This window comes from Novosphingobium lindaniclasticum LE124, assembly GCF_000445125.1.
Classification (GTDB): domain Bacteria; phylum Pseudomonadota; class Alphaproteobacteria; order Sphingomonadales; family Sphingomonadaceae; genus Novosphingobium; species Novosphingobium lindaniclasticum.
In genome coordinates this window covers 57,672-114,906 of the sequence record NZ_ATHL01000076.1, presented here as the reverse complement: position 1 = coordinate 114,906, position 57,235 = coordinate 57,672, and the positions used below count along the sequence as shown (strand labels likewise).

At 65.0% G+C, this 57,235-nt stretch carries 52 protein-coding genes and 1 tRNA gene (2 of these 53 only partly in view); 35 read left to right on the top strand and 18 right to left on the bottom strand.

From position 1 onward, the window contains the following. The 3 genes from L284_RS35780 to L284_RS35770 all read left to right on the top strand — a co-directional run. On the top strand, positions 1-665 hold the 3' portion of the coding sequence (locus L284_RS35780; protein WP_021234129.1) for a phospholipase D family protein. Its footprint begins 979 nt before the window's first position; the window shows 665 of its 1,644 coding nt (coding positions 980-1,644); the start codon falls outside the window, past its left edge; the stop codon is at positions 663-665. Positions 666-792: 127 nt separating this feature from the next. Further along, complete coding sequence (locus L284_RS35775; RefSeq protein ID WP_031342150.1) at positions 793-1,467, top strand: hypothetical protein; 675 nt, start codon at positions 793-795, stop codon at positions 1,465-1,467. Positions 1,468-1,669: 202 nt separating this feature from the next. After that, positions 1,670-3,160 (top strand): DHA2 family efflux MFS transporter permease subunit, encoded by a 1,491-nt coding sequence (locus L284_RS35770; protein WP_021234127.1) that lies wholly within the window; start codon positions 1,670-1,672, stop codon positions 3,158-3,160. Positions 3,161-3,189: 29 nt separating this feature from the next. Here the strand turns inward: L284_RS35770 and L284_RS35765 are convergent, their stop codons facing one another. Next, the gene (locus L284_RS35765) at positions 3,190-3,789 is read right to left on the bottom strand and encodes a biliverdin-producing heme oxygenase (RefSeq protein WP_021234126.1); all 600 of its coding nucleotides are present in this window, start codon (positions 3,787-3,789) and stop codon (positions 3,190-3,192) included. A gap of 68 nt (positions 3,790-3,857) precedes the next feature. Further along, the gene (locus tag L284_RS35760; RefSeq protein WP_200861656.1) at positions 3,858-5,960 is read right to left on the bottom strand and encodes a TonB-dependent hemoglobin/transferrin/lactoferrin family receptor; all 2,103 of its coding nucleotides are present in this window, start codon (positions 5,958-5,960) and stop codon (positions 3,858-3,860) included. A gap of 310 nt (positions 5,961-6,270) precedes the next feature. Between L284_RS35760 and L284_RS35755 the strand changes: the two genes are divergently transcribed. Continuing rightward, positions 6,271-6,759 (top strand): RrF2 family transcriptional regulator, encoded by a 489-nt coding sequence (locus L284_RS35755; RefSeq protein ID WP_021234124.1) that lies wholly within the window; start codon positions 6,271-6,273, stop codon positions 6,757-6,759. 33 nt (positions 6,760-6,792) lie between these two features. Here the strand turns inward: L284_RS35755 and L284_RS35750 are convergent, their stop codons facing one another. Next, positions 6,793-7,272 (bottom strand): carboxymuconolactone decarboxylase family protein, encoded by a 480-nt coding sequence (locus tag L284_RS35750; RefSeq protein ID WP_021234123.1) that lies wholly within the window; start codon positions 7,270-7,272, stop codon positions 6,793-6,795. Positions 7,273-7,477: 205 nt separating this feature from the next. Between L284_RS35750 and L284_RS35745 the strand changes: the two genes are divergently transcribed. Beyond that, on the top strand, positions 7,478-8,932 hold the full coding sequence (locus L284_RS35745; RefSeq protein ID WP_021234122.1) for a CYTH and CHAD domain-containing protein: 1,455 nt from the start codon (positions 7,478-7,480) through the stop codon (positions 8,930-8,932). 7 nt (positions 8,933-8,939) lie between these two features. Here L284_RS35745 and L284_RS35740 read toward each other — a convergent pair whose 3' ends face one another. Beyond that, positions 8,940-9,719, bottom strand: a complete 780-nt coding sequence (locus tag L284_RS35740) for a helix-turn-helix domain-containing protein (RefSeq protein ID WP_021234121.1) — start codon at positions 9,717-9,719, stop codon at positions 8,940-8,942. A 158-nt stretch (positions 9,720-9,877) separates the two neighbouring features. On the opposite strand from L284_RS35740, the gene L284_RS35735 reads away from it, so the two are divergent. Then, a complete protein-coding gene (locus L284_RS35735; protein WP_031342145.1) occupies positions 9,878-12,046 on the top strand; it encodes a marine proteobacterial sortase target protein in 2,169 nt (722 codons plus the stop codon). Continuing rightward, on the top strand, positions 12,043-12,663 hold the full coding sequence (locus L284_RS35730) for a class GN sortase (RefSeq protein WP_021234119.1): 621 nt from the start codon (positions 12,043-12,045) through the stop codon (positions 12,661-12,663). Before L284_RS35735 ends, L284_RS35730 begins: the two co-directional genes overlap by 4 nt. Positions 12,664-12,725: 62 nt before the next feature. Here the strand turns inward: L284_RS35730 and L284_RS35725 are convergent, their stop codons facing one another. The 6 genes from L284_RS35725 to L284_RS35700 all read right to left on the bottom strand — a co-directional run bounded on the left by L284_RS35725 (position 12,726) and on the right by L284_RS35700 (position 19,399). Then, positions 12,726-14,915 (bottom strand): TonB-dependent receptor, encoded by a 2,190-nt coding sequence (locus tag L284_RS35725; RefSeq protein WP_021234118.1) that lies wholly within the window; start codon positions 14,913-14,915, stop codon positions 12,726-12,728. A 344-nt stretch (positions 14,916-15,259) separates the two neighbouring features. Next, the gene (ssb, locus tag L284_RS35720) at positions 15,260-15,832 is read right to left on the bottom strand and encodes a single-stranded DNA-binding protein (protein ID WP_021234117.1); all 573 of its coding nucleotides are present in this window, start codon (positions 15,830-15,832) and stop codon (positions 15,260-15,262) included. Between the two features lie 82 nt (positions 15,833-15,914). After that, positions 15,915-17,759 (bottom strand): ferrous iron transporter B, encoded by a 1,845-nt coding sequence (feoB, locus tag L284_RS35715; protein ID WP_021234116.1) that lies wholly within the window; start codon positions 17,757-17,759, stop codon positions 15,915-15,917. Next, on the bottom strand, positions 17,756-17,995 hold the full coding sequence (locus tag L284_RS35710; protein WP_021234115.1) for a FeoA family protein: 240 nt from the start codon (positions 17,993-17,995) through the stop codon (positions 17,756-17,758). The genes feoB and L284_RS35710 overlap by 4 nt, the downstream gene beginning before the upstream one ends. Positions 17,996-18,080: 85 nt before the next feature. Continuing rightward, entirely contained in the window at positions 18,081-18,734 is a 654-nt protein-coding gene (locus L284_RS35705) for a COQ9 family protein (protein ID WP_200861655.1), read from the bottom strand. 8 nt (positions 18,735-18,742) lie between these two features. Then, on the bottom strand, positions 18,743-19,399 hold the full coding sequence (locus L284_RS35700; protein WP_235054364.1) for an ankyrin repeat domain-containing protein: 657 nt from the start codon (positions 19,397-19,399) through the stop codon (positions 18,743-18,745). Positions 19,400-19,504: 105 nt separating this feature from the next. Here L284_RS35700 and L284_RS35695 point away from each other — a divergent pair, with 105 nt between their 5' ends. The 6 genes from L284_RS35695 to L284_RS35675 all read left to right on the top strand — a co-directional run bounded on the left by L284_RS35695 (position 19,505) and on the right by L284_RS35675 (position 23,537). Beyond that, positions 19,505-20,104 (top strand): SCO family protein, encoded by a 600-nt coding sequence (locus L284_RS35695; RefSeq protein WP_040713281.1) that lies wholly within the window; start codon positions 19,505-19,507, stop codon positions 20,102-20,104. Beyond that, positions 20,101-20,610: a YcgN family cysteine cluster protein gene (locus L284_RS0124175; protein ID WP_031342140.1), complete on the top strand. Its 510-nt coding sequence runs from the start codon at positions 20,101-20,103 to the stop codon at positions 20,608-20,610. Before L284_RS35695 ends, L284_RS0124175 begins: the two co-directional genes overlap by 4 nt. Positions 20,611-20,613: 3 nt before the next feature. Then, positions 20,614-21,339 carry a M48 family metallopeptidase gene (locus L284_RS35690; protein ID WP_021234110.1) on the top strand — a complete coding sequence of 242 codons (726 nt, stop codon included), beginning with the start codon at positions 20,614-20,616 and terminating at the stop codon, positions 21,337-21,339. A gap of 97 nt (positions 21,340-21,436) precedes the next feature. Continuing rightward, complete coding sequence (locus L284_RS35685; RefSeq protein WP_021234109.1) at positions 21,437-21,934, top strand: hypothetical protein; 498 nt, start codon at positions 21,437-21,439, stop codon at positions 21,932-21,934. Beyond that, positions 21,934-22,917 carry a bifunctional diaminohydroxyphosphoribosylaminopyrimidine deaminase/5-amino-6-(5-phosphoribosylamino)uracil reductase RibD gene (ribD, locus tag L284_RS35680; protein ID WP_031342138.1) on the top strand — a complete coding sequence of 328 codons (984 nt, stop codon included), beginning with the start codon at positions 21,934-21,936 and terminating at the stop codon, positions 22,915-22,917. The genes L284_RS35685 and ribD overlap by 1 nt, the downstream gene beginning before the upstream one ends. 2 nt (positions 22,918-22,919) lie before the next feature. After that, positions 22,920-23,537, top strand: a complete 618-nt coding sequence (locus L284_RS35675; RefSeq protein WP_021234107.1) for a riboflavin synthase — start codon at positions 22,920-22,922, stop codon at positions 23,535-23,537. Positions 23,538-23,641: 104 nt separating this feature from the next. Here L284_RS35675 and L284_RS35670 read toward each other — a convergent pair whose 3' ends face one another. Beyond that, a complete protein-coding gene (locus tag L284_RS35670) occupies positions 23,642-24,820 on the bottom strand; it encodes an amino acid aminotransferase (RefSeq protein ID WP_021234106.1) in 1,179 nt (392 codons plus the stop codon). Positions 24,821-25,022: 202 nt separating this feature from the next. Next, entirely contained in the window at positions 25,023-25,748 is a 726-nt protein-coding gene (locus L284_RS35665) for a DUF1134 domain-containing protein (protein WP_235054363.1), read from the bottom strand. Between L284_RS35665 and L284_RS48400 the strand changes: the two genes are divergently transcribed. Further along, on the top strand, positions 25,747-26,010 hold the full coding sequence (locus L284_RS48400) for a hypothetical protein (protein WP_167663593.1): 264 nt from the start codon (positions 25,747-25,749) through the stop codon (positions 26,008-26,010). The genes L284_RS35665 and L284_RS48400 overlap by 2 nt on opposite strands. Positions 26,011-26,113: 103 nt before the next feature. Here the strand turns inward: L284_RS48400 and L284_RS35660 are convergent. Further along, positions 26,114-26,205 (bottom strand) — tRNA-Ser (locus L284_RS35660). Between the two features lie 289 nt (positions 26,206-26,494). Here L284_RS35660 and L284_RS35655 point away from each other — a divergent pair. The 9 genes from L284_RS35655 (at position 26,495) to L284_RS35615 (ending at position 35,456) form a co-directional block, all read left to right on the top strand. Beyond that, entirely contained in the window at positions 26,495-28,771 is a 2,277-nt protein-coding gene (locus L284_RS35655; RefSeq protein WP_021234104.1) for an FdhF/YdeP family oxidoreductase, read from the top strand. Between the two features lie 2 nt (positions 28,772-28,773). Next, positions 28,774-29,238, top strand: a complete 465-nt coding sequence (locus L284_RS35650) for a c-type cytochrome (RefSeq protein WP_021234103.1) — start codon at positions 28,774-28,776, stop codon at positions 29,236-29,238. Further along, positions 29,235-30,221 carry a cytochrome c oxidase subunit II gene (gene coxB, locus L284_RS35645; RefSeq protein ID WP_021234102.1) on the top strand — a complete coding sequence of 329 codons (987 nt, stop codon included), beginning with the start codon at positions 29,235-29,237 and terminating at the stop codon, positions 30,219-30,221. The genes L284_RS35650 and coxB overlap by 4 nt, the downstream gene beginning before the upstream one ends. Further along, entirely contained in the window at positions 30,218-32,110 is a 1,893-nt protein-coding gene (locus L284_RS35640) for a cbb3-type cytochrome c oxidase subunit I (RefSeq protein WP_021234101.1), read from the top strand. The genes coxB and L284_RS35640 overlap by 4 nt, the downstream gene beginning before the upstream one ends. Further along, positions 32,107-32,724, top strand: a complete 618-nt coding sequence (locus L284_RS35635) for a cytochrome c oxidase subunit 3 family protein (protein WP_021234100.1) — start codon at positions 32,107-32,109, stop codon at positions 32,722-32,724. The genes L284_RS35640 and L284_RS35635 overlap by 4 nt, the downstream gene beginning before the upstream one ends. Then, complete coding sequence (locus tag L284_RS35630) at positions 32,721-33,041, top strand: hypothetical protein (RefSeq protein ID WP_021234099.1); 321 nt, start codon at positions 32,721-32,723, stop codon at positions 33,039-33,041. Before L284_RS35635 ends, L284_RS35630 begins: the two co-directional genes overlap by 4 nt. An 83-nt stretch (positions 33,042-33,124) precedes the next feature. Then, positions 33,125-33,919, top strand: a complete 795-nt coding sequence (locus L284_RS35625) for a cytochrome c oxidase assembly protein (RefSeq protein ID WP_021234098.1) — start codon at positions 33,125-33,127, stop codon at positions 33,917-33,919. After that, positions 33,912-34,334 (top strand): c-type cytochrome, encoded by a 423-nt coding sequence (locus L284_RS35620; protein ID WP_031342134.1) that lies wholly within the window; start codon positions 33,912-33,914, stop codon positions 34,332-34,334. Before L284_RS35625 ends, L284_RS35620 begins: the two co-directional genes overlap by 8 nt. Before the next feature lie 285 nt (positions 34,335-34,619). Continuing rightward, the gene (locus L284_RS35615; RefSeq protein WP_021234095.1) at positions 34,620-35,456 is read left to right on the top strand and encodes an alpha/beta fold hydrolase; all 837 of its coding nucleotides are present in this window, start codon (positions 34,620-34,622) and stop codon (positions 35,454-35,456) included. Positions 35,457-35,540: 84 nt separating this feature from the next. Here the strand turns inward: L284_RS35615 and L284_RS35610 are convergent, their stop codons facing one another. From L284_RS35610 to L284_RS35600, 3 genes are all read right to left on the bottom strand, one after another. Then, positions 35,541-36,419: a class I SAM-dependent methyltransferase gene (locus tag L284_RS35610; RefSeq protein ID WP_021234094.1), complete on the bottom strand. Its 879-nt coding sequence runs from the start codon at positions 36,417-36,419 to the stop codon at positions 35,541-35,543. Between the two features lie 90 nt (positions 36,420-36,509). After that, positions 36,510-36,866 carry a spore coat protein U domain-containing protein gene (locus L284_RS35605; protein WP_021234093.1) on the bottom strand — a complete coding sequence of 119 codons (357 nt, stop codon included), beginning with the start codon at positions 36,864-36,866 and terminating at the stop codon, positions 36,510-36,512. 148 nt (positions 36,867-37,014) lie between these two features. Next, positions 37,015-38,550 (bottom strand): hypothetical protein, encoded by a 1,536-nt coding sequence (locus tag L284_RS35600; protein ID WP_052018381.1) that lies wholly within the window; start codon positions 38,548-38,550, stop codon positions 37,015-37,017. A gap of 223 nt (positions 38,551-38,773) precedes the next feature. Here L284_RS35600 and L284_RS35595 point away from each other — a divergent pair, with 223 nt between their 5' ends. Then, a complete protein-coding gene (locus L284_RS35595; RefSeq protein ID WP_021234091.1) occupies positions 38,774-40,555 on the top strand; it encodes an SLC13 family permease in 1,782 nt (593 codons plus the stop codon). A gap of 3 nt (positions 40,556-40,558) precedes the next feature. Here the strand turns inward: L284_RS35595 and L284_RS35590 are convergent, their stop codons facing one another. Both L284_RS35590 and L284_RS35585 read right to left on the bottom strand, forming a co-directional pair. Beyond that, positions 40,559-41,752, bottom strand: a complete 1,194-nt coding sequence (locus L284_RS35590) for a M24 family metallopeptidase (protein WP_021234090.1) — start codon at positions 41,750-41,752, stop codon at positions 40,559-40,561. A 9-nt stretch (positions 41,753-41,761) separates the two neighbouring features. Then, the gene (locus L284_RS35585) at positions 41,762-42,982 is read right to left on the bottom strand and encodes an NAD(P)/FAD-dependent oxidoreductase (RefSeq protein ID WP_031342130.1); all 1,221 of its coding nucleotides are present in this window, start codon (positions 42,980-42,982) and stop codon (positions 41,762-41,764) included. 263 nt (positions 42,983-43,245) lie between these two features. Between L284_RS35585 and L284_RS35580 the strand changes: the two genes are divergently transcribed. The 11 genes from L284_RS35580 to L284_RS35525 all read left to right on the top strand — a co-directional run. After that, positions 43,246-43,902 (top strand): GntR family transcriptional regulator, encoded by a 657-nt coding sequence (locus tag L284_RS35580; RefSeq protein ID WP_021234088.1) that lies wholly within the window; start codon positions 43,246-43,248, stop codon positions 43,900-43,902. Between the two features lie 21 nt (positions 43,903-43,923). Next, positions 43,924-45,339 carry an amino acid permease gene (locus L284_RS35575; RefSeq protein WP_021234087.1) on the top strand — a complete coding sequence of 472 codons (1,416 nt, stop codon included), beginning with the start codon at positions 43,924-43,926 and terminating at the stop codon, positions 45,337-45,339. Positions 45,340-45,396: 57 nt separating this feature from the next. Then, complete coding sequence (locus L284_RS35570) at positions 45,397-46,911, top strand: glycoside hydrolase family 27 protein (protein ID WP_021234086.1); 1,515 nt, start codon at positions 45,397-45,399, stop codon at positions 46,909-46,911. Positions 46,912-47,268: 357 nt separating this feature from the next. After that, positions 47,269-47,934 carry a PepSY-associated TM helix domain-containing protein gene (locus tag L284_RS35560; RefSeq protein WP_052018391.1) on the top strand — a complete coding sequence of 222 codons (666 nt, stop codon included), beginning with the start codon at positions 47,269-47,271 and terminating at the stop codon, positions 47,932-47,934. Positions 47,935-47,949: 15 nt separating this feature from the next. Next, complete coding sequence (locus tag L284_RS35555) at positions 47,950-48,453, top strand: DUF2271 domain-containing protein (protein WP_021234084.1); 504 nt, start codon at positions 47,950-47,952, stop codon at positions 48,451-48,453. A 52-nt stretch (positions 48,454-48,505) separates the two neighbouring features. Further along, entirely contained in the window at positions 48,506-49,360 is an 855-nt protein-coding gene (locus tag L284_RS35550; RefSeq protein ID WP_021234083.1) for a DUF4198 domain-containing protein, read from the top strand. Between the two features lie 22 nt (positions 49,361-49,382). Continuing rightward, positions 49,383-50,396, top strand: a complete 1,014-nt coding sequence (locus tag L284_RS35545; protein ID WP_021234082.1) for an FAD:protein FMN transferase — start codon at positions 49,383-49,385, stop codon at positions 50,394-50,396. A gap of 122 nt (positions 50,397-50,518) precedes the next feature. Then, positions 50,519-52,954, top strand: coding sequence for a TonB-dependent receptor (locus L284_RS35540; RefSeq protein WP_021234081.1), 2,436 nt, complete (start codon positions 50,519-50,521; stop codon positions 52,952-52,954). Positions 52,955-53,058: 104 nt separating this feature from the next. Further along, positions 53,059-53,739 carry a Fe2+-dependent dioxygenase gene (locus tag L284_RS35535; RefSeq protein WP_021234080.1) on the top strand — a complete coding sequence of 227 codons (681 nt, stop codon included), beginning with the start codon at positions 53,059-53,061 and terminating at the stop codon, positions 53,737-53,739. Beyond that, on the top strand, positions 53,736-54,866 hold the full coding sequence (locus tag L284_RS35530; protein WP_040713267.1) for an alpha-hydroxy acid oxidase: 1,131 nt from the start codon (positions 53,736-53,738) through the stop codon (positions 54,864-54,866). The genes L284_RS35535 and L284_RS35530 overlap by 4 nt, the downstream gene beginning before the upstream one ends. 182 nt (positions 54,867-55,048) lie before the next feature. Continuing rightward, on the top strand, positions 55,049-57,235 hold the 5' portion of the coding sequence (locus L284_RS35525; RefSeq protein WP_152524660.1) for a TonB-dependent receptor plug domain-containing protein. The gene runs 510 nt beyond the window's last position; the window shows 2,187 of its 2,697 coding nt (coding positions 1-2,187); it begins with the start codon at positions 55,049-55,051; its stop codon lies off the right edge, out of view.

Sequence of the window (57,235 nt, the reverse complement as noted above, 5' to 3'; positions counted from 1 at the left end):
GTGCGATCGGTAATCCTCGACGGGAACTGGCGATCGTCTCCGGCTATTTCGTCCCCGGCGAGCAGGGGGCAGGACAACTCTGCGCTCTCGCGCGGTCCGGGACGCGGGTCACTGTGTTGACCAACGGCTATTCGGCAACCGACGTGGCGCTGGTCCATGCCGGTTATACGCCCTGGCGCAAGCCGCTGCTGGAGGCCGGCGTGCGCCTGTTCGAGACTGCGGCGCAAGTGCGCGATGCGCCCTCGAAGAGGCAGCGCCGGAAGGGCAACCGGCTCGGTATCGCCAGCCGCCTGAGAGCGACGGGCAGCGGATCGTTCGCCGCCCTGCGTTCCGGCGCCTCGACCATCCATGCCAAGACCTTCACGGCCGATCGTGAGCGGGTTTTCGTGGGCTCGTTCAATTTCGATCCCCGGTCGCTCAAGCTGAACACGGAACTCGGGTTCGTCATTCACAGCCCGCTGATCGCCGGTCATGTCGCCGACGCCTTCGAAACGATCATCCCCGAGGCGGCCTATGCAGTTACTCTGGATGCTTGTGGCAACCTGCAATGGACGCGCGGCAGCGACGAGGATGGCGCGCCGCGTCGCCGCGAGCCCGGCATGCGCTTCATCGATCATATGCTGGTCGCGCTGGCGAGTCGGCTTCCGATCGGTTGGCTGCTCTGAAGGGAACGGTTCTGGGTATAGGCCCGCCTCCGAGCGCAAGCTGTCGATAGGCTCTGGCCTTACCGGCCCTCATTCGCCATCCTTCCTTTTCCAGATAAATCCAGGAGAGTGCGTGTACCATCGAACGATGATTGCCATGGGCGCCGCAACTGCCGCGCTGGCTGCTCCCGCCGCGCTGGCGGAAACCCCGCGCGAACTTCTGACCACGGCCGCGTTTCAGACGGCGGACAAGAAAAAGGCCCTGTCGCTCATTGCACAGGCGATCGCCGCGTCCGACCGGATCCTGGCGACCCGCCCTGGCGATCGCGAAGCCACGCTTCAGCGCGGAGTGGCGATCGGCTACCGCGCTAAACTGACGCGCAGCCGCACCGACGCACGCACCTCGCTGGAGGTCTTCAAGCGCCTGGCCGCACAAAATCCGCGAGATGCCGAAGCCCAGATGGTCATAGCGGGCTGGCATCTCGATGCGATAGACCAGTTGGGTGGTCTCGTGGCACGTACCATGATCGGTGCCAAGGCCGATGCCGGCGAGGCCGCTCTGAACCGGGCCGTCGCGCTGGGGAACGACCGGGCCTTCTATCCTGGGCTCGCGGCAATGATGCGTATCCGCAAGGATCCGGGCGACGTTGCCCAGGCGCGCCGTCTGGCCGAGGCTGCCGCCGCCGCTCCGGCGCCTACCCCGCTCGACGCGCAGATGAAGCGTGCCGCCCTTGCCATATTGCCTGCTCTTCGCGCCAACGACGGCAAGACCGCCGCCCGCCAGTCCCGCAAGCTGATGCCGTTCGGCAAGATCGCGGACTGAGATCTAAAGGACGCAGGCCCGGCGAGGACGTCACGGGTTTCCATCCTGCACCTTGCTCCCTATATGATCCGCGCCGGCATGCTCGCGTGACAGACGACGGCCGGTTCGAGGGAGGGGATCAAAGTCCGCGAATTCGAAAGCTGCCTATGTCGATCCCCCACCCAACCCTGCAGGTTTCATGTTGAGGCCGCGGCGTCGCGGCATGGCTTCGGTCAATGCGGAAGTACGCGACGGCATCGTGCCCGCCGCCGGCTCCCTCGCCAAGACGCGCGACGAAGGTCCTCCGGTATCGGGAGCGAACTACCGGCTGGTGGCGCTGATCATCGCTTCCGCTCTATTCATGGAATTCGTGGATTCGACGGTCCTGGCGACGGCCTTGCCGACGATGGCCCGCGATTTCGGTGTGCGTCCCCAGGAAATGAGCGTCGCGCTGACCTCTTACCTGCTGGCCCTTGCGGTGTTCATCCCGGCCTCGGGTACGATCGCGGACCGTTTCGGATCGCGAACCGTGTTTCGCGCCGCGATCCTGCTGTTCGTTCTTGGCAGCCTGGCTTGCGGGCAGTCCGTGTCCCTAGAGATGATGGTCGTCTCCCGCTTCTTGCAAGGGGTCGGCGGGGCAATGATGATACCCGTCGGCCGCCTCGTCCTGCTGCGCTCGGTAGCCAAGCAGGACATGGTGAACGCGATGTCGTGGCTCCTGGTCCCGGCGCTGATCGGCCCCATCCTGGGACCGCCGCTCGGCGGCTTTATCGTGACCTACCTGGACTGGCGGTGGATCTTCTACATCAACCTGCCCATGGGCGTACTCGGGTTCTATCTGGTCGGGCGCTTCATCGCCAATATCCGCGAGGATGAGCCGGGCCGTTTCGACACGGCCGGTTTCGTCCTCAGCGGACTGTCCCTGGGGTGCCTGCTGTTTGGCTTCGAGATGGTCAGCCGTCCGGCAGAAGGCGCCCTGGCCGCCGCGCTGATCCTGGTCGGTTCGGTGGCCGGCGTGCTCTACGTGCTCCATGCCCGCGAGCGGGAGAACGCGATACTCGACCTGTCGCTGCTCAAGGACGAGACTTTCCGGCTTTCGGTCATCGCAGGATCGATCACGCGCATCACGCAAGGCGCGCAGCCCTTCCTGCTGCCCCTGATGATGCAGGTGGGCTTTGGGTTCTCCGCCGCGCGCAGCGGTACCATCACGGTAGCGACCGCGATCGGCTCGCTTGCCATGAAGAGTTTCGCTCCCCGCGTGCTACGCCGGTTCGGCTTCCGGCGGGCGCTGGTCTGGAACGGGGTGATCGCGACGGCAGGCTACGCGATCTGCGGTCTGTTCGACCCCAGCTGGCCGGTGTGGGCGATGTTCTGCATGCTGGGACTGTCCGGCTTCTTCATGTCGTTCCAGTTCACCGCCTACAATACGATCGCCTACGACGGCATAGACAAGAAGCAGATGAGTCGCGCGACGGCCTTCTATTCCACGTTCCAGCAGCTCATGCTGTCACTGGGCATCTGCGTCGCGGCGCTTGCCCTGCAAGCCGCCATGAAGGCCAATGCGCACGCCGCTCCTTCTCTCATCGACTTTTCGATCGCCTTCTGGGTCGTGACCGCGATCTCCCTGGGTGCCACGATCTGGAACTTGCGCTTCGCACCCGACGCCGGCGCGGAAATCAGCGGCCACGCTTCCGCAGCGGCGCCGAAACGGTAACCCGCCGGAGCGCGATCACCAGCATCGCCTCAGGCGTATTCCCGTTCGACGAGGGCATGAACGCGCCGGAAGGCCGCATTCGCGCCGTCGATCACGCGCTTCTCTTCGGCCTCGTCCAGCGCGATCCCGTCCAGCGCTGCGGTGAAGGAGCGCCAGTGCTGGGCGCGTCCGTCCGGATGACCGGCGAGATGACGCGCTCCGTGATTTTCATCGAGCCCCAGGGCGCGCGCCATCTTGAACAGGAACGCCGCGCCCAGGTTGGACCCTTCAGCGACATAGAGCCAGCCGAGTGCAGTGGGCAAATCGATCGACGCCGGCAAGAAATGGGGCGGCTCCTCGGTCGCGGGAGGGCTCTGGTTCAGATCCGCGAGATCCTGGCCGATCTGGTCGAGCCGCCGGCGATCGGCAAGGTCGGGAACGAGGGCGGCGAGGCCGGCGTCGGCGTAGAGCGCCTCGAGGTCGCGGTGAAACTGGTACTGGACCGCCAGGAACCGGCCATAGTTCTCCAGGGCCGCGAAGGGATCCCCCGCCATGATCCGCTTGTCCAGCCGATCGTGCGTTTCCGAGGTGGCCGCCTTGAGGCGCTTGGCGCGACCTATCTCGGCGGCGGCCTGAAGTGTCGTGTCCATGAGTAGTCCTTCTTCAATGGGCGATGGGCGGGCCGCGGCGCGGGATCCTTTGCCTCCGGCCCGCCGCATCAGAACGCGAGTATCATCGAGGCCTTGTAGGTCCGTCCGGGCTGGCTGTAATAACTCTGGGAAACGGTGGCGCTATCCGAAATATCGAGCGCGTTGAAATAGGTCTTGTCGAGGATGTTGTACACGCCGCCCTGAACCCGCAAGCCCTCGAACAGGCCGGGTTTCACCCAGGCGGTGAAATCGACGATCCCGTATCCCGGCGTCCTGTTGATCGTGGAGGCGGGATCCTCGACCTTGTTGCGCTTCGCCGCGACGGTCGCGGAGAGGTCGGCACCGAAGCGTTCCTGGCTGTAGCCCAGCCCGGCGATGCCGCGCAGCGGCGGGATCGAATTCAGATGGATATCCTGATCGGTATCCTTGCCCTGGGAGTAGGCGATCGCCCCCCAGACCCGCCAATCGTCCGTCAGCGCCCACTGCGCGCTCGCCTCCACGCCGTAGATCCGCACGCGGGCGCGGTTGACGTACTTGAACACGCCGAATGGATAGCTGCCGCTGAGGCCGGCTGCCACCGCGGTCGTGGTGATCGTGTCGATGAAGTTGCGGTAATAGTTGTCGTAGAAGCCGACTTTGGCTCCGCACCGGTCATCGCCGAACTTAACGCCCAGTTCGTAGCCCTTGCTGGTTTCGGCCTTGAGGTCCGGATTGCCGATGCTGACGTAGCTGCCGGTTCCGCCATAAGTCAGGTAAAGCTCGGTGGCCGAAGGGGCTCGGAACGCCTGGGCATATTGCGCATAAGCGGTAAAGTTCGGCGCGACGTCGTATTCGGCCATGAACTTGGGCGAGAACCGGGACGCGCTGGAGCGCGCAGGCAACCCCTCATAGGCGGCGTTCACCGTATAGCTCGGCGTATCTCTCGGTGTGCGGCGATACCAATCGAAACGCAGGCCTGGCGTGAGATGAAAAGCGCCCAAAGTCAGGCGATCCTGGATGAACAGCCCGAGATCGATGCCGTCCACGTCGGGCATGTCCGACTGGTTGACATGGAGGAACGCGCAGGAGCGGATCGCCGGGGTGCAGTTGTCCAGCCCGCCGGCATATTGGGTGGTCCTGGTGGCATAGACTTCGCCGCCCAGACTGACGGCATGCTGCACCGTGCCCGTTTCCAAGCGCCCGACGATCGATCCATTCGCACCCCAGGACTCGTCCTGCAGGTCGCTGTCGCGATCGTATCGCCCAACCGGCAGAGCGATGCGCATGGCCTGCGTATAAGTCCGAATGTTCAGGCGCTGCCAATAGCCGACGATGTGCGCTTCCTGGACGAAGCCATCGCCTTGGGCCTGATAATCGTAGGTCGCAGCCACCCGCTTTCGCTTGTTCTGCTCCAGCGTATCGTAGGAGGAGTAGGTCGCGCCGATGCTGGTCAGCGTGGCTTCGTCGTAGCTCCGCGTGAAGGTTTCGCCGGTCAGACCCAGACGATGACCGCCGCCGAGATATCGATGAATTTTCACCAGAAGGTTATCCTGATCGTAGGAGGCGGGGTTCTTCTCGGTGCGAGCGGTCCCCAGGCCTCCCAGGGTTCCCTGGTTTTCGATCTCATGCCCGTTCTGGTAGCCGCCCTGGATCAGCACCAAGGTGTCGCCGGTCCTGAACGCTCCCGCCTGGTTCAGGTAGATGCTGTCGCTGGCGCTGTCGTAAGTGGCCTTGCCCAGCGCGCCCTGTTTCCTGCCTTCCGTCAGCAGATCCTCCGGGTCCAGCGTGCGCACCGCGAAGACGCCGCCAAGGGCGCCCTGGCCGAAGTAGCTCGAATCCCCGCTCTTCACCACGTCGATGGCGCTGAGCGAATTGAAGTCGAACGCTGCCACCCCGCCCTGCACGCCGCGTGCGCCGTCGTTCATCCACGGCAGGCGAATGCCGTCCACTGTGGTCAGGACGCGATTGGCGTCGAGACCGCGAATATTGATGCTCTGGTTGCTGCTGCTGAAGTTCACCCCCGCGTCGACCCGGCGAGCATAGTCCGAGATCGTGTCGACCATCCGCTCACGTAGCGTATCGGCCGAGGTGGTCGTGGTCAGGACAGCGGGCTTCCCGGCAGCATTACGGTCAACGCCCTGTCGACGATCCGGGATCGCGGTGTCCTCCACCCGAACCGATCCGAGCTTCACCGGATCCGCGCTCGCAGTGCTATCCTCCGAAGCATGAGCAGCCGCGCTGATGGAGAAGCAAACCACCACGCCTAAGGCGGAAGTTCGCCTAAGCCGATGAGAAATCTTGTGCCCCTTGAGCAGATGCATCGGCATACCGTTCTGTTGCTAATGATTCGCAGGAACAGTAAATGCCCGTTGTCGCTGGAATAATGCAATCTGCTTGCCGCAAATTAATGCGGATTATGCGCAATCGCGGTGTTTCCGGGATCTCGATTGCAGATCGATCCCGATCCGGATATGGCATGTCCATGATTGGTCGCTGGTCGCAATGAACCTGAAGAACCAGGTCGAATGGGCTCTTCACTGCTGTGCCGTGCTGAGCAATCTGCCGGAAGGGCGCTACCTGTCGGCGCGCAGCCTGTCCGAGTTCCACGGCGTGCCCAAGGAATACCTCGGCAAGGCGCTGCAAGGTCTGTCCAAGGCTGGGATCGTCCATACGACCCTCGGGCCAAGCGGCGGCTATCGCCTCGCTTTGCCGGCCGGCGAGATAACGTTCCTGAACGTCGTGGAAGCGGTGGAAGGGCGCAAGTCGACTTTCCAGTGCAGCGAAATCCGGGCCAACAATCCCTGTCGCCCGGGAGACTTCTGCGACGATAAGCCCTGCGCCATCGCCCGCGTCATGTGGAAGGCGGACGAGGCCTGGCGCCAGACGCTGGCGGCCGTCAGTCTGGCCGACTTGCAGCAGACGCTTCAGCAGGACCTGCCGGCGGAGATCCTGCGGCGCAGTACGGAATGGTTGCTGGACCGCGCAGGCTGAAGCAAACCGGCCGCGCCTGCACGATCGTCTTCGTCAGGCAAGGTTGGCTTTTTCGAGACCATAGAGCTTGTCCGCCGATCCCGGAACCGCCTGAAAGGCGATCGACAGGCGGTTCCAGGCGTTGATCGTCATCACGGCAAACGTCAGATCGACGATCTCCTTCTCCGAGAAATGCTCCCGAACCTGCGCGTAGATCGCATCCGGCACACCGCCCTCCGGCAGCCGGCTCAGCGTCTCCGTCCAGAGCAGTGCCGCGCGTTCCCGCTCATCGAACAACGTGGACTCGCGCCAGATCGCGACATGATGGACCCGCAGCTCGCGCTCGCCCTGGATCTTGGCTTCCTTGACATGCATGTCGAGGCAGAATGCGCAGCCGTTGAGTTGCGAGGCACGGATATCGACGAGCGTGAGAATGCTCTTTTCGACGGCGCCCTGTTTCACCGCCATCGACAGATCCGTCATCTTGCGGACGAGTTCGGAAGACTGTTTCGCATAATCGATACGCTGAGACATTTCGCAAGATCCTTTGCCGGAGCTAATACGGATATTTATTGTCCGTAATCGGCGATGGGTCAAGGGGCTATGGCGGAGCAAGTTTCAACGCGCCGCCGAACGATCCAGGTCCTCGTGCGTTGTTCGTGCTCATGACGGTATCCTTGCGCTACAAGTGCGCCGGTTCGGCGCCGTGTTGCCAAGCGGCCCGAACGGAGATCTTAGAATGACTGCGGTTCCCAGTGATGAAGCCGAACTGAAGCTGGAACTCACGCCGGAAGGCGCGGACCGGCTGCAAGGTTCCGACCTGTTCACCGGCGAGCCTGAAGCCGTGTCTCAGCATGCGATCTATTTCGACACTTCGGGGCACGACTTGCTCGAGGCAGGGTTGTCCCTTCGCATCCGCCGAAACGGCCAGGATCGGGTGCAGACGATCAAGGCCGACGGCCCGGCTGCCGGCATGTTCATCCGGCCGGAATGGGAGCGTCCGGTTTCCGGTGACGAGCCCGTCATCGACCATGAAACGCCCATCCCCGCCTTGCTGGGAGACGAGGCTCCTGCGGTATCCCCCGTGTTCACCGTCGAGAACGAAAGACGCCTCTGGCTGAACGAAGGCATCGAGATCACGCTCGATCGCGGCAAGGTCGTCGCAGGCGAGCGGAATGCCTCCTTTTGCGAGATCGAACTCGAACTGAAGCAAGGCGAGGCCGCAGGCCTTTTCGCCCTCGCCCGCCGCATCGATGCCCTCGTTCCCGTGCGTATCGGTGTATCGAGCAAGGCGGAACGCGGCTACCGCCTGATCGGCCCCGCTCCATCCGCCGTGAAAGCCTCCCGGCTGAAACTGGAGCGCGGATTGACTGCAGCGGAGGCATTTCAGCAGATCGCCGCGTCCTGTCTGCGCCATTTTCGCCTCAACGAACCTCTGGTGCTCGATCACCGCGACGAAGCGGCATTGCACCAGGCCCGTGTAGCGATCAGGCGCTTGCGATCCGCTCTCACCCTGTACAAGGCGATGTTCCCCGATGACGAACGCCGCCGGTTCAACGATGAACTGCGCTGGCTGGCGGCGGAACTCGGCAAGGCGCGCGATCTCGACGTTCTTTCCGGGCAGGCGGAAGGCGGCGCGTTTCTCGATCGCATTCTTGCCGCGCGAGATGACGCTTATGTCGAAGCCGTTGCGGCCCTCAATTCACAGCGGGCCCGAACGCTCACGCTGGATCTGGCGGAGTGGACCGCGATCGGTGCCTGGCTTGCGCGTGAGGACAACCGCGAAACGCGCGAAACCCCTGCACGGGACTTTGCGGCGAAAGCGCTCGATCGCTTCCGGCGCAAGGTGAAGAAAGGTGGCCGGCGCATGGAGAAGCTGGACGATCACGCGCGCCATGAAGTCCGCAAGACCGCCAAGAAGCTGCGCTATGCAACGGACTTCTTCGGCACGCTGTTTCCGGAGAAGCGGGAGCGTCGGCGCCGGAAGCACTTCGTCGACGCCCTGGAGGACCTGCAGGACCGAATGGGCGCGCTCAACGATCTCGTGGGAGCGCCCCAACTGCTGCACGATCTTGGTTTGGCCGAGGCACCGGAAGCAGTGGGTATCGCCGATCGTAAACGAAAAGGCGAGCTGCTCGAAGCCGCTGCCGAGGCCTACGGCGCTTTCGCGGATGCCAATCGCTTCTGGCGCTGAACCGGGTTCAACACGGCAGGTGCAGGCGGGCGAAATCGCCTTCCGTCGAGCGGCCAAGCAGGTCGCGGTACGCCGCGAAGTGCGGCATCTCCGCCGTGACCGGCCCAAGCGCGGCGTCCTCGCCGTCCGCCAGCTTGCGCAAGGCGATCGGGGCGGCGGCGGGTACGAGCTGCGATCCGCTGCCCACTTCCAGCGTCGTGAGGATCCCGAAAAGCTGGCCTTCGATCGTCGGACGGGAGAGGATCGCCAGGCGGTATTGCCCCTGCTCGTTGGTGACGAGATAGATATGACCGGAAAGATTGGGCAACGAGACGTGGCCGGCCTGTTCGAAACGAGAGTCCGATCGTCCTGATTCCGCGAAGCCGAGGCAGGCTTTTTCCGGCACCCAGCGCACCGTCGTCAGATAGGCGAACAGACCGCCGGGCGTGCCGAAGCTGGGGCGGATCGTCAGGTAGCGGCCTTCGAGCCAGGTGACCGCCGAACGGGCATAGGCGCCCATGGTGTCGGGTGCCACGTCGCGGGCGTGGGGCGCCGCTGCCGGGGCGTGGGTTCCCGCGCGCAAGTTGACGCCCAGTGCCTCTTCGATGCGCAGCAGCGTTGCCAGCGTGAAGGCGCGCTTGCCTGCCAATGCCTTTTCAAGAGTCGACAGGCTGATGCGCGCCATGTCGGCGAGCGCCTGGCGCGAAATGCGGCGACGCGCGATTTCCTCCCGCACTAGACGGGCGAGTTCGGCGCCCTCGCTGGACGGAGGGGCGGAATCGCTCGGTTCGGTTTGTGTCACTGTCATCTTGCGCCTATTTCCGCACAAATACGCACAGTCCGTCAATCATTCCGTCGTCTTGCGCTTTTCCGCACATGGGGTGTCGGAAGCGGCTGATACTGCTGGTGGCTGTGCGGCCAGGCAGGCGCATAAGAACAAGGCTCCCCAACCGACTGGAGCCCCCCATGCCGCATACTCCCCCTTCCCGCCGCACCTTGATCCCGGCCATGGTCCTGGCGCTGGCGGCTCCGGCCGCGATCGTCGTCCATGCCGCCAGTGCCGTGGCCGACGAGACCGCCTCGAACGACGCCGAGGCCGAGGACGGCCCCGCCGCCGGCACTCTGCTGCTGCGCGGGCAAGGCGTCGCCCGAAGCCTGCCGGCGGTTCGGCTCGGCACCGACATGAATGTCTCCGTGACGGGACAGATCGCCCGGGTCAAAGTCACGCAGGCTTTCCGCAACACGTCCAAGACGTGGATGGAAGCCAGCTACCTCTACCCTCTCCCGCAGGACGGCGCCGTCGATTCGCTGAAGATGGTGGTCGGCCAGCGCGTGATCGTGGGCCACATCGAACCGCGCGAGAAAGCCCGCGAGACTTACGAGGCCGCCAAGGCCAGCGGCCGCAAAGCCGGCCTCGTGGAGCAGCAGCGGCCCAACATGTTCAGCACCATGGTCGCCAATGTCGGGCCGGGTGAGACGGTGCTGATCTCGATCGAGTACCAGGCACCCGTCAGCCAGGCGAACGGCACGTTCTCGCTGCGCCTGCCGCTGGTCGTCGGACCGCGCTATACGCCCCCGCACACCCTTACCTCGGACCCCGCCGTCGAGGATGCCAATGCCGTCACCAGCACGCCAGTGCTCGATCCCAAGTTGACACGCAAACTCAAGGGCGGCCTCAATCCCACGTCGATCTCGGTCCACCTCGCGCCCGGCTTCGGCGTCGCCAATCTCGTCAGCCGCTACCACAGGATCGATGTCGCCGGGCCGAGCGACAGCCGCACCGTCCGTCTGGCCGACGCCGCCGTGCCCGCCAACCGCGACTTCGTGCTCGAATGGCGCTCCGCCTCCGCCGACCCGACACTCGGCCTTTTCGCCCAGAAGACGGACAAGGGCGCCTATGTGATGGCGGCCATCACGCCGCCCGCCAACCTCGACGGCCTGCCCCGACCTCCCCGCGAGATGGTCTTCGTGATCGACAACAGCGGATCGATGGGCGGGGACTCCATGGACGAGGCCAAGGCGAGCCTCATACACGCGCTCGGCACCTTGCGCCCGCAGGACCACTTCAATGTGATCCGCTTCGACGACACAATGACGCGCCTGTTCGAACATAGCGTCGCCGCTACGCCGGACCAGGTGGCCCTGGCCACCCGTTTCGCGGAATCGCTGGAGGCGCAGGGCGGCACCGAGATGCTCCCCGCGCTCAAGGCGGCGCTGGAAGATGCCGGAACCGCCGCCGAGCGCCCGGGCGGCAACGATCCCGACATCCTGCGCCAGATCGTGTTCCTCACCGACGGCGAGATCTCCAACGAGCGCGAGATGATGGAAGCGATCGGCAGCGACGGCGGGCGCAGCCATGTCTTCATGGTCGGTATCGGCTCCGCGCCGAACGACTATCTGATGGAGCGCATGTCGACGATCGGCGGCGGGGTCTACACCCATGTCGGCGCCCCCGGCGAGGTGGCGGCCAAGATGATGCCGCTGCTCGACGTGCTCAGCCACCCGGCAGTGCGCGATCTCTCGGTGCGGGTCGAGGGCGGTTCGCTTGACCTGACGCCCTCGCGTCTGCCCGATGTCTACGCCGGACGGCCGCTGGTGCTGGTCGGCCGTACGGACAAGCTGGCAGGCATCCTGACCGTCAGCGGCAAGATCGGCGACAAGTCGTGGGAGCGGCGGGTGGACCTTGCCTCCGCCCTGCCCAGCCCCGCCATCGAAAAGCTCTGGGCACGCCGCCGCATCACCGATGTCGAAGCGGACCGCGCGCTCGGCAAGCTGGAGGATGGCCGCGCCGATGCCGAAGTCGAGCGGATCGGCATGGAAAGCGGTCTCGTCACCAGCCGCACCAGTCTCGTCGCCGTGGACGAGACGCCGTCCCGCCCCGCCGGCGCCCGGCTGACGAAAGAGGAACTGCCGATCGAACTGCCGGCGGGCTGGGATTTCGATACGTTGTTCGGCCAGGATGCCGTTCAGGCCGCCCCAGGACAAGGCTCGGGCGACTTGGCCGCCATGCAGACCCAGGCGCTGGAATTGCCGCAGACCGCCACCGGCTTCCTTGGTCTGGTCGGCAAGGGCTTCGCCTTGCTGCTGGCAGGCCTGACCGGCCTCGCCCTGCTTCTGCGCCGGAGGCGAGCATGAACACGGCGGTCCTGCGCATGCCGCGCCGCATCCGGGAGGTCGCGCATGGGCGCGGTCTCCTCACTCTCCTGTTAATAGCGCTTTGCTTTTCCGGCGTGGTGGAAATCGGCCGTGGGCTCTATATCCCTGCGAAATCGGCGGTGGCGCAAGTCCTGCTCGACCGAGCCTTCGACCGCAGCCGCATCGATCATGCGGCGCGCAAGCCGTGGCCCTGGGCGGACATGACGCCGCTCGCCCGCCTGGTCGTGCCGGGGCTTGGTATCTCGCGCGTGGTGCTGGATAGCGGATCGGGCCAGGCGCTGGCATTCGGGCCCACGATGCTGCCCGGCGCCGCCGCCTTGGGCCAGCCGGGTACTGCCGTGATCGCGGCCCACCGCGACACGCATTTCGCTTTCCTGCGCGATGTGAAGAAGGGCGACCTTCTCTTCGTCCAGACCCGCGATGGCTTGGACAGGCGCTACCGGGTGACCGGAGCGGAAATCGTGCGCTGGGATCGCTATGCGCTGGCCGATGCTCCGGTCGGAGAGCGGCTCGATCTGGTGACCTGCTTCCCGTTCGACGCGATCCAGCGCGGCCCGTGGCGCTATGTCGTTCACGCCGAAGCGGTAACGCGGTGATCTGCGCTGCAAGTGGGCCTCACCGATCCGGCTTTCGAAAAGCGGATCGGTGAGGTTTCCAATCAGAAGTGGAACTTCACTTCGCCGCCGATGATGCGCGGCTCGTTGACCATGCTGGTCAGATTGTTGAAGTCGATCGCGCCGACTATGCGGATCTGGTTGGTGATGTTGCGGGCAAAGGCGGCGACTTCCACGCCCACGCGGTTGTCGCGCCAGCCGGCACGCAGGCCTCCTTCCAACGAAGCCTTGCCGGTAAACTCGATCGAATCGTAGAGGAACAGGTTTACCGAGCTGCGATAGGCCCAGTCGGTATAGGCGAACACTTCCTGGTTCTCGGCCACCGGATAGGTGTAGCCGGCCGTCCAGTTCGCGATCCAGCGCGGCGCCTGAGGCAGGCGATTGCCGTCGATCGAAACGAACGAGGTGCCGGCCACCACCGGGTCGAGTACGGTGCAGCCGCCCGAGCAGGGTTCCACCCTGAGATCGCGGTCCTTGAGCTTGGTGAAGTTGTAGCTGCCGCCTGCGGTCAGGACGAGGCCTTCGACCGGGGTTAGCGTCATTTCGCCCTCGACGCCCCAACCTATCGCCTTGCGGGCGTTGATCAGCGTGGTGGTGTTCGATGCACCGCCCACTGCAGTCAGCTGGATATTGCGGGTGTTCATGTAGAACACGTCGGCGGAGTAGCTGACGAGACCCCGTTCCTGGCCCTTGAAGCCCATCTCGAACGATGTCGTCGTCTGCGGCTTGGCCTGCGATGCGACCCCGGCGATGGCGTCGTTCTTCAGCGAGGCACCGAGGTAACCCGAGGCCGCACGGGCATAGAGCGCATGATCCGGGTCGAGCTTGTAGGTCGCGCTGGCATCCCAGGAGACCTTCGATCCCTTGACGCGGCCCTCGGAAAGCTGCGTGCCGTCGGCAGCGTCGAGCGTGCTGTACTTGCGATCATGCGTCCAGCGCAGGCCGCCTCGTAGGATCAGCTGGTCGATCGGCGTGTACTCGGCCGAGCCGAAGACCGCGTAAGTCTCGTTGTCCAGGTGCGCGGTATTGCCATTGGTCCGAACGTTTTCAGGGGTCCAACTCACCGCTTCGGTGTTGAGGTTCTGGTTGAAGTAATAGGCGCCCGCCTGGAAGCTGACATCGCCGAACTTCGCCGAAGCGAAGCGCAGTTCCTGCGTGAACTCGCGCGGACGAGCCTTGCTGCCCGTCTCGACCGAGAACGGCACGGCAGCGGGATAGCTGCCGTCCGTGTCGCCGCGCGAAAAGACGTTGACCTTCTCCCAGCCGGTCACCGAGAAGAGGGTGCCGAGCCCGTCAAAGTCGTAGCTCGCCTGGACGTTGGTGCCCCACCCGTCGAGACGCTGCGGGTTCGAGCCGTTCTGCGCGGTGTGCTCCACGTCGAAGCCGTCCACGAAGTCGTTGGTCCCCGGCTCGATCGAGTTGCCGCGGAAGACGCGTGCAGACCCACGCAGATGCCGAGCATGCAGGTTGACCAGCACATTGAGCGGCCCGTTATCGTACTCCAGCAGCACGCGCCCGGCGAGGTCGTCGTAACCGTCGAAGCTGCGTTCGTTGATGGTCTGGGCGTAGTCGTTCTTCACCCAGTCGTCGCGGTGCTGCAGGTTGCCGGCTACGCGAAAACGCAGCGTGTCGGTGATCGGACCGCTCAGGGCGACTTCGCTGTTGACCGTGTTGTAAGTGGCCCATGAAGCCTGGGCATGTCCGGTATAATGGTCGGTAGGCCGCGCCGAAGTCAGTTTGATGACCCCCGCCGGCGTGTTGCGACCGAACAGGGTGCCCTGAGGCCCCTTCAGCACTTCGATGTTCTCGAGGTCGAAAGCCGGAAACGCCTTCAGGAACGGGCTTTCGAGAGCGATGTTGTCATAGACCACCGAAACCGGCTGAGCGGCGTCGGAAGAGAAGTCGGTATTGCCGAGACCGCGGATATAGAAGCGCGGAAAGGTCCGTCCGAACGACGATTCCGCCAGAAGGCTGGGCACTCGGCCTGAAAGGAAGCGGATGTCCTGCCCGCTCGAGTTGATGGCGGCCAGCTTGTCTCCGCTCAGGGCCGAAACGGCGATCGGTACGTCCACCGCGCGCTCTTCACGGCGCGTCGCCGTGACGACGATGTCCGTGCTGACGTTTGCGTCTTCCGCCGCCGTGCCGACGACCTGAGCCTCCGCCGCCGAGGGGGTGACGCAGGCAAGTGCGATAAGCGAGGCGGCGGCGCGATAGCTGTATCGACGCTGATTCATACTATTGTGAAACCCTGATTACGCTGGAGACCTGTTGGGCGCGCGCCTAGGGAGTTGCAGCTGCATCGGCAAACGCAATATTTCGGTATCGCCGTTGCGAAAATAAGATCAGCCGCTTCTGTGGCCTGAGAGCCACAAACGCAGAACGAGCATCGTGTCACCGAGCGTCCGCCGGAAAGCCTCGACATCATTGAGATCGATGACCTTTGTTTCGCCCCAGCCTTGCTATGCGACGCCTTCTCGTTCGGCAGGAGCGACCGAAGGCGAAGAAAATCGATCAGCCAATGAAAAAGGCGCTCCTAGCGGAGCGCCCTTCGAAGAGACCGATTCTGGTCGTGGATTCATCAGAACGGAATGTCGTCGTCGAGATCGTCGCCGAAACCGCCGCCGCCGCTGCTGGTACGGCCCCAGTCGCTGCCGCCGGACGGGCCACCCGAAGACGATCCGCCGCTGCGGCCCCAATCGTCGCCGCCAGAGGAGCCGCCCGAACGGCCGCCGCCATAGCCGCCGCCTTCGTTGAAGCCGCCGCCGGAACCACCCCGCGCACCGCCGCCGGCGCCGCCCTGCGCGCCGTCGAGCATCGTCAGCACACCGCCGATGCCGCCCACCGAGACTTCGGTGGTGTAACGGTCGTTACCGTTCTGGTCCTGCCACTTGCGGGTGCGCAACTGGCCTTCGATGTAGATCTTCGAGCCCTTGCGAAGGAACCGCTCGACCACGCCAACCAGGCCTTCGCTCTGGATCACGACGGAGTGCCACTCGGTGCGCTCCTTGCGCTCGCCGGTGGCGCGGTCCTTCCAGTTTTCCGAGGTGGCGATGCGCAGGTTGGCAATGCGCCCGCCGTTCTGGAACGACTTGACTTCGGGATCGGCTCCGAGGTTGCCGATCAGAATGACCTTGTTGACACTGCCTGCCATGAGGGAATCGCTTTCCTGTATAAATTCGGCGAACGGGGTAGCGAATGGGGAGCCCCGGTGCGAGTCTCCTGAGCCGGGTTGTCTACAACCCAACCCCCACAGCGATCCAGTAGGTCACCCCTGCGGCCACATAGGCAAGGCCGAAAAGATAGGCGAGCATGAAGCTCGGCCACTTCCAGCCATTGGTTTCGCGCCGCGTGACCGCGATGGTCGACATGCACTGCGGCGCGAAGACGAACCACGCCAGGAACGCCAGGGCCATCGGCAGGCTCCAGCGACCCTTCAGGCGGTCGCCCAGTTCCACGGCCTGCTGGTCCTCGTCGTCTCCCGCATCGACGGCATACGTCGTCGCCAGGGAGGAAACCGCCACTTCGCGCGCGGCCATCGCCGGGATCAGCGCCAGCGCCATGTCGCGATTGAAGCCGATCGGCTCGACCACGACGGCAAGGCCGTTCGCCAGCTTGCCGGCGATCGAGGCATCGACCTGGCTTTCGCCCGGCCGGGCCTGCGGGAAGTTGAGCAGCACCCAGAGCACCACGGTGACGGTGAAGATGATCGTCCCCGCACGGCGCAGGAATATCCAGGCGCGCTGCCACAGGCCGATCGCCATGTCCTTCAGCCGGGGCATCTGGTACTTCGGCATCTCCATGATGAAGCCCGACGCGGCCCCCTTGGTGATCGAGCTGCGCAGCAGCAGCGCCACGATCATGGCGCCGACGATCCCCGCTACATAAAGCCCGAACAGCACGACGCCCTGAAGCCCGATGCCCCAGCCGAGGTTGGTGTTCGGAATGAAGGCGCCTATGATGACGGCATAGACCGGCAGGCGCGCCGAGCAGGTCATCAGCGGCGCGATCAGGATCGTCGTCAGCCGGTCCTTGGGGTCGGTGATCGAGCGCGTCGCCATGATGCCGGGGATGGCGCAGGCGAAGCTGGAGAGCAGCGGGATGAAGCTGCGTCCCGAAAGACCGACATAGGCCATCAGTCGATCCATCAGGAACGCCGCACGGGCCATGTAGCCCGAGGCTTCCATCGCCAGGATGAAGGCGAAGAGGATGACGATCTGCGGCAGGAACACCACGACCGAACCGACGCCGGAAATCACCCCGTCCGTCAGCAGGTCTCGCACGAGTCCGGCCGGCATCGCGGCCTTGACGGTATCGTGCAGCCAACCGGCGCCGGCATCGAGCCCGTCCATGAGCGGCGCGGCCCAGGCGAAAACGGCCTGGAACACCACGAACAGGAACGCGAAGAGGATGAGCGGGCCGAGCCAGGGATTGAGCAGGACCTGATCGAGGCGCGCATGGAGCCGATGCTGCTTCGATTCCGACAGGATCGCCGCATTGGCCATCGCATGGGCAGCCACGCGGCGCTCGGTAGGCCCAAGGTCGGTAAGACCCGGTCCGGCATGGCGGCTTTCGGCCGAAGCGATCGCCTCACCGAGTTCTGCAAGGCCGCGGCGGCGCACGGCGACGGTGGGCACGACCTTTACGCCGAGTTCCTCCTCCAGCACGGCGGCGTCGAGCACCAGCCCATCGCGCTCTGCGAGGTCGACCATGTTGAGCGCCACCACCGACGGCTTGCCCAGCGCCAGAAGTTCCTGCGCGAAGACAAGGTGCTGCTCCAGGTTCGAGGCGTCCAGCACGATGACGAGAACGTCCGGCTCGGCTTCCCCGGCGAACTTGCCGGCAATGACCTTGGACGTCACTTCCTCGTCCGGGCTGGTCGCGTCGAGGCCGTAAGCACCCGGGAGGTCGGTCATCTCCACCGGCTCGCCGGTCGGCAGGACCATGCGGCCCGACTTGCGCTCCACGGTGACGCCTGGATAATTGGCGATCTTCTGGCGCGCGCCGGTGAGCGCGTTGAACAGTGCGCTCTTGCCGGCGTTCGGGTTGCCGACGAGGGCGATCTTGCGCTGGCGGCTCATAGCGGCGAGACTTCCATGGCGTGGGCATGCGCCCGGCGCACCGCGATGGTCATGCGGCCGATGGCGATGGCGATGGGATCCCTTCCCCCCGCCACGCCCCGATGCGCTATCGAAACGGTGGCGCCTTCTTCAAGGCCGAGTGCACGAAGGCGGCGGGCTTCTTCAGGAACGAGGGCATTCCAGTCCACCGCGACGATGCGAGCACGCTGGTCGATAGGGAGAAGATCGAGAGTCATGCCGCTCCGCTGCCAGATCGGCGACCCGATTGCAACTTGTTCGCAATAAGAAACAAAGGAGGCGCTATGCCGGTTCTACCTGCCCCTACCGAGCTGGGTAACGCAATCGGCCGAGCAGCCGCACCAGGCTGATCCGTTCCTCCGGCGCGCGCAGGAACTGGGCCTTGGTCTTCTCGAAGCGGATGATCCCTTCGATCCGGCGGTCCAGGAAAGCGCGCGTTTCCGCCTTGTCCTCGGTCTTGTCCGACACGAAGACGCGCAAGGTGGCCGCGTAGATGCCGCCCAGGATCGTGCGTTTCGTATAGTGGTTGTAATCGGTTGCAGTATCGCCCGCGAGGCGCCACATCGCATCCGCACTGCCCCAGCCCAGGCGCAGCGAGGTTCGCAGGTTCTGGGGCATGGCCATGATCGTAAGCGCGCGGTTCAGAGCTTCCTCGCGCCCGGCCACGGCATCGAGCCGTGCCATGACCAGCCGGCGAATACGCTCCCGGATCGATACGCCCTTCAGCGAGGAGGCCGGAGTCGTGCGCTCCATCTCCTCGTCAACGTGATCGATCCATGCTGCAATCATTGCCATCTGCCCGTCGCGGAAAGCGAATTCCGCAAGAGCCCGGTCGATCCCGCCCATTTCGGCCGCCTGGCGGACGGCGTCCATCGTCCAGCCGTCGAACACCGCGGCATCGGCGATCGCGGGTGCGAGTTGGCGGCGCAGCGCCTCCAGGGTTTCTGCCTGTTCCATCATCGGTCTCAGAAAGTCGGGCCGTAGACCGCTTTGGACTTGCCCGAGTTTTTCTTGGCATAGTCTTCAAGCAGTGACGCAATTGCGCTGCCGCGGGCTTCCTGCGCAGCATAGTCGCGCGCGCTGCGGCCGGAATTGTCGGACCGGCTGGGATCGGCGCCTGCTTCCAGCAGGGCCTTGATCATGTCGGTATCCTTGCGATGCACGGCGAAGATCAGCGGCGTTTCACCGGCGTCGTTCGACGTGCTGGGATTGGCCTTGTGTTCGAGCAGGAGAGACACCCCTTCCCGCCAGCCCAGGCTCACCGCGACGGCGAGCGGCGTGCGGCCGCGATCGTCCGACGCGTTGACGTTGGCGCCTTTGCCGATGAGATAGCTCAGCCAGGTAAGGTCGCGGCGATTGGCCACGATCAACAGGGCGGTCTCGCCGCTCGTCACGTCCTTCGCGTTGACGATCTGGCTGTTGTCCATGAGCGCCTGCTCGACCTTCTCGCCTTCTTTTTTCTTGACCGCCTCAAGGAACTTGTAGCCGTCGGAAAAGTCGGCATAGGCGGGAGAAGCGAACATCAGGCCTGCCGCGAGCGCAGCCAGGACGGCCTTGACCGGCCGCCCATTCAAGATCCCACGCGAGCGCTGCGAGACGTTCCCGGACATGATCTTCGACACCTTCAATAGCTCCAGACAAACGGAGGGGCCCGTGAAACACCGGCCTTGCCTCCCGGCATCGCACCCTTGCATGGGAGGCTCTAGCAGAGCATGAAGCCCGGCGCCATGACATACCTTAAGCGCCGGATCGCTCCCATAGCTCTCGCCCTTTCGTTGACAGCCGCGCTTGGCGCGTGTCAGCAGAGCACTGTCGAGGCGCCGCCGCTCGAAGGCGCGCAGATCGGCGGACCGTTCACGCTGAGCGACAAGGACGGCAAGACCGTCACCTGGGACAGCTTCAAGGGCAAGTGGCGGATCGTCTACTTCGGCTACACGTTCTGCCCGGACGCCTGCCCGATGGATGTCCAGGCGATGATGCGCGGGTTCTCCTCGTTCGAGAAAGCCCATGCCGCCGAGGCGCAGAAGGTCCAGCCGATCTTCATCACCATCGATCCCGAACGCGACACGCGCGAGGTCGTCGGCGAATGGACGGGCGCCTTCGGTCCGCGGCTCTACGGACTTACCGGTAGCCCCGAGCAGATCAAGCAGGCGGCAAACGCCTTCGCGGTGTATTACAAGAAGGGCGAATCGACGCCCGGCGGTTATCTCATGGATCACAGCCGAACGGCATTCCTGCTCGATCCCGACGGCAAGCCGATCGCCATGCTGCCCGTCGACAAGGGACCGGAAGCGGTATCCGCAGAATTGACAAAGTGGGTTAAGTGAACCAGCCAAAGCCTTCCAGTGTAAAGCCTTTTTGGGAGCGCCCGATCGATACTCTCGATCAGGCGGAGTGGGAGGCGCTCTGCGATGGGTGCGGCCAGTGCTGTTTGCACAAGGTTGAGGATGCCGACACAGGCGAGATCTATCACACCAACGTCGCCTGCAAGCTGCTCAATCTCAAGACCGCGCAATGCAGCGATTATGCTCGCCGCCACAAGTTCGTACCGGACTGCATGAAGCTCACGCCCAAATCGGCGGGAAACCTTGCCTGGCTGCCGCCAAGCTGCGCCTACCGCCTGCGCGCGGACGGTGAACCGCTCCCCGAGTGGCACTACCTTGTCTGCGGAGATCGCGACGCGGTCCACAAGGCGGGAATTTCGGTCGCCGGTAAGGTCGTCAGCGAAACAGTGGCAGGACCGCTCGAAAATCACATAGTCTGGCCCTACGGCGAGGATGAGGACGAGGGCGATCTTGAACCCGATGGGCCTGCGCCTTGGGAGACGAAGTAGTTCGTGCTCGACTGGCTGCGCCGAGATCCGCGCGAGGAACCCACGCTTGAAATCGCGGGGCGCAAGGTGCCCGTGGTCATTCGAAGGTTGGCGCAATCCCGGCGCATGACCATGCGCCTCGCGCCGGACGGTAGTGAAATCCGCATCTCCATCCCGCGCTGGACTCGCACCGAAGACGCGCTGGCGTTTGCCAGATCAAAACAATCCTGGCTGGCGATCCAGATCGAGGCCCTGCCGGAGCCGACCCATCTGGGTGAGGGATCGTCACTGGATTTCCGCGGCCATCGCTTCATCATTCGCCACGACCCGGCCTTACCGCGCCGACCGGTGCCCGACGACGGACTTCTGCTGGTCGGCGGGCCTGAAAGCTCGCTGGCCCCGCGCCTCAAGCGCTGGCTGGAGGGCGAGGCCCGCGACGTGCTGGCCGCCGACCTTGCCGAGTACTGCCGGCGTGCCGAGCAGCCCGTTCCGCCGCTCGCGCTGTCGAGCGCCCGCAGGCGTTGGGGCAGTTGCGCGGCCGATGGCTCGATACGGATCAACTGGCGTCTCGTGATGGCGCCGGACCATGTCCGTCGTTCCGTGGTGGCCCACGAAGTGGCGCATTTGGTCCACTTCGATCACTCGCCTGCATTTCACGCGTTCCTGGCCGGGATCTTCGAAGGCAGCGTGCCTTCCGCCAATCGCTGGCTGAAGGAGAACGGCCCAACCCTTTATGCGCCCTTCGGCTAGCCCGGATTGAGCCTTGCATCCCTGCACTGCGCGAAGGTTACGCCGAAATGCCCGTGCCGCATTTTCAAACCGCTCGTAAACCACTACATAGCGCGGCATGGCTCTGTTCAAGCGTTCAGGATACTGGAAAGACGTCAGCCCCACCGGCATGGTCGCGGACTTCCGCGCCGTGTGGAAGGAGGCTGGACACAATCGTTGGCGTATCGCCGCAGTCTCGGCTGCATGCACCTTTTCGGTCTTCTACCTCATGTCGACTCAGGAAGCCCGAGGGCCGCATCCGCCGCCCAAAATCGTCTACATTTCCGTACTTCCGGCGCATCGCACCGACGAGCAGATCCTGGCTTCCAATATCGAGAACCAGAAGCGCAAGGAAGCCTGGGCCGCCGAACAGGCCAAGCGCGACAAGGAAGTGCGAGACATCTACAAGACCATCGGCCGCTACTCCGGTATGGATGTCGACAAGATCGCCCACGATGCCGAGGTCGAGGAAGCGGCGCGAAAGAAGGCGGAGATGGAGCGGATCGGCAAGCCGCGCCTGCCCGAAGGCCGTACTTTGCCGCAGATCGATCAGGCGCCGAGCCAGACCGGACAGTGATGCAGGACGCGCGCTGGCTCGCCGCCGCCGCCGCGTTGGCTGGGCGGGCAAGACCTTCGAGTCGGCCCAATCCGGGCGTGGGCGCCATCCTGGTCAAGGACGGGCTCGTTGTCGCGCGCGGGTGGACCCAAGCGGGCGGGCGGCCCCATGCCGAAGCCGTTACGCTGGCCGCTGCCGGAGCAGCCGCTCGTGGAGCCACGCTCTACGTCACGCTGGAGCCTTGTGCCCACAAATCGGAACGCGGCCCCGCCTGCGCCGATCTCGTCTGCGCATCCGGCGTTGCGCGTGTCGTGATCGGCTGCATGGACCCCGATCCGCGCACCTCCGGAGCAGGCCTCCTGCGCATCCGGAGCGCCGGCATAGAAGCCTGCTACACGCCCTCGCCCGCCTGTGAGCGGAGCCTTTCCGGCTACCTGATCTCGAAGCGGCTTGGCCGCCCCGAAGTCTCGCTCAAACTGGCACTTTCCCTCGATGGCTGCATCGCCCTCGACAGCGGCGAAAGCCAGTGGATCACAGGCCCACAGGCGCGTGCCCACACCCATGCCATGCGCGCGAAGGCCGATGCCATTCTCGTCGGCGGCGGCACGCTGCGCGCAGACAATCCGCGCCTCGATGTGCGCCTGCCGGGAATCGAGCATCGCAGCCCGGCCCGATGGGTCCTTACACGAGGCGAGGTGCCGGAAGGCTGGCACGCGCTGGCCTCGCCGGAAGCGATCAGCGAAATGTCGGGTATCCAATATCTCTTCGTCGAAGGCGGCGCCGCGGCGGCAACCGCGTTCCTCCGGGCCGGCCTCGTCGATCGCCTGCTGATCTACCGCGCGCCTATCCTCATCGGCGGCCGCCCTGCCCTTGCCGACTTCGGCCTTTCCCGCCTGTCCGAAGCCCATGGCCGCTGGCGCATGACCGAGCGGCGACAGCTTGGCAGCGACACGCTCGAAGTCTACGAGACCGCAAACGCATCAGAGCCCTCGCTCGAAAGGTAGTCATGTTCACCGGAATCGTCACCGCTATCGGCCAGATCCGCGAAGCCCGCCAGACGGGCGACTTGCGCGCGGTAATCACTTGCCCCTTCGATCCCGCCGGGATCGCCATGGGTGCCTCGATCGCGTGTTCGGGCGTATGCCTGACCGTAGTGGACAAAGGCGGTGTCGCCGGAGACGCCTGGTTCGCCGTGGACATCTCGGCCGAGTCGATTTCCCGCACGGTGGCGGGCCGCTGGACGGAAGGCACCAGCCTCAACCTCGAAGGCGCACTCAAGCTGGGGGATGAACTGGGCGGCCACATCGTCACCGGACATGTGGACGGCGTCGGTTCGGTCGTCAGCGTGACGCCCGAGGGCGATTCGAAGCGCTTCGTGATCGCCGCTCCCAAGGAATTGGCGCCTTATCTCGCACCCAAGGGCTCCATCACGGTGGACGGCGTATCGCTGACGGTGAACGAAGTGGTCGATCAGGCGGATGGCAGCTGCCATTTCACGCTCAACATCATCCCGCATACGTCCGAGGTCACCACGATCGGTGCCCTTAATCCGGGCGAAGGCGTGAACCTGGAGATCGACGTTCTGGCGCGCTATCTTCAGCGGATGCAGTCCCTGCGGAACTGACGCCGCAGTATCGGAGAGCGTTGCGTGACGGCCGCATCTCGCGGCCGCTCCTTCAAAAAAGGTAAGCAGCCGGCCCCTTTCGAGAGCCGGCTGCTTACCCGTTGTTATGCAGTCACATCCGCCACGGCGCCGATGAACTTGTCGATGTTGCCCATCGTCAGGCCCGCCACGTTGATACGGCCGGAACCGGCCATGTAGATTCCGTGCTTCTCGCGCATTTCCAGGACCTGGTCTTTGCTCAGCGGCACGATCGAAAACAGGCCGTTCTGCCCGCCGAGCGGCGTCAGGTCCACCGCACCGGCGAGGCCTGCCGCGGCGAGCCTTGCACGAACTTGGCGCATGCGATCGCGCATCTCGTCGAGTTCGGCCAACCAGTCCGCCGTCAAGGCTTCATCTTCCAGGATCAGGCGAACCGCAGCCGCGCCATGATCTGGCGGCTGCGACCAGTTGGCGCGCGCCAGGTTATGACCGTTCGACATGACCTTGGCGCGGTCCGCCGGATCGGAGACCATGGCGTAGAGCGCGCCGACGCGGTCACGATAGAGGCCGAAGTTCTTGTCGCACGAGTAGCAGATCAGCGCTTCCGGCACGGCCACGAGCACCCGGCGCAGGCCGTAGGCGTCTTCTTCCATGCCCATGCCGAGGCCTTGGTAGGCGAGGTCGAGGACCGGCAGGATCCCGGCATCGGCAATGCGCTGGGCGATGTCGTCCCACTGCTCGTTGGTATAGTCGATACCCGTCGGGTTGTGGCAGCAGCCGTGGAGCAGGATGGCATCGCCTTCCTGCGCTTCGGTGATCGCAGCGCGGACGGCGTCCATGTCCGTATGGCCCGATGGCAGCGCGTGATTGAATTCGACGACGCCGAGGCCGAGATCTGCGCAGATTTGCGCGTGGTTCGGCCAGCTCGGCGTTCCGACGATGATCCGCTTGTAGCCGGCGCGCTTCACCATCGCCAGAGCCAGACGCAGCGAGCCGGTGCCGCCAGGGGTCTGCATGCCTTCGATACGGCCGCCCATGTCGGGGCTGTCCTTGCCGAATATGTAGGGCATCAGCGCTTCGACGAAGCCCATGTCGCCTTCAGGTCCGAGGTAGGCTTTCGAATCCTGCCCCGCGACCAGTTTCGCTTCCGCGGCCTTGATCGAGCGGAACACCGGAGTGTCTCCCTCGCCCGTGCGGTAGACGCCGACGCCGAGGTCGATCTTGTCTGCGCGGGGGTCCGCGTTGTGGAGCTTGATGAGCGCGAGAAGCGCATCGGCGGGCTGTTGCTGAAGGTTCGTAAGCATGGCGCGCGGGCCTTAGACCGAGCGATGAAAGCGTGCAATGCCAATCGATCGGGAATTGCGGAGATGGCCGAAATTATCGCGCGCGGCGCCGCCGGTCCACGAACCTGGCGAAATTTTCGAAGCCTGGGACAGCCGCGGGAATCCGGGAAGGAGGCAGTGCCATGTGAAGCGCCGCCTCTCTCGATAACGGTTCTACCGGTCGTTAGAAAGGCATCCAGCTCTGCTTGTGCGTGAACTTCATGTAGCCGATGTTCGCTCCCAACCGCAGGCCCGCACCGGCGCGGACGGGAATGAGCACAACATTGCCGCGGCGCAGGTAGCTGATGTTGAAGCCGCCCACGAGGTAGGCCTGCCCCTCGCCCGCGCCGAATCGATGGTACAGATCCTCGGTGTCGTAGAGGTTATAGACCAGCACGAAAGCATTGCCCGCATTCGCGCCTGCGTCGAAGCCGATCGACGGACCGGTCCAGTAGACCGGCCGCTCGCCTTCCACTTTGTGATAGAGCGTGCCCGAGCCATAGCGCAGGCCGATGGCGATGGCGCCGCCGCCTTCGCGTCCGACGATATAGCCGTTGGGCTCGCCCTGCTTCTTCAGCAAGTCTTCGATCACGCCGGCGAGACCCTTGGCGCCTTTTCCGAACACGCCCTCGGCCGCGCCGATCAGATCGTCCTGACGATAGGTGGTCGAGCCATCGTCCGGCGGGCTTGTCGGTGCCGCTGGCGCCGGGGTGGACCTATAAGAAGACTCCGGGGCGGAATCGACCGGCGTTCCGTTGCCGGGATACGAAGGCTGCGCATCGACCGGCGGCTGCGATTCGGCCGGAGGCGCGTAAGTGCCGCCGTTGAGATCGCTGTCGATCGCGGCATCGGGATCCACAGTGGTCACTTGAGCCAGAGCAGGCGCGACGGGGGCGAATGCAACGAACATGGCCGCGATCGTGCTGCCGATCTTTCGCGACAGGCTAACCGACGCCCCCCTGGCGGCGATTTGCGTGGTGAATGACATGTGGTTGCCCTCCAATGGCGATCCCGAATTCCGTGACATGCACGCTCCTAAGCGCACATTGACGCATGTCACTAAAGAATCCAGAACGCATGACCCGGCAATGAACGGGCGACGGCACGACTCGCTTTTGCGGCGGATGGATCCAGCCGTAGCGCCCGAAGACCTAGTTATTGAGAGATGGTGATCGGCCCGATCCATACCCGGCCAGGAAAGCGAGATGCTTATGGGGCCGGGTATGGCAATGGGCTGAAACCTAAGCCCCGACGGCGCAAATATTTGCGCCGCCGTGGCGGAGACGGAGGGATTCGAACCCTCGGTACCCCCTTAAGAGTACGACGGTTTAGCAAACCGCTGGTTTCAGCCACTCACCCACGTCTCCGCATGCGGCCTAGGAGGCGCCGTATAACGGGGGGCAGTTGTCTCGGCAAGAGGGCAACACGCGAGATTTTTACACCTGTGGAAATGTTTGGGCGAGATCGACATTTTGCCTGCCAGGGAGTGTGGGCGTCGACGCTCGCGATCGGTCTCGGAACCAACCCCGCTCAGGCGCTTTACCCCGATCCGGACGAGGTTCCACGTCGGCGCGCGCCTGCGGAACACGCACCGGCAGACACGGGTCCGACGCAGGCTCCAGCAGCGGCCGTAGCCTGCGTCGGAGGGAGATCGGCATGGCTGAAGAACAAGATACCGTCCACTACGAAGGCGCCGAAGGTGGCTGGGGCTCGCTCCGCGGAATTACCGAAATCGCCTGGCGCGAAAAGCCCACGCCTGCGGTGCTCAACACGCTTCGCCGCCAGAACAAGGTCAAGGGTTTCATGTGCGTATCCTGCGCCTGGACCAAGCCGGCGAACGCCCATCCACTGGAGTTCTGCGAGAACGGCGCGAAGGCGACCTTGTGGGAACTGACCTCCCGCCGCTGCACGCCGGAGGTGCTCGCCGCGCATACGGTCAGCGAGCTCAAGACCTGGAAAGATTATGATCTCGAGCAACTCGGGCGCATCACCCATCCGATGCGCTACGATCGCGCGACCGACACCTACGTGCCCTGTGAGTGGGAAGAAGCCTTCGCCGCCATCGGCCGCGAGTTGAAGGCGATCGATCCGGGGGCGGCGGTCTTCTATTCCTCGGGCCGCGCCAGCCTGGAGACGAGCTACCTCTACGCGCTGTTCGCCCGGCTCTACGGGCACAACAATCTGCCCGACAGCTCGAACATGTGCCACGAGACTACCTCCGTGGCGCTGAAGAAGCTGATCGGATCGCCGGTGGGGACCTGCGTTCTCTCAGACTTCCACTTGTGCGATGCGATTTTCTTCTTCGGCCAGAACACCGGCTCCAACAGTCCGCGTCTGCTCCATCCACTGCAGGAGGCGGTGAAGCGCGGGGTCAAGATCGTCACGTTCAACCCGATCCGCGAAAAGGGGCTGGAGGTCTTCAAGAACCCCCAGGGCCCGGTCGAGATGCTGACGCCCAAGAAGACGCCGATCTCCACGCTCTACCTCCAGGTGAAAGCCGGCGGCGACATTGCCGCGATCACCGGTCTCACCAAACATGTCCTCGCTGCCGAGGAGAGGAAATGGGCCGAGGAGAAGCTCCACGTTCTGGACGTCGATTTCATCGAGCAGCATACCCAGGGCTTCGCGGCGATGAAAGCGCATGTCGAGGGCACCGGCTGGGAAGAAATCGAGGAGGAAAGCGGCCTTGCCCGCGCGGATATCGAGGAGGCGGGCCAGATCTACGTCGAGGCCAAGCGCTCCATAGCGATGTACGGCATGGGCCTTACCCAGCATGTCCATGGCTTCGAGAACCTGGCGGCGCTGACCAACCTGTGGCTGATGAAAGGCAATATGGGCCGTGACGGGACCGGCATCTCGCCCGTGCGCGGCCATTCCAACGTCCAGGGCCAACGCACCGTCGGCATCTCGGAGAAGCCTGAACTCGTGCCGCTCGACAGGATCGCCGAGCAATACGGTTTCGAGCCTCCGCGCGAAGAGGGCATGAACACGGTCAAGGCTTGCGAGAAGATCGTCTCCGGCGACGTGAAGGCTTTCATCGGCCTCGGCGGCAACTTCGTCCGCGCCATCCCGGAGCGGGAGAAGATGGAGGCGGCCTGGCAGAACCTGCGCTTGACGGTCCAGATCGCGACCAAGTTGAACCGCAGCCACCTCATCAACGGCGAAGTGGCCTTTCTCCTGCCCTGCCTTGGCCGCTCCGAAGAGGACCTGCAGGAAACCGGCGCGCAGGCGGTGACGATGGAGGATTCGCTCTCCTGCATCCACGGCTCGCTCGGCAAGAACACCCCGGCGTCCGAGCACCTGAAAAGCGAGGTGGCGATCGTCGCCGGGATGGCCAAGGCCACGCTCCCGCCTAACCCGAAGGTCCGCTGGGACGAGTGGACGGGCGACTATGCGAAGATCCGCGACCTGATCGAGGAGACTTACCCCGAGCAGTTCCACGACTTCAATGCGCGCGTCTTCACCCCCGGCGGGTTCTATCGCGGCAACTCGGCGCGCGAGCGGGTCTGGAAGACCGAGAGCGGGAAGGCCGAGTTCACGGTGCCGAAGACGATGACGTCGATCGGCTTCGAGCCGGCGGATTGGCGCTATCGGCTCGTGACGCTGCGTTCGAACGACCAGTTCAACACCACCATCTACGGCTATTCGGACCGGCTGCGCGGGATCGAGGGCACCCGCGATGTCGTGCTCATGAACCCCGAAGACATAGCAGCGGCGGGTCTCGAAAACGGGCAGGTGGTAGCATTGGTCAGCGATGCCGGGGACGGCGTGCATCGTCAGGTCGATGGGCTCACCATCACGCCCTTCCTGCTGCCGCGCGGCTGTATCGGTGCCTATTATCCCGAGATGAACCCCCTCATTCCGCTGTGGTATCACGACGAGGAGTCCAAGACACCGGCGGCCAAGGGCGTGCCGGTTCGCATCAAGGCCTGACCATGCGCGTCAGGGGCGCAACGATACTGGCGCCGGTCGCCCTTCTCGCCCTCGCCGCGTGCACCAACGAGGCGCGCACTCTCGGGCCGAGCCTGCCGCAAACGGCGCCGGCAGGAAATGCGGACCCGCGCGTCCCGGCCTATCAGGCCAACCTCTATCAGGTGGCCCAGGGCGGCCGTTATTTCATGTGGTACGGCTGCTCCGGGTGTCATGACGACAGCGCGCGGGGCGCAGCGAACCTTTCCGATGGCCGGTGGCGCCGGGGCGGCGGCTTCGCGGATGTCTACCGGGCGATAGCACGACACCGCCCGGCGCCTGCTTACGAGGCGACGGTCCCGGTCGAGCAACTCTGGCAGTTGACCGCCTATGTTCGTGATCTTCCGGCGCATCACCCGGAAAAACGGCGGCGCGTGACGCTGGATCAGGAAGGCGAGCCGCAGGGTTCGCAGTGGTCCGGGCCGCAATGAGAACAGCGATCGTATTCCTGGCCGTGGCGACGCTCGCCGGGTGCGCGGGAATCCAGTCGCCGCTTTCTCCCGCAGGCGATCAGGCGGCCGCCCTCCATTCGCTGTTTACGCTCATGATGATCGTCTGCGGTGCAGTCTATCTGATCGTGCTGCTCGGCATCGTCTGGAGCGTGCTGCGTTCAGGAACGCAGCGCCGCTTCGATAGCGCGAGCGGCGGCGAAAGGCGGCTGGACCGCGGGCTATACGTAGCCGCGAGCGCGATCGTGATCGGGCTCACCGTGCTGATCGTCGGCAGCTTCATCGCCGACCGGGCGCTTGTCGCGGCGCGGGAGGATGACGCCGTGATCGTCCGGATCACCGGGCATCAATGGTGGTGGCGGATCGAATATCGCGATCCGGCAAGCGGACGCTGGATCGAGACCGCCAACGAACTGCACCTGCCGCTTGCCCGCACGACGCGGGTGCAGCTTGCCTCGGCCGATGTGATCCACAGCTTCTGGGTTCCCAATGTCGCCGGCAAGATCGACATGATCCCCGGCCGCCGCAATGTCGTGCACCTGACACCCAGACGATTGGGCTGGTTTCGCGGCCAATGCACGGAATTCTGCGGCGCGCAGCACGCGCATATGGCTTTCGATGTGAAAGTCGACGGCCAGGCGGCGTTCGACAGCTGGCTTGCCCGCCAGGGGAGCGCAAGGGCGCCCCGTCGGCAAAGCGGACGCGGCGCATCCGTCTTCGTTCAGGTCTGCGGGTCCTGCCACCGCGTTCGCGGCACCGAGGCACGGGGACGGGCAGGCCCCGACCTCACGCATTTCGCCAGCCGCCGCTCGATCGCGGCAGGCACCTTGCCCATGAGCCGGGGCGGGATCCAGGGCTGGCTTGCTCAGCCCCAGGCGCTCAAGCCCGGCACGTCGATGCCCACGGTTCCGCTCGAACCCGCCGATGCCGACGCGGTCGCCACCTACCTGGAGACGCTGCGGTGAAGCCGGATCCATCGCTGCTGGAACAGCTCGACCGCACCTGGCGCGATCCCCCCGGCCTTTGGGGCTTCCTCACCACCGTCGATCACAAGCGGATCGCGGCGCGCTACATCGTGACGGCACTTCTGCTGATGTTCCTGGCGGGCATGCTGGCGCTCGACATGCGCTGGCAGCTTTCGGTTCCTGAAAACACCCGGATGACGCCGCAACTCTTCAACGAGAGCTTCTCGCTGCACGGCTCGACCATGCTGTTTCTCGTTTCGGTGCCGCTGATGGAAGCCATGGCTTTCTGGCTGGTTCCATTGATGCTCGGTGCCCGCAACATGGCTTTTCCGCGGCTCGGCGCCTTCAGCTTCTGGCTCTACTTCGGCGGGGTGCTCACCTTGTGGGTCGCCCATGCGATCGACATCACGCCGGATCTCGGCTGGTTCGAATATCCGCCGCTTTCCGGCCCCGCCTATTCGCCCGGACACCGCGCCGACATCTGGGCGCAGATGATCACCTTCACCGAAGTGGCCGCGCTTGCCGCCTCGGTCAATGTCGCGGCGACGATCCTGAAGATGCGCCCGCCCGGCATGACCCTGGCCCGGATGCCGGTATTCCTCTGGGCCATGCTGATCGCCTCGATCATGACGATGTTCTCGATGCCGGCGGTGATGCTGGTGACGTCGATGCTGATCGCCGACCGGCTCGTCTCGACGCAGTTCTTCTCGGTCGCCGCGGGCGGCGACGCCGTGCTGTTCCAGCATCTCTTCTGGTTCTTCGGCCATCCCGAGGTCTACATCATCTTCGTGCCGGCCACCGGCTTCGTCTCGTCGATCGTCGAGACTTTCTCGCGCCGGGTGCTCTATGGCCACAGCGTGCTCGTGCTGGCGATCCTCTCCATCGGCGCGCTCGCCTTCGGCCTTTGGGTCCATCACATGTTCGCGGTCGGCCTGCCTCGGCTGGGCAACGATTTCTACACGGCCGCAAGCATGGCCATCGCCGTGCCGGCCGGTCTGCAGATATTCTGCTGGCTCGCTACGATCGGCACCGGACGCACTTGGTTTCCAACGCCAATGCTTTGGATCCTGGGTTTCGTGGCGACTTTCGTGATCGGCGGGCTTTCGGGCGTGATGACGGCCTCGGCTGCGCTCGACCTGCAACTCACCGACACCTATTTCATCGTCGCGCACCTGCATTATGTCCTGATCGGCGGCGCCATCTTCCCTCTCTTCGGCGCCTTCTGCTACTGGTATCCCAAGGCGACCGGACGGCTGATGTCGGAACGCTGGGGCAAAGTCGCTTTCGTCCTCATCGTCGGCGGGTTCAACCTCGGGTTCTTCCCGATGCACCTGCTCGGGCTGGAGGGCATGCCGCGGCGGGTCTATACTTATCCGGCCCACATGGGCTGGGACATGCTGAACCAGATCGCGACCGCCGGCAGCGCGATCGCCGTGACCGGCGGGCTCGTCTTCGCCGCCAATGCGCTGTGCAGCTACTGGCGCGGCAAGCCCTCGGGCGCAGATCCCTGGGGCGGCTCGACCCTGGAGTGGGCGACCGCGTCGCCGCCTCCGGCGTACAACATCCCTTTCACACCCAGGGTCGACAGCCTCACGCCCATGTGGAACGGCGGCGCGCCGCTTCCGGCACTCGACGGCATCGCGATCGACACGCGCGAAGTGCTCGTCTCCTCGGTTACCGACGCGCAGCCGCTCTATCGGCAGAAGAGTGCCGGGCCGTCCATCTGGCCGCTCGTCGCGGCGCTTGCCGTCTCGGCCATGTTCATTGCCAGCATCTTCACGCCCTGGGCGATCCCGATCGGCGCCCTTCCCATCGGCGCCGCGCTTACCGGCTGGTTCTGGCCGAACCGACCGCGAGCGAAGATCGGCGCGCTGGAGGCCGCGCCATGACGGGAACCCGAGAGTTCGCTATCGTGGGCACGCTCTCCGATCTGCCCTCCAGCGCCAGCGGGCCCCGTCATCTGGTCTGGTGGGGCAATATCGGCTTCATGGTCATCGAGGGCACCGGCTTCGTGCTTGCCGCTGCAGCTTATCTCTACCTCATGACCCAGGCATCGGCCTGGCCGCCGAAAGGCGATCCGCTGCCCGGCCTCTTGTGGAGCGGCATCTTCACCGCCGGTCTTCTGCTCAGCGAGATACCCAATCTCTGGGTGCTGCGCTGCGCGCGGGCGAAGAATCTGGCGGGCGTGCGCTGGGGAACTGCGGCGATGGCCGTCATCGCGCTGGCGCTGTTCGTGCCGCGCGGCTTCGAGTTCGCGCATCTGGGCCTGCCCTGGCATCAGGACGCCTACGGCTCGGTAGTCTGGCTGCTGCTCGTCCTCCACACCGTCCATGTCGTTACCGATTGGGGCGATACGGTCGTTCTGGGCGCGTGGCTGTTCACGCACGAGGTGGGGGACGACCAGTTCGCCGACGTGGAGGACAACTCGAATTACTGGACGTTCGTGGTGCTCTGTTGGCTACCCGTCTACCTCCTCATCTACTGGGCGCCGAGGGCCTTATGAGCTGGCGCCCTACCATTCGCGCACGCGCCTGGCTGGCGCTGGTGCTGCCACCGGGGGCCTGGTTCGCGTTCCAGCAGGGGCTCTCGGCGCTTCTCCATGTCCGCTGCGACGCCACCTTCATCGGTATCGCCTGGGGCTTGACCAGCATCCTGATCTGCGCGCTTGCACTGCGGATCGCCTGGCCCTTGCGCCGTCATCAGGGTGCGCTTGCCAATCCCTGGCTCGCCCGGCTGGCTGTAGCGGTCGCGGCGATCTTCGCTCTTGCGATCCTGTTCCAGACGCTGGCTCTGTCGATCGTTCCGCCATGCATCGCCTGACCGCCTGCCTCCCGGTATGCCTAACGCCGTGCCTCGTTCTATGGGCTGTCCCCAGCGTTGCCCACGATACGGGTATCGCCCATGTGGAACCGCCGGGATGGACGCTCGATCCCTGGATCACGATCCCGCTCCTGCTGACGCTCGTCCTGTTCGTCATCGGCACGAGACGGCTCTTGCGAAGATCTGGCCGGGGGGCAGCGGCACTCGGCCGCCGCGCTCGCCTATTCGCGGGCGGCTGGCTGCTCCTGACCGCCGCCCTCGTTTCGCCTCTGCATCAGGCCGGAGAACGATCCTTCGCTGCGCATATGTTCGAGCATGAACTCATCATGCTCGCCGCCGCTCCGCTTCTCGTCCTTTCCGAGCCCCTGGCGATCATGCTCTGGGGACTGCCGGTGCGCTACCGCCAGGCTTTCGGCGCCTGGAGCCGGGCCGCACCCATCCGGCACAGCTGGCGCTTTCTGGTGCAGCCGGTCACCGCAACCCTGCTCCAGGCCGCAGTCCTCTGGATCTGGCACGCGCCTGCGCTGTTCGATCTGGCCCTGGCGCAAGAGGGATGGCACGCTGCGCAGCACCTGTCCTTCCTTGTGAGCGCGCTGCTTTTCTGGACGGCGATGCTCGGCAGACGGACTTCGCCCGCGGTGGCGGCGCTGTGCCTCGTGGCCACCTCCATCGTGTCGGGCGCGCTCGGAGCCCTCATGGCTTTCGCGACGAGCCCGTGGTACGAAGGCTACGCCCGCCTTGGCCTTGCGCCATTCGGCCTGACGCCTGCCGAAGACCAGCAACTGGCGGGCCTCCTCATGTGGGTGCCGGGCGGCCTCGTCCATGCCGGTGCCGCGCTGCTCATCATGCGGAAAGTCCTGCGGCCCGCCCGTGTCTAGGCGTCCCCTTCCTTCAAGCCTCGGGTGGCTTGCCGTTCTGGTCACCCTCTGCGTCGCTGTCGCGGTCGGGGCTGGCGCCGTGCTCCATGTCGAGACCCAGCAACAGCACCGGGTGCAGGCGCAGATGATCACCGGCGGCGATTGGCAGCGTGGAAAATCGGCGATCGAGCGCCAGGGATGCGGCAGCTGCCACATCATTCCCGGCATCGATGGAGCGATGGGCAAAGTCGGTCCCGACCTCACCCATGTCGGTCAGCGCGCCGCGCTTGCAGGCTCGCTGACCAACGATCCCGAGGCGATGGTGGTCTGGCTCATGCACCCGCAACGTCTTCGCCCCGGCAGCGGCATGCCCGAACAGGGCATTGGTCGCAGGGAAGCGCAAGACATGTCCGCCTATCTCTACGCGCAGGACTGAAGCGCACCTGCTCGGCAATGCTGCCGAGATCGACAGCCGAGGTCTCCTTCACGACATTCCGCGCGGCCCGGTCGATCGCGCAGCGTACGACGGCTAACTTTTCAGTTTTATAGAACCAATCCACCGCTTTTATATGCATTTATGATAATCGTAATCGCCGCTAATCCTTGCTTCACCAGATCGATGCCGCTGGGGGCGCTGTTTTCCAGAGTACCTCACCGTCCGGCTTTCGATCCTGAACGTTCCTTCTTTTTCTCTCCCAACTCTCACGCAAGGATCAGCATCATGGGTTACGTAACCACCAAGGACGGCGCCGAAATCTTTTTCAAGGACTGGGGCCCGAAGGACGCCCAGCCGATCGTCTTCCACCACGGCTGGCCGCTTTCGTCGGACGACTGGGATGCGCAGATGCTGTTCTTCCTTGACAAGGGCTACCGCGTCGTCGCCCATGACCGCCGCGGTCACGGCCGTTCCGAGCAGGTCAGCGACGGCCACGACATGGCGCACTACGCCGCCGATGCTGCTGCGGTGATGGAACACCTCGACCTCAGGAACGCGGTCCACATCGGCCACTCGACCGGCGGCGGCGAAGTCGCGGCTTATGTCGCCCGCTACGGCATTCCGCAGGACCGCGTAGCCAAAGCCGTGCTGGTCAGCGCGGTGCCGCCGATCATGCTCAAGACCGAACGCTATCCCGGCGGTCTGCCGATCGAGGTTTTCAACGGTCTGCGCGCCGGTCTCGCCGCCAACCGGGCGCAGTTCTTCCGTGACGTCGCCGCAGGGCCCTTCTACGGCTTCAACCGCGAAGGCGCCGACGTGAAGCAGGCGGTGATCGACAACTGGTGGCGCCAGGGCATGATGGGCAGCGCCAAGGCGCATTACGAAGGCATCAAGGCGTTCTCGGAGACGGACCAGACCGATGATCTCAAGGCGATCACGGTCCCCACGCTGGTACTCCACGGCGATGACGATCAGGTCGTGCCGTACAAGAACGCTGGTGTGCTCCAGGCCGAGATCCTCCCGAACGCCACGCTCAAGATCTACCAGGGCCTCTCGCACGGCATGCTGACCGTCAATGCCGAGACCATCAACCCCGACCTGCTCGCCTTCGTGCAGGGATGACGCGCAAGGTTCCGGAGCGGCATGGCGCCGCTCCGGATCGTTCGGATCCAAGGCCGCCGTGCGGATGCGCAGGCGGCGCGTTCCTTATCGATCGACCGAAACGCGCAAGTAGGTCGCCGGAATGATCGTCCGGTCCGGCCCGCCCCGGTTCTCAGCCTCGAACAGCGCCTCCAACTCGCTCTCCAGTTCCTGACGACGGCCACTGCGATCCGCTGCTTCGAAGGCGTTCATCGTCGGGCCGTAATAGTCCCGGAAAATATCGAGGAAACCCCGCGGCGGTCCGGGGAAGCGGAACGTGTAACTTGCTTGTTCGCAATGCACCCGCTCTGGCGGGATTCCCGTGGCCCCGAAGCGATCGCGAACGACCTCCACCTGTCCCCAGGTCACTGGACTGACGAAGCCTTCCGGCGGGGGCGGCATGTAGCCCCCGCAGATCTTCAGCACTCTGGCGACGAGCGTCGGATCGCCCGCGATCCAGTTACCCATGACGATCCGCCCGCCCGGTCGGCAAACCCGGACCATTTCGGCTGCGACATCCAGGGGGCGCGGCGCGAACATCGCGCCGAAGATGCTGACCACCAGATCGAAGCGGCCATCCTCGATCCCCGTCAGTGCCGAGGCATCACCCTCGACGAAGCGCAAGTGGGTCAAGCCTTCGTCCTGGGCGCGCCGGTTTCCCGCCGTCACGAGGTTCGCGGCGATATCGACTCCAAGCACCCGCGCACCGCGCCGGGCTGCGGGAACGGCCGTCGTTCCGTCCCCGCAGCCGAGATCGAGAACCTCCGTACCCGGCCGGGGGTCGATCCAGGCGACCAATTCCTCGCCGCTTTCCCGCATCGTGGCGGCAAGGCGGGTGAAATCCCCCTTCTCCCACAGAGCCTTGTTCGCATTGACGGGCGGCGGAGCCGCTTCGCTGGGAGAGGTAGCCTCTCCGGAAGCATCGTTGTCGGAAACGGGCTGCATCTGACTCTCCATGTGTCCGGCCATCTGTCGGGCCAATCGTCGAAGGATAATGCGACTCATCCGGCAATGCTTGGTCTTTTCGCGCGTCGATCAGTAAGTGACCGTGACTGTCGCCGTATCGGTATAGGCTCCGGCCCGGACGTATCGGTGCGCCGGGATCCGGCCATAGGCCTTGACCGCAGCGGCAAAGCTCAGCAGTCCGGCGCCGCTTGTTCCGCCCGCATTGAGGCCGACGGTGAACGAAGTGCCGCTGGTGCAGGTCACCGTGATGACGCTGGTGCCGTCCTTGGGAGCACCGGACGTGGGATCGTAGCTGCCGAAAGCCAGGGGCGTCGCGGCCACGATGCAGGCGGACTGCACCGTAGCGGTGACGGCCATCGGCGCCGTCGCCGTGGCTGCCGAGGCCGGGCCGACGATAGCGCAGGCCAAGGCAGCACCGGCTGGCACGGCGGCGAGGCCGCACCTCTGCGAGGTGAAACGGGTTTCGGCGTCATGAAGCCCATCTATCGGGCGGGCCTTGAGAATCTCATGGCCTGTCCCCTTCGACTTTTGAGGATCGCCTGATAGGACTTGGTTCAGACCGCGCCGGTGTTGCTCAGGATCCGGCCAGTTCCGTCCCTGCCTTGTCAAGGCGGGCTTCTGCTTCAGCGTCCTGCCCGGACGGCGCCTTGTCGAGCCGCGCGATCATGTCGGCCGCCCGCTCGGCCAGGCCGCCGCCGTGAGGGTCGAAAGCGACCGGTCTGAGGATCGTTCGGGCTTCCTCCTTGCGGTCCAGCCGGACCAGCGCCTCGCCCAGGTTCATCCGCAATCCGAAGTCGAACGGCGCGAGTTCGACGGCCCGGACCAGCCCGTCGATGGCGAGCTTCGGCGGCTCGCCGCCCTGCTCCGCGAAACTGCGGTAGTAATAGACCAGTGGCAGCGGATGATCGTTTTCCCGCTTGTTGAGAGCGACGAAGGGCGCCCGAGCCTTGTTGTAGGCCGCGACCCTGTCTCCCTCGGTGTCAGCAGCCCTCCGGAAAAGTGCGTAGCCCTTCTGAACGTAAGCGTTCGTTTGCCCAGGATCGAGCGCTAGAGCCGCGTCGGCGGCGGCGATCGCCTCGCTGTCGTTGCCTGCGTCGTATTCCGCTTCGGCAAGGGCGCTGAACACGGCGGCATCACGCGGATAGAGCGCGGCCACGTTCCGCGCTTCGGCGACTAGGCTTGTCGCGGCTTCCGCGTCGACCCCGCGCTTCGAGCGAATGACCACCGGCATCATGGCCGCTTCCCCCGCGGAGAGCGGGCGAATGACGATATCACCGATCTTCAACCTTTCGCTACCGATCGGTAGAACGTTGATCTTCCGGCGCATGAGATAATGCTCGACGTCCTTTTCCAGAACGTCGAAGTCCCCGAATGCTTCGGCCGCTGCGTCACGCTGGGCCATGCCCTTGTCGAGAAGTGAGAGATACCGGGCGAACTGGCCTTTCCGCGCCGCGTCAAAAGTCAGGTAATGATAGAGCAGCCAGCTCTTTCCGTAGAAAGCATCATAGTTGCGCCGCGCCCGCTTGTCGTAGTTGGTGGGATCGAGGAGATCGGCCACCTTGACGTCCGGAGAGTAGAACAGCTCCATGGCCCGGTGAAGCGCGGGGCGGCCCAGGATCATGCTGCCGTCGGCCGCAAAACTGCTGGAAGAGAAGAACTCCGCCGCGCCTTCCGAAAACCAGCGCGGCCGCTGCATGGAATTGGCGGAAATCATGAAGTGATGCGCATATTCGTGAAGCAAGGTCACCATCGAAACGTCTTCGGCGCTTTTTGCGGCATCCACCCTGGGAATGATCGCCAGGGAACCGCCCGCCCGAGGCAGGTAGAAGCCGCCGATATACTTGTTGTCGCCGCCGTGGATCTTCCTGACCGCCTGCATGCTGGCGACGACATAGACCGAGACCCGGTTCGACGGACTGGGCGCCGGTCCCGTCACGTTGAACAGCAGCGCCAGCGCCGTGTGATAACGTTCAAGCTGTTCCGAGAACCTGCGCAAGTCCCGTTCGGAATCTTGCGCGTAGATCACGAAGTGATCGCTCGACGCCTGCAGCCAATCGGCACGGGCCGGTGCGGACTGCAGAAATATCGCCAGCAGAACGGCGACGATCATCGATCGCATTCTTGAAAAACCCCCGAATTCATCCCCGCCATCGGTCTAGCGTGAATATCGAAGGACACAAGAACAGAAGCGACCGTTTCGGCTGCTGTCGATCGCGGTCGATCGGGATCATGCCGTTTCCTGAACGGTGAAGCATCGGCAGGACGGCACCGGTTCGGCTTTCGTGCATTTAGCTTTTCGTACCGGACGACCGGCCAGACCGTAGCGAGATCGAATGACCCTGAACCAGTGGCTTTCCGTCGCCACCCTGTGCGGCATGATGCTTCTCTTCATCTGGGGTCGTTTCCGTTACGACGTCACCGCGATCATCGCCTTGCTGGCCGCGCTGGCACTCGGTCTCGTGCCGCCCGAGAAGGCATTCTCGGGCTTTGCCGACGATATCGTGATCATCATCGCCTCCGCCCTCGTCCTTTCGGCCGCGGTACAGAGAACCGGGCTGGTGGAACGCGCGGTCAGTCTCGTCAGTCAATGGGTCAGACGGCCGGGATCGCAGCTGCTGGTGCTGACGAGTTCGGTTGGCATAGCCTCCGGGCTCATCAAGAACATCGGCGCGCTGGCGATGATGATGCCCGCCGCTTCCCAGCTGGCCCGCCGCAGCAACACCAATCCCTCGCGTTTTCTCATGCCGATGGCTTTCGCTTCGCTGCTCGGCGGCCTGACGACGATGATCGGCACCTCTCCCAATATCATCGTCAGCCGCGTCCGCGAAGAGATGACCGGCGAGCCCTTCCGCATGTTCGACTATCTGCCTACCGGCCTCGGCATGCTGGTGATCGGCCTCGTCTTCCTGCGCCTGGGTTACCGCCTCGTCCCCGCCGACCGCCGCGCCGCCGCGACCATGGGCGAGGCGCTCAACATTTCCGACTATACGACCGAAGCTACGGTTCCCGAAGACAGCAGCGCCATAGGCGAGACCATCGAGGCGTTTGTTGCCGGCCACGACAACGAAGTCGAAGTCACCGCCGTGCTGCGTGCCGGGCTGCGCGGCGAGGTCCACCCGGCCATGCACATCGCCGAGGGCGACGTGCTGATCCTCTCGGGCGATCCCGACGCGCTCGAACGTGCGATCGCCCGGTCCCAACTCACCCTGGACGACGACGATCGCGACGATCATGCGAAAGACGATCGCCGGACCCGCGACGATGTCGGCGTGATCGAAGGCGTCGTCACTGCGGACTCCGCTTTCGTGGGCAGCACTGCGGGAAGGCTCATGCTCAAGGAGCGGCTTGGCCTGAGACTGGTGGCGATATCGCGACGCGGCGAGATCCTGCGCAACAAGCCGGGCAACGTGGTGCTCGGCGCCGGCGATGTCATCGTGCTGCAAGGCGTGCTGGCCGAGATGCCCGGACGGCTGCGGCAGCTCGGCGTGCTGCCCCTGGCGCAGCGGCAGATCCGGTTGGGCATGAATCGAAGCAGCTGGCTGGCCCTGGCCATCCTCGCGGCGGCGATGATCACGACCGCCGCCGGGCTTGTCCCCGTGGCCGTTGCCTTTTTTGCCGCCGCCGGTGCCGTCATCATCACCGGCGCGCTGCCTGTGAATGATGCCTATGAGGCGGTCGAATGGCCGATCCTGATCATGCTCGGTGCGCTCATTCCGGTCAGCGAGACGCTCCAGACGACGGGTGCCTCGGACATCCTGGCCACCGAACTGGCCAGGCTTGCTCGCGACATGCCGGCATGGGGCGCAGTCGCCATGGTCCTTGCCGCCTCGATGGCGGTGACGCCTTTCCTCAACAATGCCGCGACCGTGCTGGTCGTGGCACCGATCGCTGCCGTCTTTGCGACCGATCTCGGCTATCGGCCAGATGCCTTCCTGATGGCCACGGCGATCGGCGCGGGCTGCGATTTCCTCACCCCGATCGGGCACCAGTGCAATACGCTGGTCATGGGCCCGGGCGGCTATCGCTTCGGCGACTACGCCCGGCTGGGGGCGCCCCTGTCAGTGCTGGTGCTGCTGATCGGGACGCCGCTCATCATCTACTGCTGGCCGCTCTAGCGGTCATTCGGCGAAAGGGCGGTCGATAGCGACCTGCGGCTGGGTGAACCACTGCGCGCCACTTTCGGTCACGAACATGTGATCTTCCAGACGCACCCCGAATTTCTCGGGAACGACGATCATCGGCTCGTTCGAGAAGCACATGCCTGGCTCCAGCGGGGTCTTGTCGCCGCGCACGAGATAGGCCGGCTCGTGGATCGAGAGGCCGATGCCGTGGCCGGTGCGGTGTGGTAGGCCCGGAAGGTGGTAGTCCGGGCCCAGCCCGGCCTTTTCGAGAACGGCGCGGGCGGCATAATCCACCGCCTCGCAAGGTTCGCCGGGACGGCAGGCATCGAAGGCGGCCTGCTGCGCTTCCTTCTCTATGTCCCAGATGCGGCAGATCTCCCGAGAGACTTCTCCGAACGCGTAAGTCCGGGTGATATCCGAGTGGTAGCCCTGGATGGTGCAGCCGGTATCGACCAGCACGAGCTGGCCTTCCTGAAGAGCCCGGTCGCCGGGAAGCCCATGGGGGTAGGCGGTTGCCTCTCCGAACTGGACGATGCAGAAACTCGATCCGCTGGCGCCGAGCTTGCGGTGCGCGGCGTCGATGAAGTGGACGACTTCGCTTTGACGGATGCCGGGACGCAGGATGCGCGCGGCGGCCTCGTGGACCAGCAGCGTCATGTTCTTGGCCTGCTGCATCAGCGCCAGCTCGCCGGCCGACTTGACCATGCGGCACTGCTTGATAACCGCCATCGCATCCACGAGCGCGGCCGAGCCGCCCTGCCGGACGCCCTCGGCGAAGTGGAAGGGCAGTTCAGGATCGATCGCCAGGGTCTTCACGCCCAGCTCGGCCACGACCTGCGTCACCAGCGCAACCGGGTCTTCGTCTTCCTGCCACGAGCGGATCTCCACCGGTATGGCCAAGTCGGCTTCCAGCGTGCCGATCTCGAAGTGCGGGCAGATCATGATCGGCTTGCGGCCCGGAACGAGCAGCATGGCCACAAGGCGCTCGGTCTGCCCCCAGGGCAGGCCCGAGAAATAGCGCAGCGAGGCGCCCGCGTTGACGAGCAGTGCGTCGGCGCCGAGCTTTTCCGTCAGTTCCTGCGCGCGGGCCATGCGCGCCTCGCGCTCGGCGACGGCGATGGCCGGGGCGCGCTCGGCCCAAGGCTCGAGCCGGGCCAGTTCGATCTCTGCGGTCGATCCGCCAATCATCATTCCATTCCTTTATGCAAAACGCTGGATGTCGAAGGGCGCAAGCGGCAGTTCCGGCTGCTCGCCCGCTACCATCGACGCGACCAGCCGCGCCGTAATCGGCGCGAGAGTTAGCCCGAGGTGCTGATGCCCGAAGGCATAGAGGAGATTGGACGCCTTCGTCGAGCGGCCGATCGCCGGGAGATAGTCGGGCAGCGTCGGACGGCACCCCATCCACCGACGGAACGGTCTCCGGAGCGGCAGGCCCAACTCGGCGACATGCCGCTCGAGCCGCTCCCACTTGCGCGGATCGGCAGGCGCATCGACCTTGCCGAGTTCCACGAAGCTGGCGGCCTGCACTGCGTTTCGATAGCGGGTGACGATCATCGATCGCTCCTCGAACACGACCGGCGGCAGGTCGGCAGGCCAATGACTGGCATCCGCGCGGATGTGGTAGCCGCGCTCGGCGATCATCGGCACTTTGTGGCCGAGATGCTCCATCAGTTCCCGCGAGCGAACGCCCGCGCAGACCAGCACCTGCTCGGTGTCGATCCCCGCGATCTCGACACGTCCACCTGCTGCGCGCAGTTCCGCACGCTGCGTCACGCGCTTGCCCCCGCGCTGGGCAAAAGCGTTTCCGAGAGCCTGCCGCAAGTCACCGAGATCGGCGATCTGGCCACTGCCCGTAAAACGGATCGCATCCGCCACCGGCGCCCTGCCCAGTGCCGAGAGCATCGCCCGTTCCGCATCGGTCGCGTCCTGAACTTGCGCGCTGCCGGTGTTCGAAGCCATCCACGAGGCCCGCCCCTCGCGCGCGGCGCGTTCGCCGTGCCACAGCACGAAATGACCGTCCTGCTTGACCAATTCGGGAGCACCGATCCGCTCGACGAGTGAGGTCCAGGCCGGCATCGAACCGGCAAGCAGCGGCGCCAAGGCCTGGCAGCCCTTGCGGAACTGAGCGGGACGCGCTGCCGTCAACAGGCGGAGGCCGAACGGCATCCATTCCGCGATTGCCGAAGGCGGAAATCCCAGCGGGCCTCCGCGAAGGAAAAGCCGCTGCGGCAAGCTGCGAACCATGCTCATCGAAGCCAGCGGCTCGACCTGCTCCACCGCGATATGCCCGGCATTTCCCCAGGAGGCCGCCTTACCTTCGGCATCGTCATCGACGATCGAGACGTGATGTCCCGCTTCGAGCAATGCGATGCCCGTGCAGAGACCGACCACCCCGCCGCCGACAATTCCAATGGACCCCACGAAAACTCCGTTGCATAAGTCAGACTATATCGTATACCATATATCGATCACCGCCCGTTTGCACAAGGCTTTGCACTGCGCATGACCGTTTCGATCCACCGCTTTGAAAGCGCTTCGCTCCGCCGGGGCGATGAAGGGTCGCGATTAACAAAATGCAATAGTTCCTCGAGAAAGGTCGGATTGCAGCGCGTTTGCGGATCATCTACCGTATACGTTAAATCGGCGGCGTTGCGCGCCGCCGAGACGTTTATGGAGATACACTGGTGACAATCGTCGTCCGCACCCTTGCCGAACGCATTTTCGACGTGATCCGCGAAAGGATCGTCGAAGGAAAGCTCCCTGTCATGGAGCCGGTGAGGCAGGATGCACTGGCTGCCGAACTCGGCGTCAGCAAGATTCCTCTGCGAGAGGCCCTTGCCCGGCTCGAGCACGAGGGCCTGCTGACCAGCCAGGCCAATCGCGGCTGGTTCGTCCGCCCGATGTCGAGCGACCAGGCCGAAGAGATCTACCTCCTGCGCCTGGCGATCGAACCCGCCGCCGCTGCCTATGCCTGCAGTGTCGCCAATGAGGCCGATCACAAGGCCGCCATCCAGGCTTTCGAAGTTCTGGATGCCGCCGCCAAGGAAAACCTCAGCGACGTTGCCGTGCGCAACCGCGAGTACCACGTTTCGCTGGTGCGTCCCGGCAAGCGCCTGCTGACGACCCAGCTGGTGGAGCGCCTCGAAGTGCTCGCCGAACGCTACGTCATCGCGCACCTCCAACCGGCGGGCCGCGGCGACCGTGCCCATACCGAACACCGTGACCTGCTCGACACCTGGCTTACCGGAGACGCGGCCAAAGTGCAGAGCATGCTCACCCAGCACATCGCCAGCACGCTAGACGACTTGCGCGCTCATTTTACCGCCAGCCAGACAGGCTGAGACACATAACCAGGGGGATCCATGTTCGGACCGCGTAAATCCATAGAACAACTGTCACAACGCGACTCCGGGCATTCCCTGGCCAAAACCCTCAGCTGGCCGCACCTGATTGCTCTGGGCGTCGGCGCCATCGTCGGCACGGGCATCTACACTCTCACTGGCGTCGGCGCCGAACGTGCCGGCCCGGCCGTGATCCTGGCCTTCGCCATCGCCGGTGCCGTCTGCGCCTGCGCCGCGCTCGCCTATGCCGAAATGGCGACGATGATCCCGGCCGCCGGTAGCGCCTACACCTTCTCCTATGCCGCCATGGGCGAGACGATCGCCTGGATCGTCGGCTGGAGCCTTATCCTCGAATACTCGCTGGCGTGCTCGACGGTGGCGGTAGGCTGGTCGGGCTATCTGGTCGGCTGGATAGAATCGGCGGGCATACACCTGCCGCACATGCTGCTGGTCGGCCCGCACGGGGGCGGCCTCGTCAATCTGCCCGCCGTCCTGGTGGCCCTCGCCGTCATGGGCATGCTGATCGCCGGCACGCGTGAGAGCGCCACGCTGAACATCGTGCTCGTCATCATCAAGCTCGTCGCGCTTTCGATCTTCGTCGTGATGGCGCTGCCCGCCTTCCAGGGCGGCAATCTCGATCCCTTCATGCCCTATGGTTTCGCCAGCACCGAGATCGAGGGCCAGAAGCGCGGAGTCATGGCCGCTGCCGCCATCGTCTTCTTCGCCTTCTACGGCTTCGACGCCGTCGCCACTTCAGCCGAGGAAGCCAAGAATCCGGGGCGCGATCTCACGATCGGCATCGTCGGCTCGATGGTCGTCTGTACGGTGATCTACATGGCCGTCGCCATCGCCGCGATTGGCGCCCTGCCCTTCCAGCAGCTCGCCAACTCGCCGGAGCCGCTGGCGCTCGTGCTGCGTCAGCTCGGCCAACCAGTCGCTGCGCACCTGATCGCCTTCGCCGCCGTGCTCGCCCTGCCCTCGGTCATCCTCGTCATGATGTACGGCCAGAGCCGCGTGTTCTTCGTCATGGCCCGTGACGGCCTGCTTCCACGCAGCCTTGCCAAGATCAGCCCGCGCACCGGCGCCCCCACCCGCATCACCCTGATGACCGGCATCTCGATTGCCATCGTCGCCGGTATCTTCCGCCTCGACGAGATCGCCGAGCTGGCCAATGCCGGCACCCTGATCGCCTTCATCTCGGTCGGCGCCTGCCTGATGATCCTGCGCCGCCGCGCGCCGGATATGCCGCGGCTGTTCAAGTGCCCCAAGCCTTTCCTCGTCGGCACGCTGACGATCCTGGGCTGCGCCTACCTGCTGCTGAGCCTGCCCGAAAGCACGCTTCTCCGCTTCGGCGCGTGGAACGCGATCGGCCTGCTCGTCTACTTCCTCTACGGCCGCTCGCGCAGCGAGGCGGGACGCGAGACGGCGGCGGCCTGACCCCGAACGACCTCGACTGAATCTCAACTGTCCCTTTCAAGATCCAAGGAGATCGCGATGAAACGCGCCTTCGTTCTGGCGGCCGCCCTGCTCGGCACCGCCCTTTCGCCCGCTGCTCCCGCCCTTGCCAAGACCGCCTACGACGGCGTCTGGCTGTTCGACGACGCCCCGCCCAATCCCGGCGTGACGATGGTCGAAGTCACGTCCAAGGGCAGCAAGATCGCCGGCACGGTCACGACCCAGTGGTACGGCCCGATCGAGATGATCAACCCACGCGTCGAAAACGGCGAACTGAAGTTCGAGGCCCGCAACCTCAACGACAAGGAACACCTGACCCGCCCCTGGAGCGTTGCGCTGGAAGGCGGCCAAGCCCATCTCAAGGGCCGGATCTGGGAATCCAAGATCGACAGCAAGGGCTACAGGGGCTCCGCGAAGGACGCCAAGGCGCGCGCCTTCCAGTTCTCGACCCTGGCGCCGCTCGGCGCGCCGATCCCGAGGAAGATCGCCGCAACGCCCCCCATGGGCTGGAGCAGCTGGAACAAGTTTGCCGAGCATATCGACGACAAGACCATCCGGGCCCAGGCCGATGCCATGGTCTCAACTGGCCTGCGCGATGCCGGCTATCTCTACATCAACATCGACGATGGCTGGCAGGGCAAGCGCGACGCCCAGGGCGTGCTCCAGCCCAACGCGAAGTTTCCGGACATGAAGGCCCTGACGGACTACGTCCATTCCAAGGGACTGAAGATCGGTATCTATTCCTCGCAAGGCCCGCGCACTTGCGCCGGATACGAGGGCAGCTACGGCCATGTCGCGCAGGACGCGAAGACCTACGCCGCCTGGGGTTTCGATTACCTCAAGTACGATCTCTGCTCGGGCGAATGGTTCTATGCCGACGCCGATACCGTCAAGCGCAGCTACTACGAGATGGGCGCCGCGCTCCAGGCGACCGGACGTGAGTTCATCTTCTCGCTTTGCGAATACGGCCGCTTCGACGTGGGCAGCTGGGGCCGTGACGTCGGCGGCCAACTTTGGCGCACGACGGGCGACATCACCGACGATTATCCGACCATGGCCAAGATCGGCTTCGACAAGAACGGCAATCCCGACTGGGCCGGGCCGCATGGCTGGAACGACCCCGACATGCTGGAAGTCGGCAACGGCGGCATGAGCGCGGACGAGTACAAAACTCACATGACGCTCTGGGCCATGTCCGCGGCGCCGCTGATGATGGGACACGACTTGCGCGAGACCAGCCCCGAGACTTTGGCGATGCTCACCAACAAGCGCGTCATCGCCGTCGACCAGGACGCCAAGGGCGTGCAAGGCAAGGCCGTGCGGAAGGTTGGGACCATGGAGGTCTGGGCCAAGCCCTTGGCCGATGGCCGCGTTGCCCTGGCCCTGTTCAATCGCGGAGACGCCGCCGCGTCGCTGGCACTGACAGCGGCGGACGCCGGGCTCTCGTCCATCTCCAAGGTCGAGGATCTCTGGACCGGCACCGCGTCCGGCAAACTGCCCGCGAGCTACAGCGTTCCGGCTCACGGCGCCGTCATGGTGTCCGTGGCGGGCTGAACCGCCTTCGGAAGGGAGCACTGAACCGGTCGTTTTCCTTCAGATTCATCGAATCCCTGCCGGTGCATCGCGTCCATCCTCGTAAGCACCGGCAGCCTGCCGCCGAATTCGGGATCTTTCTGAGTTCGGCGGCTTTCCAACCGCCAAGAAGCCGCAGGAACGATATTCCTCTTTGTTATTGCGAGGCATTCTCACTTGCGCTAAGGGGGCTCTTCCAGGGGGCCTTGACTCGATCTTGCATCGCTGCGCGCCTCGTTCCTGCCAAGGGAAATGTGCAAGTTGGGCGACGGTGGAACTCTCGATGTGCTGGATAAGGCGGAGCCGGCTCCTGGAATCGCACGCGCCGCTCCGCCTGCGCTGAAAGTCCCTGCAGAAACGACGAAGGGTGCAAAGGCGCCTGCGAAAAAGAAGAACAAGAAAGCCCGCGCTTTCTGGCTGAAGCAGCTCCACACCTGGCATTGGGTCAGTGCGGCGATCTCGCTGGCAGGCATGCTCCTTTTCGCTATCACCGGGATTACACTCAACCACGCGGCATCGATCGGGGCCGAGCCCCAAGTGGTGCAGAGCCAGGGAAAGATCGCACCCGGCCTGCTCCGCAAGCTGCCCTCCGCTGGAGATGGCAGCGCTCCGCTTCCCGGTGAAGTGGCCAGCGCCGTCGCGGAGGCAGTGCCGCTCGATCCTGCGGGCTTTCCCGCCGGCTGGTCTGCCGAGGATGAGGTCTATGTCGCCATGCCGGGTCCCGGCCGAGACGCCTGGGTCAGCATCGATCGCTCCAACGGCAACGTTTCCGCCGAAGTGACCAGACGCGGCGCGGTATCCTACCTGAACGACCTGCACAAAGGCCGCAATACCGGTTCCGTGTGGTTCTGGTTCATCGATCTTTTCGCAGCGGCCTGCGTGATCTTCACGTTGACCGGCCTGTTCCTGCTCCAGCTTCACGCCAGGCATCGGCCCTCCACCTGGCCGCTCGTCGGCCTAAGTGTGCTGATCCCTATGGCGATCGCCCTTATATTCATCCACTGAGACAAGAAGGCACCGATGACGACATCGAAGGTACTGCCCGCGCTTCCGCTTCTGGCCCCGGCGCTCGTTGCCGGAACCCTTGCCACTCCCGCGGCGGCTGCCACGGTCAGCGTGACGATCCCCCGTATCAACGTCGCGGAATATCATCGCCCTTATGTCGTCGGCTGGCTCGAACCCGTCGCGGGCGGCGCCGCACGCACCGTCTTCGTGTGGTACGACGTCAAGAAGGCCGGGCGCGAGCCGGGGACCAAATGGCTGGCGGATCTTCGCACCTGGTGGCGCAAGGGGGGGCGCTCGATGCAGCTTCCGGCAGACGGATTGAGCGGCGCCACCCGCGCTCCCGGCACCTATCAGATCCCCCTGCCCGCCAACCTCGCACCGGGGCAGTACGTCCTCAAGGTGGAAGCCGCGCGTGAGACGGGGGGGCGCGAACTCGTTTCGCTTCCCCTTACCGTTCCAGTCAAGAAGGGCGGCTCCGCAGCCGGAACCACCGAACTCGGCGCCATAACGATCCGTTGAGCCGAACGGGACGCTTTTCGGTCCCCTGGACATCGAACTTCAAGGACATGCCATGCGCTACAGCCCCATTCTGATCGCTTCCGCAGCCGCCGTCGCTGCTTTCGCCTCGCCTGCCTCCGCCCACCGCCAGTGGCTGCTGCCTTCCACCACCACGCTGGCCGGGACGAGTGAGTACGTGACGGTAGACGCGGCCGTCTCGAACGACCTCTTCTACCCAGACCACTTCCCGATGAACCCCGAGCAGGTGACCGTCTGGACCCCGGATGGCACCGTGGGCAAGCTGGAAAACCCCGCCACCGGTCGTTATCGCTCCACCTTCGACGTGAAGATCGACAAGGCCGGAACCTGGAAGATCGGCACGCAGCGCTCGGCCGTCATGGGCAGCTTCAAGGTCGGCGGCGAGGAATGGCGCGTCGGCGGTCGCGGCCGTCCTGTGCCTGCCGGCGCGGCCGGCGCGCCGCCGCGCAGCATCGCGACGGTGGCCGAAATCCCGGCCGATGCGACTGACGTGAAGCTCACCGAAATCCAGTCCGGCAATTACATCTACGTCACGGCCGACGCTCCCACCAAGACGGTCTTCACGCCCACCGGCAAGGGTCTCGAGATCGACCCGATCACCCACCCGGACGAACTCGTGTCCAACGAAGAAGGCCGGTTCCGCTTCCTGATTGACGGCAAGCCTGCAGGCGGCGTCAAGGTGACGGTCGTGCCGGGCAGCAAGAAGTTCCGCGAAGCGGAGCAGGCGCAGGAACTCACGACCGACGCGGACGGTGTTCTCAGCGTCAGGTGGCCGGTGCCAGGCATGTACTGGATCAACGCCAGCGCCTCCGACAACAAGCCGAGCGAGAAGCGCGCCAGTGAACGCCGCATGAGCTACACGGCCACGGTGGAAGTCGTCGCGCCCTGACCTTCCGGCTTTTTCCCGGCCCATGGCCGCGCCTTTCGCCATGACGCCGCGCTTGGCCGTTCCCTTGCAACTCGACGCGGAGTGTTTTGCCGATTGGCGGCAGGACGCTCCGGTCATCGAACTCGGCGGCGAGACGATGGGCACGACCTGGCGTCTGCGCCTCGCAGCGCCGAAGGAATTCGATCGTGCCGCGACGGCCCAGGCCATCGCGGCACGTCTCTATGACATCGTCGCGCAGATGAGCCACTGGCGCGCGGATTCGGTACTTGGCCGGTTCAATGCTTCCGCTCCCGGTGAATGGACCGCGCTACCCCCCGATTTCGCCGGTGTCATGACCGCCGCTCTCGCCATCGCCGAAGTGAGCGACGGCGCTTTCGACCCCGCCGTGGGCGTGCTGGTGAACGCCTGGGGCCATGGCCCTGTCGCCGTGCAGGAACCGCCCACGCCCGCGCAAGTGGAGCGCGCCCGGCAGCGCTCGGGCTTTCGCAAGCTTCGGTTCGATCTCGAACGGCAGTGCCTGCGACAACCCGGCGGCCTGCACCTGGACCTGTCGGGGATCGCCAAGGGCTTCGCCGTCGACGCCGTGGCGGCGCTCCTTCGCGGACGCGGCTGCAACCACTTCCTCCTGGAGATCGGCGGCGAACTGGTCGGCGCCGGCCTGCGACCGGACGGCGATCCCTGGTGGGTCGATCTGGAAACGCCGACGACGGCCGTGGCGCCGCTCCGCCTGGCTCTTCATCAACTCGCCGTCGCCACGTCCGGCGATTATGTTCGCGGTCGGCACACTATCGATCCCCGTAGCGGCCTGCCCGTCGCACACGCCATGGCGGTCAGCGTGGTTCATCGCTCGGCCATGCTCGCGGATGCCTGGGCCACGGCGCTGAGCGTCGAACAGCCCGGTGCCATGCGCGGCTTGGCAGTGCGAGAGAACCTGGCCGTGCGCGCCCTGATGCGCACGGGAAGCGGTTCAAGAGAATGGATCAGCCCCGCTCTCCAAACTCTCATAGTCGACCAAGACGAACGCGCTGCCTTTTGAACCGGCACCACCGCGAGAGCGATTTCCTGATAATCTCGATACAATTGTAACAATCCTGTTGCGAATGCGAATGACTCTCATTATCGGATCAGCGACGGAACAATCCGATCATGAGGGGAATCATGTCTTTCAAGCCTTCGTCAGCGGCTGCTCGCCGCACTTTCCTCGCGCTATCCTGCATCGCGCCCGCGCTCGCTCCGGCCGCACATGCCCAGCAAGCTGACGGCCAGCGCGTGCTCGGCGGCGTCACTGTCAGCGACACCGCGATCGACGAACAACCCGGCCGCGTGCTGGAATCGCCCAAGCGCACGCGCCCGGTTCGCGATACGCCGCAGACGATCACGGTGCTCTCCGGCGAAGTCATCGAGCAGCAGAACCTGCTGACCTTGCGCGACGTGCTCTCGACCGTTCCCGGCATCACGTTCGGCGCGGGCGAAGGCGGAACCGGCCCGGGCGACAACATCACGTTCCGTGGCTACAGCGCCTCGAACGATATCACCGTGGACGGCGTGCGCGACAGCGCCCAGATCACCCGAACCGACTCCTACAACCTCGAGCAGATCGAAGTCACCAACGGGGCGAACTCGGTCATCTCCGGCGCAGGCTCAACGGGCGGCAACATCAACATCGTCACCAAGCGTCCAAAGGCTGACGACGCCTATCTGGCGACGGCCGGGATCGGCACCGACAACTATTATCGCGCCACCGTGGACCTGAACAAGCGTGTGAACGATCTCGTCGCGTTCCGGCTCAATGCGATGTGGCACCGCAACGACGTGCCGGGCCGCGATGTCGAGGATTACCGCCGCTGGGGCATCGCGCCGTCTGTCACCATCGGCATCGACAGCCCGACCAGCCTGACGCTTCAGTACAACCATCAGGAAGACAACAACATCCCGCAATACGGCGTACCGTATTACAGCGGGAACAGCGTACAAGGCGTGGATCGCAGCGATTACTTCGGCTATCGCAACTTCGACAAGCAGCGCATCAATGTCGACCAACTCACTGCAATCTTCGAGCATGCGTTCAGCGACAGCGTCTCGATCCGCAACCTCTCGCGCTGGCAGGACTCGCGCCAGTTGACGCAGGTCAGCCCCCCGCAGGGCACCTACTGCCTGGACAACGGCCGCACCCCCACCGGCGCGGCCTGCACCGTCAACGTCGGCACGACCGCCGCTCCCAACAACGTGCTGCTGCCCGCAGGCTACTACCTGATCGGCGGACCGCGCGGCAACACCCGCGACACCCGCAACCAGCTGATGTTCAACCAGCTGGACCTCAAGGCCGTGTTCAACACCGGCGCGATCGAGCACACGATCGACCTCGGCGGCGCCGTGACCTGGGAGAAGTACGACCTCGACACCGGCAACTCGCTGCGCAATGCCGATGGTTCGGTGGTCTACTCGCGTTATCCGCTGGTCAATATCGCGAACCCGAACGATGTCATTGCCGGCCCGGCCAGCCCCTACTTCACCTATGGCAACAACGTCTACGTCGGCGCCGTGAACTTCATCCCCGGCAGCCACACCATCGGCGAGCAGACCAACGTCGCCGGCTATCTGTTCGACACCATGAAGCTTGGGAAGTTCGAACTGAGCGCCGGGGCCCGCCTCGAACGCAACGTCGGCACGAACCGCACCGACACGATCTGCACCACCGTCGGCGGCTGCACCGTGGCGGGAACCGCCATTCCGCTCGGCCGCGTTTCTGCCGCAGGCGCCAAGGCTCGCAATGCCGACACGCTGTTCTCGTACCGCGTGGGCCTGAACTACAAGCCGGTGGAAGCCGTCAGCATCTATGCGGCTTACGGCAACTCGCGCACGCCGTCCAAGAACTCGGTCAACGGCTCCTGCACGGCCGATACTCCGGGCGTCGTCAACACGACCTGTAACATCAACCCGGAATCGGCCAAGAACTACGAGATCGGCGTCAAGGGCGAACTGTTCGACGGCGGCCTGCTGCTGACGGCGTCCGCGTTCCGCAACGAGCGGGACAAGTACGCGGTCGTCTCCGGCGATCCCACCGTTCCCAACCAGCAGCTCGACGGCAAGTCGCGCGTCGACGGCATCGCCCTCGGGGCATCCGGCGCCATCACTTCGGCCTGGAGCATCACGGCGAACTACACCTACCTCAAGGCCAAGCTGCTCCAGTCGGTCTCGGACAACTGCCTTGCCAATCCCGGCACCGGCACTTGCACCAACACTCCGGCCAACCCCAATCCCGGTGCCGGGCAGTTCCTGCCGCAGACCCCTAAGCACTCGGGCAGCCTGTTCACGACCTATCGCCTGCCGTTCGGTCTGACCGTGGGCTACGGCCTGACGTATCAGGACGGCTTCCTGCTTGCCGCCGCGACGCCCGCCGCCGCAGCGGTCAAGTCGAACGACTTCCTCATCCACCAGGGCTACCTGGCCTATGAGTTCTCGCCCAACTTCTCGGCGCAGCTCAACGTGAAGAACATCGGCGACAAGACCTACTACACCCGCATCCGCAACAATGGCTGGGCTACCCCGGGCGATGCCCGCTCGGCAGTCCTCACCCTCACGGCGAAGATGTAAGCCGAGACCAGGTCCCAACGGCCGGCGGGCGCTCTCGCGAGCGTCCGCCGGTTCTGCTGTTTAACCGCATTGCCACAAGCCCGGTCCTCGGCAAGAAGATCCCCATGGTCATCGAGATTCCAGAGCTGTTCTCCGCAGACGAAGTGCGTTCCTTCCGGCAGGCGCTGGAACAGGCCGATTGGGCCGATGGGCGCGCCACCGCCGGCCATCGCGCCGCACAGGTCAAGGAGAACGAGCAGCTTGCGCTCGATCATCCGCTCGCCCGGCAACTGGCCGACCGCGTGCTCGCCCGCCTCATGCAGACGCCGCTGTTCATCGCCGCCGCCCTCCCCAGCCGTGTCCTACAGCCCCGTTTCAGCCGCTACGACGGGCGCGGTCACTACGGCAACCATGTCGACAACGCGATCTTCCCGATACCCGGCACCGGCGAGCACTTGCGCAGCGACGTTTCCAGCACCCTGTTCCTCAGCGACCCCGACGAATACGACGGCGGCGAACTGATGATCGAGGACATGTTCGGCACCCACGCCGTCAAGCTGCCGGCCGGCCATCTGATCGTCTATCCGGGTAGCAGCCTGCACCGCGTGGCCCCTGTTACGCGCGGCACCCGCTTCGCTTCGTTCTTCTGGACCCAGAGCTTCGTTGCCGCCCCCGAGCGGCGGCGGCTGCTGCTCGAACTCGACGGCGCGATCCAGTCGGTCGCCAGCGACCATCCTGAACATGGTTCCATCGACACGCTCACCCAGGTCTACCACAATCTGCTGCGACAATGGTCCTCGACGTGAATGAGACTTCCGAGCCGCTGCCGGCGCTGGCGCAAATCCCGCCGGACTTGCGCAGCCTTGCCGACTACGAGCGCCACGCTCCGGCCCATTTCACCGCCGAGGCGTGGCGTCATGTCCAGGAGGGTTCGGGCGAAGGCCTGACGCTCCGCGCCAACCGTTCGGCATTCGCGGCCTACGGCTTTCGTCCCCGCGCCCTGGCGGACCTGCGCGGCGGCGGCACCGCGATCGACCTTTTCGGCCGCAGCCATGCGGCGCCGCTGATGCTCGGCCCGGTGGCCTATCAGCGCCTGGCCCATCCCGACGGCGAACATGCCGTCGTCCGCGCGGCGACGGCCCTGGATACCGGCATGGTCGTGAGCACGCTTTCCAGCGTGCCGCTTGAGGAGATCGCCGGTACGGCCCGCGCGTTCGCGCGGGAACTCGGCAAGGACACGCCGCCCTTGTGGTTCCAGCTCTATCTCCAGCCCCAGCGAGAGCACAGCCTCGAACTCGTGCGGCGTGCCGAAGCGGCAGGCTACGAGGCCATCGTCCTGACCATCGATGCGGCCATCAAGCCTGCCGGCATGACGCTGCCGGAAGGCGTATCGGCGGTGAATCTCGCCGGAATGCCGATCCCGAGGCAGACGGCGAAGCCCGGCGGCCGGATCGTGCTCGGCACCCCGCTGGCCGAGGCGGCGCCGCGCTGGGAAGATCTCGCGTGGCTTGCCGAAGCAACGCGGCTGCCGATCCTGGTCAAAGGCATGGTGCTGGGCGAAGATGCTCGCCGGGTCGCCGACATGGGCGCGGCAGGGATCGTCCTTTCGAACCACGGTGGCCGCGTTCTGGATGGGCTGCCGAGCGTACTGAACGTGATCGAGGACGTGGCCGAAGCATCGCAAGGCTTGCCGCTGCTGGTGGATGGAGGCTTCCGGTGCGGCACGGATATCGTCAAGGCGCTTGCACTGGGCGCCCACTCGGTGCTGATCGGACGGCCGCAGATGCATGCGCTCGCCGTCGCCGGAATGCCGGGCGTCGCCCATGCCATCCATCTGCTGCGCACCGAACTCGAACTCGCCATGGCACAGCTGGGATGCCCGACGGTGGGCGATCTCACGCGCGAGCGACTGATCGACCTGCCTCGCATGTAAGCGCTAGGCAAGGCGCAGCGCTCATCTCGGGTAAATCTCTGAAAAGGCATCCCGCGTTCGTGGTCACGTTGGGGCCCCACGCGGAACGGTGCAAGACTGTCACCAATTAATACAAATTGAGACGCCCAAAAGGGTGCGGAATTTGTCATGGCAGCAACAAAACAAGATGAGGGAATTACAAAGTGGTGCGATCACGTTGCGGCGTCCTGACATCGGCTGCTCTGGCGGCCTGGCCTTTGGCCTCTGCCCAGGCCCAGTCCGTTTCAGCCCCGCCCACCAACGCCGGTAGTGCACCAGCGGCCATGGAGGAGGGCGGAGAGGAATTCGAAATCGTCGTCGCCGGCCAGAAGCCGCGCGGCTCGGTCGTCGGTGACATCGCTCCCGAAGTGACTTTCGATTCCGGCGATGTGCGCGCGCTCGGCGTCTCCAGCGTTACGGATCTTCTGGCGGAACTCGCTCCGCAGACGGAGAGTGCAGGCGGAGGAGCGCCGGTGGTCCTGCTGGAAGGGCGCCGCATCGCCAGTTTCCGCGAAGTCGGCACCATTCCCACCGAGGCGATCCAGCGGGTCGAGATCCTTCCCGAAGAAGTCGCGCTCAAATATGGTTATGCGGCAACGCAGAAGGTCGTCAACATCGTCCTGCGCCAGCGCTTCCGCGCTTTTACCGCCGAGGGCGGCGGAAAACTGGGCACCAGAGGCGACGGCCTGGGCGTCAACACCAAGGGCGACTTCCTGGCGATCCGCCGAGGCGAACGCGTCAACATCGACGCCAACTATTCGCACGGAAGCCCGATCACCGAAGCGCAGCGCGGCCTTGCGACAAGCGGCGGCGACGGCAGCAACCGAACGCTTGCGCCCGAAAGCGAAGCGTTCACGCTTACCGGAACCTGGGCCAAGCCGCTGTCCCACGTCTGGATCGCCACGATCAACGGCGAAGCGACGACCACCGACACCCGCGCCCTGCGCGGTACGGCCCTGCCCTATGTCACCATCCCCGGCGGCAGCCCCTTTGCCGCGGGCGCTACGGACGAACGTTTCCTGCCCGAGGTCGATGGTCTGTCGCCGCTTCGCAACAGCAACAGCACGCAGACCGGACATCTCGGCCTGACCCTGAACGGAACCACGCAGAAGTGGCAGTGGAGCTTCAGCGGCAACTACGACCGGACCGACACGCGTTCGATCCAGCAGCGGCCGCTGAACCTTGCCGACTATGCCGCCGCCGTCGCCGCGGGCGACCCGCTCGCCGATCCGTCGCTGCCGATCTCTGGCCAGTTCCTCGACTTCCCGGCAGTCAACCAGACCCGCAATTCCACCGATAGCGCGGAACTGAACTTCGTCGCCACCACTTCGCCGCTGCAACTCCCGGCGGGCGCGGTGAACACGACCGTCAAGCTCAGCGGCAACCTCGACAGGTCGGAAGGTACGGTCACGCGGCTCGGCCTGTCGCAGCCCACCAGCGTCGGTCGCGACCAGGGCGAGGCATCCGTCAGTATCGACATTCCGCTCAGCAGCCGCGCCGTGCCGCTGTTCCCGGGCGCGGGGCGGATCTCGCTCAATGCCAATGCCGCCGTGCGCCAGATCAGGGATTTCGGCACACTGCGCACGCTCGGCGGCGGGCTCACCTGGAACCCCACGAGCCGGTTCAGCCTCATCGCCAGCTATCGCGACGACCAGAATGCGCCGAGCGCAGTGCAGCTCGGCGGTGCGATCCTCACCACGGCCGCCGTCGACATCTTCGATTATTCGCGCGGCCAATCCGTTCGGGTGACGGCCTTGACCGGCGGCAATCCCGATCTCAGGGCCGCCAGCATGCGCAATTTCCGCCTGGGCGGAACATTCCGGCTGAGCGATCCAAACATCACGCTCAACCTCGACTACAACCGCACCTGGCAGCGCAATCAGGTCACGGCTCTACCCGGCGCCACCCCGGCCGTGCTGGCCGCGTTCCCGGAACGGTTTTCGCGCGATGCCGATGGCGAGCTGATCGGCGTGGACCTGCGGCCGATCAACATCGCCAGTGAGGACAAGTCGCAGCTGCGCATGGGTATCACGTTCACCAAGACCCTCAAGACCCCGCAGTCGCAGATCGACGCCATGCGCGACAGTTTCCGCCGGCGCTTCCCCGGCGGCTTCCCGGGACGCCGCGACGGCGAAGGCAGCACGCCGCCTGCAGGCGATAACGAAAGCAATGCGCCCGCGCGTGATGGGGCGTCGCCGGAAAATACCCAAGGCACCCCCGCGTCTGCTCCGGGCGCCGAGGGACCTCGCGAAGGAGGCGGCAGAAGCGGCGGCTTCGGCGGGCGCGGTTTCGGACGCGGCGGTTTCGGCGGTGGAGGCGCGCGCGGCGGGCGCCTCACCTTCTCGCTCTAT

What these genes read in the sequence shown, in the direction of transcription:
- L284_RS35705 (WP_200861655.1), bottom strand. Translation starts at nt 18,734, where the DNA reads ATGGAACAGGCAGAAACCCTGGAGGCGCTGCGCCGCCAACTCGCACCC.
- L284_RS35650 (WP_021234103.1), top strand. Translation starts at nt 28,774, where the DNA reads ATGCGCGTCAGGGGCGCAACGATACTGGCGCCGGTCGCCCTTCTCGCC.
- L284_RS35545 (WP_021234082.1), top strand. Translation starts at nt 49,383, where the DNA reads ATGGCCGCGCCTTTCGCCATGACGCCGCGCTTGGCCGTTCCCTTGCAA.
- L284_RS35590 (WP_021234090.1), bottom strand. Translation starts at nt 41,752, where the DNA reads ATGATGATTGGCGGATCGACCGCAGAGATCGAACTGGCCCGGCTCGAG.
- L284_RS35535 (WP_021234080.1), top strand. Translation starts at nt 53,059, where the DNA reads ATGGTCATCGAGATTCCAGAGCTGTTCTCCGCAGACGAAGTGCGTTCC.
- L284_RS35615 (WP_021234095.1), top strand. Translation starts at nt 34,620, where the DNA reads ATGGGTTACGTAACCACCAAGGACGGCGCCGAAATCTTTTTCAAGGAC.
- L284_RS35595 (WP_021234091.1), top strand. Translation starts at nt 38,774, where the DNA reads ATGACCCTGAACCAGTGGCTTTCCGTCGCCACCCTGTGCGGCATGATG.
- L284_RS35710 (WP_021234115.1), bottom strand. Translation starts at nt 17,995, where the DNA reads ATGACTCTCGATCTTCTCCCTATCGACCAGCGTGCTCGCATCGTCGCG.
- L284_RS35755 (WP_021234124.1), top strand. Translation starts at nt 6,271, where the DNA reads ATGAACCTGAAGAACCAGGTCGAATGGGCTCTTCACTGCTGTGCCGTG.
- L284_RS35555 (WP_021234084.1), top strand. Translation starts at nt 47,950, where the DNA reads ATGACGACATCGAAGGTACTGCCCGCGCTTCCGCTTCTGGCCCCGGCG.
- L284_RS35665 (WP_235054363.1), bottom strand. Translation starts at nt 25,748, where the DNA reads ATGTTCGTTGCATTCGCCCCCGTCGCGCCTGCTCTGGCTCAAGTGACC.
- L284_RS35550 (WP_021234083.1), top strand. Translation starts at nt 48,506, where the DNA reads ATGCGCTACAGCCCCATTCTGATCGCTTCCGCAGCCGCCGTCGCTGCT.
- ssb (WP_021234117.1), bottom strand. Translation starts at nt 15,832, where the DNA reads ATGGCAGGCAGTGTCAACAAGGTCATTCTGATCGGCAACCTCGGAGCC.
- L284_RS35770 (WP_021234127.1), top strand. Translation starts at nt 1,670, where the DNA reads ATGGCTTCGGTCAATGCGGAAGTACGCGACGGCATCGTGCCCGCCGCC.
- L284_RS35630 (WP_021234099.1), top strand. Translation starts at nt 32,721, where the DNA reads ATGAGCTGGCGCCCTACCATTCGCGCACGCGCCTGGCTGGCGCTGGTG.
- L284_RS35730 (WP_021234119.1), top strand. Translation starts at nt 12,043, where the DNA reads ATGAACACGGCGGTCCTGCGCATGCCGCGCCGCATCCGGGAGGTCGCG.
- L284_RS35765 (WP_021234126.1), bottom strand. Translation starts at nt 3,789, where the DNA reads ATGGACACGACACTTCAGGCCGCCGCCGAGATAGGTCGCGCCAAGCGC.
- L284_RS35635 (WP_021234100.1), top strand. Translation starts at nt 32,107, where the DNA reads ATGACGGGAACCCGAGAGTTCGCTATCGTGGGCACGCTCTCCGATCTG.
- L284_RS35740 (WP_021234121.1), bottom strand. Translation starts at nt 9,719, where the DNA reads ATGACAGTGACACAAACCGAACCGAGCGATTCCGCCCCTCCGTCCAGC.
- L284_RS48400 (WP_167663593.1), top strand. Translation starts at nt 25,747, where the DNA reads ATGGCCGCGATCGTGCTGCCGATCTTTCGCGACAGGCTAACCGACGCC.
- L284_RS35575 (WP_021234087.1), top strand. Translation starts at nt 43,924, where the DNA reads ATGTTCGGACCGCGTAAATCCATAGAACAACTGTCACAACGCGACTCC.
- coxB (WP_021234102.1), top strand. Translation starts at nt 29,235, where the DNA reads ATGAGAACAGCGATCGTATTCCTGGCCGTGGCGACGCTCGCCGGGTGC.
- L284_RS35655 (WP_021234104.1), top strand. Translation starts at nt 26,495, where the DNA reads ATGGCTGAAGAACAAGATACCGTCCACTACGAAGGCGCCGAAGGTGGC.
- L284_RS35735 (WP_031342145.1), top strand. Translation starts at nt 9,878, where the DNA reads ATGCCGCATACTCCCCCTTCCCGCCGCACCTTGATCCCGGCCATGGTC.
- L284_RS35775 (WP_031342150.1), top strand. Translation starts at nt 793, where the DNA reads ATGATTGCCATGGGCGCCGCAACTGCCGCGCTGGCTGCTCCCGCCGCG.
- L284_RS35600 (WP_052018381.1), bottom strand. Translation starts at nt 38,550, where the DNA reads ATGATCGTCGCCGTTCTGCTGGCGATATTTCTGCAGTCCGCACCGGCC.
- L284_RS35745 (WP_021234122.1), top strand. Translation starts at nt 7,478, where the DNA reads ATGACTGCGGTTCCCAGTGATGAAGCCGAACTGAAGCTGGAACTCACG.
- L284_RS35675 (WP_021234107.1), top strand. Translation starts at nt 22,920, where the DNA reads ATGTTCACCGGAATCGTCACCGCTATCGGCCAGATCCGCGAAGCCCGC.
- feoB (WP_021234116.1), bottom strand. Translation starts at nt 17,759, where the DNA reads ATGAGCCGCCAGCGCAAGATCGCCCTCGTCGGCAACCCGAACGCCGGC.
- L284_RS35570 (WP_021234086.1), top strand. Translation starts at nt 45,397, where the DNA reads ATGAAACGCGCCTTCGTTCTGGCGGCCGCCCTGCTCGGCACCGCCCTT.
- L284_RS35695 (WP_040713281.1), top strand. Translation starts at nt 19,505, where the DNA reads ATGACATACCTTAAGCGCCGGATCGCTCCCATAGCTCTCGCCCTTTCG.
- L284_RS35670 (WP_021234106.1), bottom strand. Translation starts at nt 24,820, where the DNA reads ATGCTTACGAACCTTCAGCAACAGCCCGCCGATGCGCTTCTCGCGCTC.
- L284_RS35685 (WP_021234109.1), top strand. Translation starts at nt 21,437, where the DNA reads ATGGCTCTGTTCAAGCGTTCAGGATACTGGAAAGACGTCAGCCCCACC.
- ribD (WP_031342138.1), top strand. Translation starts at nt 21,934, where the DNA reads ATGCAGGACGCGCGCTGGCTCGCCGCCGCCGCCGCGTTGGCTGGGCGG.
- L284_RS35750 (WP_021234123.1), bottom strand. Translation starts at nt 7,272, where the DNA reads ATGTCTCAGCGTATCGATTATGCGAAACAGTCTTCCGAACTCGTCCGC.
- L284_RS35725 (WP_021234118.1), bottom strand. Translation starts at nt 14,915, where the DNA reads ATGAATCAGCGTCGATACAGCTATCGCGCCGCCGCCTCGCTTATCGCA.
- L284_RS35540 (WP_021234081.1), top strand. Translation starts at nt 50,519, where the DNA reads ATGTCTTTCAAGCCTTCGTCAGCGGCTGCTCGCCGCACTTTCCTCGCG.
- L284_RS35610 (WP_021234094.1), bottom strand. Translation starts at nt 36,419, where the DNA reads ATGCAGCCCGTTTCCGACAACGATGCTTCCGGAGAGGCTACCTCTCCC.